The sequence below is a fragment of the Collinsella aerofaciens genome (genome assembly GCF_015557435.1).
Taxonomy (GTDB): Bacteria; Actinomycetota; Coriobacteriia; order Coriobacteriales; family Coriobacteriaceae; genus Collinsella; species Collinsella aerofaciens_Z.
Map to the genome: position 1 here is coordinate 1 of NZ_JADNOH010000050.1, position 55,727 is coordinate 55,727.

Annotated in this window: 41 protein-coding genes, 1 tRNA gene and 2 pseudogenes; 14 read left to right on the top strand and 30 right to left on the bottom strand. The window is 60.2% G+C overall.

Translation table 11 applies throughout. The features are described from left to right. Positions 1-240: 240 nt before the first annotated feature. The 10 genes from I2G43_RS04530 to I2G43_RS04575 all read right to left on the bottom strand — a co-directional run bounded on the left by I2G43_RS04530 (position 241) and on the right by I2G43_RS04575 (position 11,943). Complete coding sequence (locus tag I2G43_RS04530; RefSeq protein WP_195535258.1) at positions 241-708, bottom strand: YfcE family phosphodiesterase; 468 nt, start codon at positions 706-708, stop codon at positions 241-243. A gap of 94 nt (positions 709-802) precedes the next feature. After that, on the bottom strand, positions 803-1,519 hold the full coding sequence (locus I2G43_RS04535) for a LytR/AlgR family response regulator transcription factor (protein WP_006235156.1): 717 nt from the start codon (positions 1,517-1,519) through the stop codon (positions 803-805). Between the two features lie 72 nt (positions 1,520-1,591). Next, on the bottom strand, positions 1,592-2,923 hold the full coding sequence (locus tag I2G43_RS04540; protein WP_195535259.1) for a histidine kinase: 1,332 nt from the start codon (positions 2,921-2,923) through the stop codon (positions 1,592-1,594). Beyond that, positions 2,920-4,107, bottom strand: a complete 1,188-nt coding sequence (locus I2G43_RS04545; protein ID WP_195535260.1) for a glycosyltransferase — start codon at positions 4,105-4,107, stop codon at positions 2,920-2,922. The genes I2G43_RS04540 and I2G43_RS04545 overlap by 4 nt, the downstream gene beginning before the upstream one ends. Positions 4,108-4,292: 185 nt before the next feature. Further along, entirely contained in the window at positions 4,293-5,540 is a 1,248-nt protein-coding gene (locus I2G43_RS04550; RefSeq protein WP_195535261.1) for an MFS transporter, read from the bottom strand. Positions 5,541-5,770: 230 nt separating this feature from the next. After that, positions 5,771-6,715 carry a zinc dependent phospholipase C family protein gene (locus tag I2G43_RS04555; RefSeq protein ID WP_195535262.1) on the bottom strand — a complete coding sequence of 315 codons (945 nt, stop codon included), beginning with the start codon at positions 6,713-6,715 and terminating at the stop codon, positions 5,771-5,773. Between the two features lie 92 nt (positions 6,716-6,807). Next, the gene (locus I2G43_RS04560; protein WP_195535263.1) at positions 6,808-7,542 is read right to left on the bottom strand and encodes a LytR/AlgR family response regulator transcription factor; all 735 of its coding nucleotides are present in this window, start codon (positions 7,540-7,542) and stop codon (positions 6,808-6,810) included. Between the two features lie 37 nt (positions 7,543-7,579). Further along, positions 7,580-8,965 carry a histidine kinase gene (locus I2G43_RS04565; protein ID WP_324249497.1) on the bottom strand — a complete coding sequence of 462 codons (1,386 nt, stop codon included), beginning with the start codon at positions 8,963-8,965 and terminating at the stop codon, positions 7,580-7,582. 117 nt (positions 8,966-9,082) lie between these two features. Next, on the bottom strand, positions 9,083-10,360 hold the full coding sequence (locus tag I2G43_RS04570) for a metal-dependent hydrolase family protein (RefSeq protein WP_195535265.1): 1,278 nt from the start codon (positions 10,358-10,360) through the stop codon (positions 9,083-9,085). A gap of 131 nt (positions 10,361-10,491) precedes the next feature. Beyond that, on the bottom strand, positions 10,492-11,943 hold the full coding sequence (locus I2G43_RS04575) for an APC family permease (RefSeq protein ID WP_195535266.1): 1,452 nt from the start codon (positions 11,941-11,943) through the stop codon (positions 10,492-10,494). 564 nt (positions 11,944-12,507) lie between these two features. On the opposite strand from I2G43_RS04575, the gene I2G43_RS10505 reads away from it, so the two are divergent. Continuing rightward, entirely contained in the window at positions 12,508-13,338 is an 831-nt protein-coding gene (locus tag I2G43_RS10505) for a C39 family peptidase (protein ID WP_229071572.1), read from the top strand. Positions 13,339-13,786: 448 nt separating this feature from the next. Here the strand turns inward: I2G43_RS10505 and I2G43_RS04585 are convergent. From I2G43_RS04585 to I2G43_RS10705, 6 genes and pseudogenes are all read right to left on the bottom strand, one after another. Then, positions 13,787-15,252 (bottom strand): annotated as a pseudogene (locus I2G43_RS04585) (family 1 glycosylhydrolase). Continuing rightward, positions 15,242-16,591, bottom strand: coding sequence for a PTS sugar transporter subunit IIC (locus I2G43_RS04590; RefSeq protein ID WP_195361524.1), 1,350 nt, complete (start codon positions 16,589-16,591; stop codon positions 15,242-15,244). The pseudogene I2G43_RS04585 and the gene I2G43_RS04590 overlap by 11 nt, the downstream one beginning before the upstream one ends. A 9-nt stretch (positions 16,592-16,600) precedes the next feature. Beyond that, positions 16,601-16,894, bottom strand: a complete 294-nt coding sequence (locus I2G43_RS04595) for a PTS sugar transporter subunit IIB (protein WP_117648560.1) — start codon at positions 16,892-16,894, stop codon at positions 16,601-16,603. Positions 16,895-16,940: 46 nt separating this feature from the next. Then, on the bottom strand, positions 16,941-17,267 hold the full coding sequence (locus tag I2G43_RS04600) for a PTS lactose/cellobiose transporter subunit IIA (protein WP_117757821.1): 327 nt from the start codon (positions 17,265-17,267) through the stop codon (positions 16,941-16,943). A 119-nt stretch (positions 17,268-17,386) separates the two neighbouring features. Beyond that, positions 17,387-19,150 (bottom strand): BglG family transcription antiterminator, encoded by a 1,764-nt coding sequence (locus I2G43_RS04605; protein WP_195535267.1) that lies wholly within the window; start codon positions 19,148-19,150, stop codon positions 17,387-17,389. After that, complete coding sequence (locus I2G43_RS10705; protein ID WP_195535268.1) at positions 19,083-19,283, bottom strand: HTH domain-containing protein; 201 nt, start codon at positions 19,281-19,283, stop codon at positions 19,083-19,085. The genes I2G43_RS04605 and I2G43_RS10705 overlap by 68 nt, the downstream gene beginning before the upstream one ends. 486 nt (positions 19,284-19,769) lie before the next feature. On the opposite strand from I2G43_RS10705, the gene I2G43_RS04615 reads away from it, so the two are divergent. Continuing rightward, entirely contained in the window at positions 19,770-20,927 is a 1,158-nt protein-coding gene (locus I2G43_RS04615) for an IS110 family transposase (protein WP_195535269.1), read from the top strand. 124 nt (positions 20,928-21,051) lie between these two features. Here I2G43_RS04615 and arcC read toward each other — a convergent pair whose 3' ends face one another. Further along, positions 21,052-22,014 (bottom strand): carbamate kinase, encoded by a 963-nt coding sequence (gene arcC, locus I2G43_RS04620; RefSeq protein WP_006235166.1) that lies wholly within the window; start codon positions 22,012-22,014, stop codon positions 21,052-21,054. Positions 22,015-22,706: 692 nt separating this feature from the next. Here arcC and I2G43_RS04625 point away from each other — a divergent pair. Then, positions 22,707-24,068 carry an ATP-binding protein gene (locus I2G43_RS04625; RefSeq protein ID WP_195535270.1) on the top strand — a complete coding sequence of 454 codons (1,362 nt, stop codon included), beginning with the start codon at positions 22,707-22,709 and terminating at the stop codon, positions 24,066-24,068. Between the two features lie 435 nt (positions 24,069-24,503). On the opposite strand, the gene nifJ is transcribed toward I2G43_RS04625, so the two are convergent. Together nifJ and I2G43_RS04635 are read right to left on the bottom strand one after the other, a co-directional pair. Continuing rightward, positions 24,504-28,043 carry a pyruvate:ferredoxin (flavodoxin) oxidoreductase gene (gene nifJ, locus I2G43_RS04630; protein WP_195535271.1) on the bottom strand — a complete coding sequence of 1,180 codons (3,540 nt, stop codon included), beginning with the start codon at positions 28,041-28,043 and terminating at the stop codon, positions 24,504-24,506. Between the two features lie 451 nt (positions 28,044-28,494). Continuing rightward, entirely contained in the window at positions 28,495-28,968 is a 474-nt protein-coding gene (locus I2G43_RS04635) for an FHA domain-containing protein (protein WP_055285289.1), read from the bottom strand. Positions 28,969-29,484: 516 nt separating this feature from the next. On the opposite strand from I2G43_RS04635, the gene I2G43_RS04640 reads away from it, so the two are divergent. The 3 genes from I2G43_RS04640 (at position 29,485) to I2G43_RS04650 (ending at position 31,426) form a co-directional block, all read left to right on the top strand. After that, the gene (locus I2G43_RS04640; RefSeq protein ID WP_195535272.1) at positions 29,485-30,843 is read left to right on the top strand and encodes a radical SAM/SPASM domain-containing protein; all 1,359 of its coding nucleotides are present in this window, start codon (positions 29,485-29,487) and stop codon (positions 30,841-30,843) included. A 169-nt stretch (positions 30,844-31,012) separates the two neighbouring features. Beyond that, on the top strand, positions 31,013-31,216 hold the full coding sequence (locus I2G43_RS04645) for a hypothetical protein (protein ID WP_195535273.1): 204 nt from the start codon (positions 31,013-31,015) through the stop codon (positions 31,214-31,216). A 30-nt stretch (positions 31,217-31,246) separates the two neighbouring features. After that, the gene (locus tag I2G43_RS04650) at positions 31,247-31,426 is read left to right on the top strand and encodes a hypothetical protein (protein ID WP_147324165.1); all 180 of its coding nucleotides are present in this window, start codon (positions 31,247-31,249) and stop codon (positions 31,424-31,426) included. An 886-nt stretch (positions 31,427-32,312) separates the two neighbouring features. Here I2G43_RS04650 and I2G43_RS04655 read toward each other — a convergent pair. From I2G43_RS04655 to I2G43_RS04685, 7 genes and pseudogenes are all read right to left on the bottom strand, one after another. After that, positions 32,313-33,941: an ABC transporter ATP-binding protein gene (locus tag I2G43_RS04655; protein ID WP_117564924.1), complete on the bottom strand. Its 1,629-nt coding sequence runs from the start codon at positions 33,939-33,941 to the stop codon at positions 32,313-32,315. 695 nt (positions 33,942-34,636) lie between these two features. Further along, positions 34,637-34,903 (bottom strand): annotated as a pseudogene (locus I2G43_RS10710) (methyltransferase); the annotation flags it as partial. Positions 34,904-35,230: 327 nt separating this feature from the next. After that, entirely contained in the window at positions 35,231-36,169 is a 939-nt protein-coding gene (locus I2G43_RS04665; protein ID WP_195535274.1) for an FHA domain-containing protein, read from the bottom strand. A gap of 3 nt (positions 36,170-36,172) precedes the next feature. Next, positions 36,173-38,017, bottom strand: a complete 1,845-nt coding sequence (locus tag I2G43_RS04670) for a serine/threonine protein kinase (protein ID WP_195535275.1) — start codon at positions 38,015-38,017, stop codon at positions 36,173-36,175. After that, positions 38,014-38,919 carry a hypothetical protein gene (locus I2G43_RS04675; RefSeq protein ID WP_171025237.1) on the bottom strand — a complete coding sequence of 302 codons (906 nt, stop codon included), beginning with the start codon at positions 38,917-38,919 and terminating at the stop codon, positions 38,014-38,016. The genes I2G43_RS04670 and I2G43_RS04675 overlap by 4 nt, the downstream gene beginning before the upstream one ends. A 245-nt stretch (positions 38,920-39,164) precedes the next feature. Further along, the gene (gene recR, locus I2G43_RS04680) at positions 39,165-39,761 is read right to left on the bottom strand and encodes a recombination mediator RecR (protein ID WP_089573257.1); all 597 of its coding nucleotides are present in this window, start codon (positions 39,759-39,761) and stop codon (positions 39,165-39,167) included. 13 nt (positions 39,762-39,774) lie between these two features. Continuing rightward, the gene (locus I2G43_RS04685; protein ID WP_006235174.1) at positions 39,775-40,095 is read right to left on the bottom strand and encodes a YbaB/EbfC family nucleoid-associated protein; all 321 of its coding nucleotides are present in this window, start codon (positions 40,093-40,095) and stop codon (positions 39,775-39,777) included. Between the two features lie 341 nt (positions 40,096-40,436). Here I2G43_RS04685 and I2G43_RS04690 point away from each other — a divergent pair, with 341 nt between their 5' ends. Next, positions 40,437-40,913 (top strand): hypothetical protein, encoded by a 477-nt coding sequence (locus I2G43_RS04690; protein WP_195535276.1) that lies wholly within the window; start codon positions 40,437-40,439, stop codon positions 40,911-40,913. A gap of 25 nt (positions 40,914-40,938) precedes the next feature. Here I2G43_RS04690 and I2G43_RS04695 read toward each other — a convergent pair whose 3' ends face one another. From I2G43_RS04695 to dnaX, 3 genes are read right to left on the bottom strand one after another with little or no spacing between them, the layout of a single operon-like run. Further along, on the bottom strand, positions 40,939-41,211 hold the full coding sequence (locus tag I2G43_RS04695) for a DUF4160 domain-containing protein (RefSeq protein WP_118258667.1): 273 nt from the start codon (positions 41,209-41,211) through the stop codon (positions 40,939-40,941). Next, positions 41,204-41,464 carry a hypothetical protein gene (locus I2G43_RS04700; RefSeq protein ID WP_117638144.1) on the bottom strand — a complete coding sequence of 87 codons (261 nt, stop codon included), beginning with the start codon at positions 41,462-41,464 and terminating at the stop codon, positions 41,204-41,206. The genes I2G43_RS04695 and I2G43_RS04700 overlap by 8 nt, the downstream gene beginning before the upstream one ends. Positions 41,465-41,518: 54 nt before the next feature. After that, positions 41,519-44,002, bottom strand: a complete 2,484-nt coding sequence (gene dnaX / locus I2G43_RS04705) for a DNA polymerase III subunit gamma/tau (protein WP_195535277.1) — start codon at positions 44,000-44,002, stop codon at positions 41,519-41,521. A gap of 116 nt (positions 44,003-44,118) precedes the next feature. Between dnaX and I2G43_RS04710 the strand changes: the two genes are divergently transcribed. The 7 genes from I2G43_RS04710 to pknB all read left to right on the top strand — a co-directional run bounded on the left by I2G43_RS04710 (position 44,119) and on the right by pknB (position 55,178). Further along, positions 44,119-44,835, top strand: coding sequence for a hypothetical protein (locus I2G43_RS04710; protein ID WP_195535278.1), 717 nt, complete (start codon positions 44,119-44,121; stop codon positions 44,833-44,835). Positions 44,836-44,979: 144 nt separating this feature from the next. Further along, positions 44,980-46,833: a serine/threonine-protein kinase gene (locus I2G43_RS04715; protein WP_195535279.1), complete on the top strand. Its 1,854-nt coding sequence runs from the start codon at positions 44,980-44,982 to the stop codon at positions 46,831-46,833. After that, positions 46,830-47,843: an FhaA domain-containing protein gene (locus tag I2G43_RS04720; protein WP_035136732.1), complete on the top strand. Its 1,014-nt coding sequence runs from the start codon at positions 46,830-46,832 to the stop codon at positions 47,841-47,843. Before I2G43_RS04715 ends, I2G43_RS04720 begins: the two co-directional genes overlap by 4 nt. A gap of 6 nt (positions 47,844-47,849) precedes the next feature. Further along, positions 47,850-48,266, top strand: a complete 417-nt coding sequence (locus I2G43_RS04725; protein WP_006235180.1) for an FHA domain-containing protein — start codon at positions 47,850-47,852, stop codon at positions 48,264-48,266. Further along, positions 48,263-50,197, top strand: a complete 1,935-nt coding sequence (locus I2G43_RS04730) for a Stp1/IreP family PP2C-type Ser/Thr phosphatase (RefSeq protein WP_195535280.1) — start codon at positions 48,263-48,265, stop codon at positions 50,195-50,197. Before I2G43_RS04725 ends, I2G43_RS04730 begins: the two co-directional genes overlap by 4 nt. A gap of 16 nt (positions 50,198-50,213) precedes the next feature. Next, positions 50,214-53,084, top strand: coding sequence for an FtsW/RodA/SpoVE family cell cycle protein (locus tag I2G43_RS04735; protein WP_195535281.1), 2,871 nt, complete (start codon positions 50,214-50,216; stop codon positions 53,082-53,084). 132 nt (positions 53,085-53,216) lie between these two features. Beyond that, on the top strand, positions 53,217-55,178 hold the full coding sequence (gene pknB / locus I2G43_RS04740; protein WP_195535282.1) for a Stk1 family PASTA domain-containing Ser/Thr kinase: 1,962 nt from the start codon (positions 53,217-53,219) through the stop codon (positions 55,176-55,178). 278 nt (positions 55,179-55,456) lie between these two features. Here pknB and I2G43_RS04745 read toward each other — a convergent pair. After that, positions 55,457-55,532, bottom strand: a tRNA-Arg gene (locus I2G43_RS04745). Between the last annotated feature and the right edge of the window lie 195 nt (positions 55,533-55,727).

Below are 55,727 nucleotides of genomic sequence, written 5' to 3' on the forward strand. Positions count from 1 at the left end.
CGGAAAGCACATTAAGTGCTTTCCTTTGCGTGCGGAACTCGCGACAAACTTAACCCGCGCCAGCCGGCCCCGGAGACCCTCCCTGCCGTCACTTTGTTCGAGCTGTTGTTGTTGCTCGCCGCTTCGCGGCTCGGGGTCCCCGTTCTCCGCGGCGGGGTTGTCTAAGGTTCTTGTTGGACTTCGGCCTTTGGCTGAAAAAGAAACGGGGGACGCGCTGTGCATCCCCCGTTTTTGTTGCGGTTACTCCAAGTCAATAAATTTGGTGCTCAGAATCTTGCCGTCTTTTACGAGCATTCTGGCCATGGTGGGTCCTCGGCTGCCTCTGGGGTAGCTGGCGCTGCCCGGGTTGAGGACTAAGCAATGGCCCACTTGGGCTTCTTTGGTTACGTGGGTGTGGCCGTTGATGGCTACGTCTACGGATCCCACCGGAAGGTCTTCGCGGTAGTGGGCTACGGCGAATTTGAGGCCTTCGTAGGTAAAGAGCGCAAGACGGTCTACGTCGGGGCCGTAGTCGCGGTAGTAATCGTTGTTGCCCAATACGGCCCGCACGGGGGCGATGGTGCACAGGTGCTCGTAGTCCATCTCTGACGTGAGGTCGCCGGCGTGGATGATCAGGTCTGCGCCCTTAAGCTCGTCCAGGAGCGCAGGCGATAGATAGCCGTGGGTGTCCGAGATGATGTCGATGCGTTTGGCGCTTGCGCTGTTCATGGGATCCCTTCCGCAAAAACGATTCGGCAGGTGCATACAAAAAGCCCCACGGCTCCGCAGACGATAGGTCTACAGGGCTGCGGGGCCAATGTGCTTAGAGGCTCAAGGCCTTCTTGAGCGGGACGACGCGGCGGCGCGAGACCGGCACGCGTTCGTCAACGCCCGTGATGCCCAGCTGGATGGCGCCCGAAGGCACCGTCTCGACGTCCGTGACGCACGCTAGGTTAACGATATAGCGGCGATGCACGCGGAAGAAGCCAAAGTCGCAGAGCTTGGCCTCAAACTGTGCAAGCGAGGTCGTCGACAGAAAACGATCATCGACGGTATAGATGCAGGAATAGTCGTCCTTGGCCATGATAAAGCGAATGTCGTCCACGGGAATGAGCACCTTGCGGCCGCCCTTTTCCACCGGGATGCGCTCGATGGTCACCTTGCTGTCCGTGACGGGCTTGGCACGCTGCATGACCTTCTCGATGGCGCGGTCCAAGCGAGCTTCCTCGACAGGCTTCATCAGATAGTCGACGGCATCCACATCGAACGCCTCGACCGCATGGTCGCTATAAGCGGTCACGAAAACGATCGCCGGCGGGTTCTTGAGTTTATGCAGTGCCTCGGCAAGCTGCAAGCCCGAAGCACCGGGCATCGAGATGTCGAGAAAGACGACATCGACGCGACTTTCCATAAGCATCTCGATAGCGGAGCGAACGCTCGACGCCTCCGTGATCGTGCCGATCTTGCCCGTCTGCTCGAGCAAGAAGCGAAGCTCCGAACGAGCCGGCGCCTCATCATCCACAATCATTGCACGCAGCATAGGGATAAAACCTTTCGTCAACATACTTCGCTGGGCATCCGCCAACCGACGTTAAACCCGTAACCAATTATTTTACTCTTGAATGTCAAAGATACTCTCTGACAAATCAAGATGCAGGAGCACTTTGGTGCCCTTGCCCGGCGCCGATTCAACGCGCGTATAGGAGTGCGGACCATAGAAGCGATGGATGCGCTCCGAAATATTGTGCATGGCCACGCCGGCGCCGCCGCCCTGGGGAGAGCTGGCATCGGGACGGGCAGAGCGCTCGTCAAACAGCCTGGCAGCGGTACCCTGGTCCATGCCCACGCCGTTATCGGCCACCGAAATCAGAATCGCATCCTCGCCGTCCTGGTGCACCGACACATCGATCACCAGCGCATCGGCGTCTCCCATACCGTGGCGCACGGCGTTCTCGACAATCGGCTGAATCACAAATGCCGGCACCAGCGTGTCCTCGACGTCCTCGGAGACATCGAAGGTCGCCAGCACGCGGTCCTCGCCAAAGCGCGCCTTCTCAAAGGTAAGGTAGCGCTTGGTCTGTGCAACCTCGCGCGAAACCGGAATGAGCGATCCCGAGTTGTCGAGCGTGGCGCGGTAAAACGACGAGAACTCGCGCAGCAGCTCGCGGGCGCGCAGCGGATCGGTGCGCGTAAACGATGCGATGGTGTTGAGCGTGTTGAACAGGAAGTGCGGATTGATCTGCGCCTGCAGCGCACGCACCTCGGCGCGGGCTGTAAGCTCCTTTTGCACCTCGAGCTCGTGGATGGCGAGCTGCGTGGACAGGATCTCGGCAAAGCCCGAGGCAAGCGCGTACTGGGTACGGTCGACGGCGCGCGGGGTCTTGTAGTAGAACTTGAGCGTACCGACGGTACGGTCGCCCACCTTGATGGGCGCGATGATACCCGCCGGGACTTGGTTGTGTGAACCGTCCGAGCCCACGACGTCCACGACGCGATTGAACGACTGCACGATACCGTGCTCGATGACGTAGCGCGTGGCAAGCGTATGGATGGGTGAATCGGGCAGCAGCTTTTCCTCAAACTCGCCCGCGCATGCCAGCACGTTGTCCTCGTCGGTAATGGCGACGGTCATGGCGCGCGTCTCGGGCAAGATGCGCTGGCACACCAAACGCGCCGACTCCTGCGTCAGGCCGCCCTTAATGTCCTCGAGCATAGCAGAGGCCACCGAGAGCGTCTCCTCGGTATATTGCGAGCGCACCGAATCGGGGTTGAGTGTCAAAAAGATAAAGATGCACAGCAGCGCGCAGGCGACAACCGTCGCAATGGGCTCGATACCGGTCGCCAGGGCAAAGACAAAGTACACCAGCACGCAGATGGCGCAGGCGACGGCGATGATACGAAAGATTGATATTGAACTATCGCGCTGGGCGCGGCGGTCGATCATTCGGCCCCCTCCAGGATACTGATCAGTTGTGCGTCTCGCCAAAGCCCGTCCATGATCTTGGGCCAAAAGCTCTGGAAACGCAGGTAGCTTGCGGCGTTTTGTCGCGCATACGCCTTGGCCTCGTCGATACCGTGGCGCCAGATGCGCAGGTAGCCCTCGTGCTCGCGGGTAAACACGCTGCGGACCATGGCGGTCTTGCGCACACGGTCGTCGAGCTCGCGCGAGATCCACGGGCCTGGGTAGGGCATGAGCGATGCCGCCGTAACGGGAATGAGCTCCTTCTGGTGCGCGGCGAACGTCAGCTTGGCCCGCTCGTAGTACCAACGGTACACGTCCTGCATAAAGCGCGGCGAGCGCTTTTCGGACTCCGGGGGCAGGTGACGCACGGTCCACTCGTTATCGAACCACACATCGTAGCCAAACATGCGCATGTTAAACAGGTAGTCGAGGTCCTCGCCACGGGTGATAAACGGGTCGAAGGCCACGCGGGTAAAGGCGCGGGCATGCAGGGCCATCAGGCCGCCGCACACGTAGTTGGAACGCGAGATGCGGGTACCCGAAAGCGCCTTTTTCATCCAGCGATTGAACTCGATACGCTTGGTCCACCAGCGATGACAGATACCCGCCTTGTCCATAGGGGCCAGCGGCGATCCATCGCGATCGTAGAAGTAGCCGCTTTTGACCAAGATCGGCAAGCCCTGGCGCGTCTGCTGCCCCAGTGCATACGTCGCACGCTTCATAAAGTCGGCGTCGATGACGGTCTCGTCGTCATCCAAAAAGACAACCGCATCGTGCCCCAGCACCGCCGCGCAGGCAAGGCCCATGTTACGGATGGCACCGTAGCCTCGCAGGCTCACGCACTCGCCCGAACCCTTGGGTGCAATCTGCGCCACACGATCGGCAATACGCGATGCCTGAGTATTAGTGACAACGGTGACCTTGAGCGTAGGATGTGCGTTGACGATGTCGTGCACGCGCAACGACACGTCGGCTGTGGCAGAAACCGGGCAAACCACCAGCAAGATAATACGTGGAATGTCGCGCACCTGCTCGAGCGAGGTCAGGCAACGGTCGAGTTCGGGATTGGCGGCGTTGAGTCGCGTCGAATGATCGTAGGTGCCAGGGGCGTTTGCGCGAGCGTCATCGCCCGCCCAATACGTTGGAATCACGACCGTGGCGTTCATGCCTTACCCTCCCTGCAACACAAAAACGGGGCGCCGCCAAACACAGGCGACGCCCCGCGACCTAGCTGACTCCATCATACCCACTTGGGCTAATCATTGTTCGGAAGTCAGAATGTTTATTGCGGATACTTCCAAAAGAGTACCGCGGATAGGCACAATAGCCGCCCGGCACTCGTTTTTCCTCGCTATGCCGGCTGGGCCATGCGAGACAGGCGAACCAGCAGGATAAAGCCCACCACCAGCAGCACGCCGATGGACAGGACGCCCAGCGAGGGGTTGCCGGTCAGCGAGGTGACAACCGACACCAGGAAGGTGCCCATAACGCTTGCATAGCGGCCAAAGATATCAAAGAAGCCGTAGTACTCGTTGGACTTTTCCTTGGGGATGATACGGCCAAAGTAGCTGCGGCTGAGCGCCTGCACACCGCCCTGGAACAGGCCGACGAGGATGGCAAGCACCCAGAACTCGAAGGCGGTCTTAAGGAAGAACGCAGCGAAGAGCACGATACCCATATAGGCGGCGACGGCCACCATGATCATGTTAAGCGTGCCCACGCGGCCGGCGAGCTTGCCGTAGATAATGGCGGACGGGAAAGCCACGAACTGCGTGACGAGCAGCGCCAGCACCAGCTGGGTCGAATCGATGCCCAAGGCCGAACCGTAGCTGGTGGCCATGGAGATGACCGTGTGGACACCGTCGATATAGAAGAAGAAGGCGATCATGTAGACCAGCACGGTCTTGTTGTGGGCAATCTCACGCATGGTGTGTCCCACCTCGGAAAACACGCCGCCCACGATGTGACCGATAGTGTCCTCGGGACCGCGCTCGCGACCGTACTTTTGCTTATAGGTGCGAATGAGCGGCAGGGTAAAGATGAGCCACCAGGCACCGGTGATGATAAAGGACAGGCGCGTGGCGAGCATGGTGGGAATGCCCAAGGCCGGACCGCCCATGATGAGTGCCAGGCAAATGATGAACGGCACGGTGGAGCCGATATAGCCCCAGGCATAGCCCGAGCTGGACACGGCATCCATGCGCTCGTCGGTGGTGATATCGGGCAGCATGGCGTCGTAGAACGTCATGGACGAGTTAAGACCGATAGTGCACAGCACATAGACGGTCAAAAAAGCCATGGCCGACATGGGGATGGCCTGCGCCAGGCAAAGCACCAGGCCGGTCAGGAAAAAGCCCATGAAGAACTTAATCTTATTGCCCGCGTAGTCGGCAAGTGCACCCAGAATGGGCATGAGCATGGCAATGACCAGCGAGGCAATCGTCTGCGCGTTGCCCCAGGCGACCACCAGGTCGGCCGAAGAAGCGCCGGTGTTGATGGCGTTAAAGTAGATGGGCACCACCGAGGTGTTGAGCAGCACGAGGGCCGAGTTGCCCACATCGTACATAACCCAGTTACGCTCGAGCTTGGTGTATTTCATGGACAGGGCCCCTTCGTATTCGCCCGATATGCAGTTAGTTCATCGTACCCCAATTGTCCAGAAACGCCGGTAAGGATTCGGCAAAGGGGCACGCACGGACATGCAAGCCGGAGGAACAAACCCGCATCCCAACGCAGTCGCGGTGAAATGGTTCCCGTTTGGAAGCCTCGGAGGCCAAAACAGGAACTATTCCACCGCAACTTATTGGAAAGCGTGGATGAGGCAGCTTGTTATTCCTCGCGGTCGAACTCCTCGTCGGCACCGAGCACGCGACCGCTGTAGTTGATATGGCCGGTCACGGCCTCCATGTCACCGGTCTCGATAAAGCGTGCAACCGTGCACTCGTAATCGACCAGCGCGCGATCGAAGACCTCGGGGAAGCTCTCGTTCGAAACCTCGTCGGTAAAGGGATTCTTCCAGGTCAGATGGCCCAAGTTGCCGGTGCGCTCGGGCAGCTCGGTCGTCACGCGATGGGCAAGGCCATCGAGCAGCGAGTAGTCGTGCACCATGCCTTCGACCAGGGCAATCGCACGCGTCTTGGCCGAGCCCGCCGGCTCAATCGTGCGGTAGAGCAGCTGCATGTCCGAAACGGCGGCGCCGTACTCCCCCGCCGGGATATCGATGCCGTACACGCGTCCGGCGACATAGCTCATCAGTACGCCGGCAACGCGATTGATGCGGTCGGTGGTGACGATCTCGCCCGCCGGCGGATAATCATCGACCGTTGCGCCATCGCGCTTGAGCTGCAGCATCAGCACATCCAGGTCGCTTTCGAGTACGGCATGGACCTGGCTGCCCGAATCCTCCAGATCGAGATCGGATTCCACGATGCCAAACTGCTGCTCGTACACAAAGGGATGCGCATTGCGGTCGAGCACGTAGTGCGACAGCAGGCCCAGCGCAAAGGCGCGACCCAGGTTGGCATCGCGCGGAAGCAGATGAGACACGCCGTCGCGCAGGCACGAGAACTGGCGCGACATACGCGAGTGGTGCATAACCTGCGCCAGCAGCGTGCAGTCGGAAACGCGGGGCGTCAGGATGTGGAAGAAAAACGGGTCGGGACCCTGGTTGCCCAGAATAAAGGCGATACGCTCCTCGTCGGACGTGATGACGCCCTGCGGAAGACGGTCGATGCTTTCCTCGCCAAACAAATGATGGGTGATAAGCGCAGGCATGATAATCCTTTCGATTTCATTCGATGCCACCCATTATGCCCACCGCGCGGTCATGCCAAACCTGCGGCGGTAAACGATGGTGTGCAGGTCGCTTACGCAAGCCCCAGATGAGCCTTGACCTCGGCGGCGCGGCGACGGGACACGGGCACCGTCGAGCTCACGCGATCGAGTCGAAGCTCCATGAGGCCCGTGGAGCCGACCTCGACATTGTGCACGTCTTCCAAATTGACCAGATAGCTGCGATGGACGCGGATAAAGCCCTCGGAGCCCAAGCGGCGCTCGAGCGAGGAGATCGACTCATTGATCAGGTACGTTCCCTCGGCGCAGACGGCGTTGCAAAAATCGGCGCGCGCCTCAAAGTAGCAGACGTCCGCGACGGGAATGAACACCTTTTTGCCCCCGCGGTCCACCGTCAGGCGCAAAGGCTGACGCGGAGCATGGACAACACGCCGGGCGCCCAAAGCAGTCTCGATCTTGTCGAGCGCCTTTGACAGGCGCGCGTCCTCGACCGGCTTGACGACGTAGTCGACGGCATCGAGGTTATAGGCATCGGCCGCATACTCGGCAAATGCCGTCACAAACACCACGACCGGCGGCGTCTTTAGGTTCTGCAGCGTCTCGGCAAGCTCAATTCCCGAGCGACCGGGCATGGTAATGTCTAAAAACAGCACGTCGGGCTTGTTCGACAGAATCGACTCCACGGCTTCGGTGACATTGCCCGCCTCGGCAATGGTTCCCACACGCGTATCCTTTTCCAACAGATAGCGTAATTCAGCCCTAATGGGAGGCTCGTCATCAACCACCAGGATGTTCCAGCCTTCGGACATATGCGCTTCCCCTCTTTTTTCTCAATCCAACCGCGTGCTACACCGTCAACGGCGCCGGTTCATGCGGCTCGCCGTTCAGCTCAACGATGACCTGCGTTCCCACACCCTCCTGGGACTTCACGCGCATGCCAGAATCTTCTCCGTAAAAGAAATGGATGCGCTGAAGCACGTTGAAGAGCGCCAGGCCGCAACCTCGCTTGATGGAGCCGTCGGCGGTAATGCTCTCGGGCTCCTCTCGGCGATGCTGCTCAAACAGATGCGCGCAGACTTCTTCGCTCATCCCGATGCCGTCATCTTCGACGATGATCTCCAAGCCGTCATCGGTCTCAAAAGCCCTAACACGAATAGAAAGCGGCTCGATCTCGCGCTGCGCATGCTTGATGCAGTTTTCGAGCAGCGGCTGCAAGATAAACGGCGGTACCAGACTGTCGCGCACCTCAAAGTCGATATCGACCGAGACGCGCAGACGGCCGTCGCCGTACCGGGCCTGCATAAGATTGATATAACGAGTACCCTGTTCCACCTCGTGTTCGAGCGTGGTGAGCGTATCGGAGTCAGAAAGCGTCTGACGGTAATAATTGGAAAAGTCGATGAGCAGCGACCTGGCCTTGTCGGGCTCGGTTCGCACAAGCGACACGATGGTGCTGATGGTGTTGAACAGAAAATGCGGATCGACCTGCGACTGCAGGGCGCGCAGCTCCACGCGGGCCGTGAGCTCGTCCTGGCGCTCGAGCTCAAAGCTCGCGAGCTGCGTGGAGATAAGGTCGGCAAAGCCCGAGGCAAGGGCCGTCTGGCGCATATCGATGCTGCTCAGGCGGGGATAGTACAGCTCGAGCGTGCCCACGCAATGCCCGCGCACGGTAAGCGGCGCGACGATGCCAGCACGCAGGCGGGGAAAGTAGCCGCCCGTCTCATTGGAGGTGTCACGCGAAAACACGCTCTGCGCGCCCGTTTCAATCACACTGAGCGTGGTCTTGAGCACTACCGGGGTTCCGGCAGGGCACTTTGCCGAATCCTCGCCCCAGCTTGCCAACACCTGCTTGCCGTCGGTAAAGCAGATGGCAGAGGCGATGGTCTCGGACAGGATAATTTTAGAGGCGCCCAGGGCCGCTTCGGGCGTAAGGCCGCGCGACGTGTAGGCGAATATTTTTGATGCAATGGCGAGCGTACGGTCGGTTGCGCTCGATGTGAGGTCGTCGGGGACCACAAAAACATACGAGAAAAAGAAGCACAGCATGACCAGGCCGGCAATAACGACAACGCCCGGAACGGGATTGGGATTATCGGTTAAATCCCAGATAAGCAGCAGGATAAGCGCCGGAACGACAACGCCGAGCAGGATGGCCTGGACCACATGCTGGGCCGTACGAAAGACCTTGGTAGAGTTGTAGCTCTTACCCAGAATCAGCCTATTGAGATCCACCGTCATCTCCTTTTATCCATCGCACCCATAGCAATAAAGAGGGCCGCAAGCGACCCTCTCCATTGCATTATGCAATCAAATACTGTGTTTTACATCCAGCCATCGATGAACGGTAGCTTAGGCGCTGTACTTGTTTGCCTCGCCGAAGGTGCCAGCCTCGACAATCCAGCCGTCCTTCATGATGACGTCCATGTTGTCGGTATTGAGCACGTGGATGTCGGCGGCGACGTCACCGTTGACGACCAGCAGGTCGGCGCACTTGCCGGCCTCGATGGAACCGGTCTCGTCCTCGATGTGGCACATCTTGGCACCGTTGAGGGTGGCGCAGGTGATGGTCTCGACCGGGGTGAAGCCGATCTTGTCGACGAACTCGTACATCTCCTCGATGGAGCAGTTGCCGTACGGGGTGACGAAGGAGAAGGAGTCGGAGCCGATCGTCATGACGACGCCGCGTTTCTTGGCCTCGCGCAGGCAGTCGTAGTTGCGCTGCAGCTCCTTCTCGACCAGGGTGCCCTCGTACTTGTCGTGCAGCTCGGGGACGTAGACGGGCGGATAGGTGGAGTACCAGGTGGGCAGGAATGCGATCGTCGGGGTGAAGAAGGTGCCCTGCTCGGCCATGAGGTCCATGGTGCGCTCATCGATATCGAAGCCGTGGATCAGCTGCTCGCAACCAAAGCGGACGGAATCGTAGGCAGCGGCGTGGTTGTTGTAGCAGTGGCTCCACACCGGGATGCCGACCATCTTGGCCTCTTCGACCACGGCCCGGATCTCCTCGGAGCAGTAGTGCTGGTCGCGACCGGAGTCCCAGCGCCAGATACCGCCACCGGTAGCCCAGATCTTGATGGCATCGGGGTTCTCGCGCAGGCGACGACGGACGGCCTTACGCAGATCCCAAGGTCCGTCGACCTGGTCGCCCCAAGGGTGGGATTCCTTGTTGAGCTCCTGGGTGCAGTGGTGGGAGTCGCCGTGGCCGGCAACGCGGCAGAAGCCAAGGCCGGTGGCCAGAACGCGCGGGCCCTTGAAGACGCCCTTGTCGATGCAGTCGCGAATCTGGATGCCAAAGCGGCCGATCTCGCAGACGGTGGTGAGGCCGTGGGTGAGGCAGTCATAGGCCTGCTTGACGGCGACGGCCTGCTTCTCGAGGAGCGGCTGCATGACCCAGTCGGTGTCATCGTCGGTCAGGTTGCCCGAGAAGTGCAGGTGGGTGTCGATCAGGCCGGGAAGGACGGTCTTGCCGGCAGCGTCGATGACCTCAACGCCCTCGGGAAGGTCCTGCATGACGCCGGCATACTCGATCTTGCCGTTGTCGTCGACGAGAACGAGGGAGTTCTCGACTGGCTCGGCACCGGTACCGTCGATGAGCTTACCGCCAACGATTGCATACTTAGTGGACATGGTTCCTCCTTATGGATCCATATAGTGGGCGAGGCCGTGTTGGGTTAAGGCCTCACAAAGCTACCCAAGTGGTGCCGGGTTCGGTGCGCGGAAGAGAGGGCCCCGCGCACCTGATCCGCCCCGGCTAGGCGTTACTTTTTGCGGGAATTGGTGAAGGCCATGAGAGCCAGACCGATGACCAGCCAGCCGATCACGATGCTCCACTCCACCATGTTGAGGGAGGCGGGAGAGAACGGGATCACGAGCAGGCCGATGATGATGGCGCAGGCAGCGATAGCGAGACAGATGCCAAACTTGCCGCCGGGCACCTCGTAGGGACGAGGCAGGTCGGGCTCGGTGAAGCGCATGCGCAGGCAAGCGAGGGCGACCATACCGCAGGAGAAGATGAAGGCGAGAGCCGACACGTTGGTCAGAGGGATGAGCATGTTCTTGCCCAGGAACGGACCGACGACGGTGATGACGCCCAGGACGACGCAGGCGAGCTTGGGAGCGCCGGAGTTGGGATCGACCTCGGCGAACTTCTCGGGCAGCTGACCCTTGCGGCCCATGGCGAGCATGATGCGGCTCGTGGCGCCGTAGAAGGAGTTCATGGGGCCCATGGGTCCAAGCGTGGCGATGACGAGCATGGCCAGGTACAGGAGCATGTTGATGCCCTTGAGGCAGGCGAGCGCGGGAACCGGGCTCTTAACGAACTCATGCCAGTCGAGGATGGTGCCGAACGAGTAGATACAGACCATGTAGAAGCCGCCGGCGGCCAGCAGGGCCAGGGAGATGATCTTGCCGAACTTGTTCCAGTTGAGGCCCTCGGCCGCTTCCTCAGCCTGCTGAGGAATGGTGTCGAAGCCGGCGTAGAAGAACGGGGTCAGAACCAGGACCGACACGATGCCGGCGAACAGGCTGGCGCCCTCGGTAGCGGCCTTGCCGCCGCCAGCACCAGTGACCTGAGAGAACACGGGCATGGCGTTGTCCGGCGAACCAGTGAACAGCGAGACGCCCATGGCGAGCAGCATGCCGCAGAGCAGGGCCTTGGTCAGGAAGGCCTGGAGCTTGGCGGCCGAGCTGGCACCGCGGAAGTTGAGGAAGATGACGTAGACTGCAAAGCCGAGCGCGATCAGCGTCGGGAACAGGTAGACGTCGGCGCCCAGGATGGTGTAGAGCTTGACGGCGCGCAGCCACTCAAGACCGGGCAGGCTGCCGAACATCTCGGACACGAGCGTCGAGATGGCGATGGCCTCCCACGGGCACAGGATGCCGTTGCCCAGGGCAAGGAGCCAACCGGTGATGTAGCTCAGCGTACGGCCAAAGCTACGGTCCACGTACTCGACGATGCCACCCGAGATGGGGATAGCAGCCGTGAGCTCACCGAAAACGGCTCCGACGGGCACGAGGAAGATTGCACCCAAGAGGAATGCGATCATAGCGGGAACGGGACCGCCGCCCACGACCATCCAGTCGCCGACCTGCAGAACCCAGCCAGTTCCGATGATGGCACCGAAACCGATGGTAAAGAAGTTCCAGAGCGAGAGCGTTTTCTTCATACCACCGTTATCCTCGACTGCAACTTCTGCGTTCTTGTCCGCCATTGTTCCCCTCCTTTCCTTTTTGACGCCCCTTGGCGTCACCCCTTGCGCAGCCTGTCTAGCAGCGCGCTTTTATTTCGTGGCTTTACAATACGGCCTTGGCACCGCGCTGCCGCTCATGGCTCGACCGAAGGCAAAACCGAAAAACGAGCGGCGCCGTTTTTGGGACGAACGGCACGGTTTGCCGCTCATTGTTGTCGCCCGTCCGACGGGCGTACGCTCATCGGACGCATATAAAGATGTTTTTGAGGCCGTGTGTTTTGCGCCTTTCGTACCGTTTACCGAGCTTTTGACGCGCAGACCCATTTGTTGCACATCTTTTTTGTAGGATGGACAGGTTATACATGAGACAAGGCGGTACGAATGGCATACGGATACAACGACGGTGATCAACGGCGACAAAGCGTTCGCCTTGCTGGCCGTACCACGCCGACGCCCAGAAGTGCCACGAGCAGCAATCCGCAACGTCCTCAAGAGCAACCCAGGCCTTCGTCTCGGCAGCAGTCAAACAGAACGCGGCAGAGTGGCCGTCTGAGCACGGGCACAAGCGCGCAGCAAGATAGCCGCTTGGGCGCGCGCACTCGACAGCGTCAGGCCGAGGTTCCGCAACTGCGCCGCAACGGCGCACGTCAGCCCGGCATCCATATCAACCGCTTCTTTTCGCATCCCCAAGACGGACGCGACGGCAAGCCCTACCGCTCGACATCGCACGCGAATGCCACCGCCCTGCCGGCTCGTCGACTTCGCCTCGCACTGTGCTCTATCCTTACCTGTCTGGTCTTTGTGCTTATGAGCTCCTGTATGTCCCACGGGTCGGCCGGTCTCGAGCCCACCGCCGAGGACAAGCTGCTCAAGGCCCCCGTCGCACCCGGTTATTCTTTCGCCTTTTCGACCCCACGCTCGCAATGGCAAGCCGGCACGATGCCCCATATCTATCAGATCGACCCTGCGTGGTCGGAGCTGCCTTACGCCGGCGGCACCATCCGCCAAAATGCCTGCGGGCCTACGTGCCTCACCATGGTCTACATCTTTAAGACGGGACGCACCAATATGACCCCCGTCGATATGTGCGCGCTTTCCGAGGCGGGCAATTACGCCCCCACCGGCGCAACCGAATGGTCGTTTATGACGAGCGGCGCGTGGCAGTTGGGACTTAACGGAACGGAACTCCATAACGATCGCGACTCGATGACTCAGGCGCTGCGTTCGGGAGCGCCCGTCATCGCCGCCGTCCGGCCGGGCACCTTTACCAACGTGGGCCACTACATAGTGCTTTACGGTATTGACGACGCCGACCAGATTGAAGTCTTCGATCCCAACTCGGCCAGCCGCAGCGCCCGCCGCTGGGGCGTCGTAGAGGTCCTCAATGAAGCCGAAGCCATGTGGGCCTACTACTAGTCGTTGGGGACAGACTTAAATGAGTGGTCTCTGGCTGCCCGGAACTGCTGGCACGGAAAATGCATCCCGCTTTGAAGTTCGATAGCGGGATGCACTTTCCGCGCACGGCCTGTTTGGGAAACTACGTTCCACTTTCCGGCAACATTCCGGGATGCATTTTCCGGTTGAGGCCCTCAAGGGAAACCATGTCCCATGTTGGACGCTCATTCTGGGATGCGCTTTCCGCAGTTGATTGATGCGGGCTTTAAGGACTGTTCCAAGCTGCCGGCAGAAAAGGAACGTCCCCAAGTGCCGGGTTTCCGCAGTCATTGGGGACAGACTTAAATGACTAGTCGTTTAAGAACGTCCCCAATGACTACCCACAGAATGAGGGTCTCATCGGGGACTAGGTAAATAGCAAAAGCCCCCGCGGCCGAAACGGGCCGCGGGGGCAGCAGGCTTGCAAGGGTTAACTCAAGTCCTCGCCATTTGATGCAATGACCTTTTGATACCAGCAGAAGCTGTCCTTTCGGTAGCGATCGAACGTGCCTTTGCCCGTATCATCGGCATCGACATAAACAAAGCCATAGCGCTTCTTCATCTGCCCCGTCGAGGCCGATACCAGATCGATACAGCCCCACGGCGTGTATCCCATCAGGTCAACACCGTCCTCGACAATTGCATCGCGTAGCGCAAGAATATGCCTGCGCAGGTAATCAATATGATACGCATCGTGGACTTTGCCGTCTTCCAGCGCATCGAGTCCGCCCACACCGTTCTCAGCGATAAAGAGCGGAAGATGGTAACGATCGTGGTAGCCGGCAAGCGTCACGCGCAAACCCAGCGCATCGATCTGCCACTTCCAGGCAGTCTCTTTATCCTTGAGGTACGGATTGCGCAACGTCGGGAACACGTTGCCCTCCGCCTTCTCGGCGATCACCTGATCATCGGCGCACACCAAGCGCGAGCAATAGTACGAGAACGAGATGAAGTCGACCGTATGCTCTGCCAGATACTCCGTATCGCCCGGCTCAAAGGGCACGTGAACACCCTCTTTCTCGAGTGCACGCAGCTTCCAAGCAGGATAGGCGCCCGCAGCCATCACGTCTGTGTAGAAGTAGCGGCCGCGGTCCTCCTCATACGCAAGCCATACGTCCTCGGGCGCACAACGGTACGGATAGGTCGCACCGGCAGCGACCATGCAACCCACCTTGTTTGCGGGATCGATCTTGTGCAGAATCTCGACAGCGCGAGCGCTCGCCATAAACATATGGTGCGAGAACGCCGCGGTCACGGCTGCACGGTCACGCTCATCCTCGAGCGTGACACCCGCGTTGAGATAGGACAGCGCCACGCTGTTGATCTCGTTGAACGTAAGCCAATAACGCACGAGGCCCTGGTACGCGCGTCCGACGGTCTCGACGTAGTGCGCATACCGCTCGATCATCTCTCGGCTTTGCCAGCCACCATAGCGCTCGACCAGAGCCAACGGATAGTCGTAGTGCGACAGCGTCACAAGCGGCTCGATTCCATGCTCGCGCAGCGCCTCGAATACCTGACGGTAAAACTCCAAGCCTCGCCGTTGGGCTCGGTCTCCATCCCTGTGGGAAAAATACGGCTCCAGCAAATTGAAAGACGCAGGCACTTAAAGCCCATCTCGGCAAAGAGCTCGACATCCTCGTGCCAATGATGGAAGAAGTCGTTGCCCCAGCGGCATGGATACAGCCTGTCCGGATCGTCCACGGGCTTTTGCCTGCCAAACATTACATCCCAGCGGTCGGAACCCTGTGGGATCAGGTCGGAGTGCGACATGCCGCGGCCGCCCTCGTTCCAGCCCCCTTCGGCCTGGTTGGCGGCGAGGGCACCACCCCACAAAAAGCCCTCGGGCATACCGGCGGCAGACGTTCTGTCAAAGTAACTCATGCTACTCAGCATCCTCGGCAGAAGCTGCCGCGGCGTTCTCCTGCTCCTGAGCCAGGAGCTGGTTATCGTACACCTTAAAGAACGGGTACCAGACCACAGCCATGACCACGATCAAAACGATCGTAAACACCCAGATGCGCGGGTCGAGGCACTGGACAAAGCCCTGAACGAAGATGGGGAACGTGCCGCTCACCAAGATGTAGAAGTTAGAGACAAGACCCAGTGAGACCGCACCCCAATACAGCAGGGCCGAGATCATGCCGCCTAGCACAAACGGAATCATGAGGATCGGGTTGAAGATGATGGGCGCGCCGAAGATCGCGGGCTCGGAGATACGGAAGAAGCTCGGCACGATCGATGCCCTGCCAAATGCCTTGAGCTGCTGCGACTTTGCCCTAAACGCGCAGAGCGCCACAAAAGAGAACGTATTACCCGTGCCGCCGATGAGGTTGATGGCCAACGACATGAGCGCCGGGTGGAACTCAAGCGGCTGCCCGGCAGCATAGAGCGAGGCGTTGGCGGCAAAGGCGGCAAGCGTGACCGGGGCGGTGATGGGCATTACGATCATGTTGCCGTGGACGCCAAAGCACCAAAACAGCAGCGTCATGAAGCAGATAAGCAGTGCGCCGGGCACAGAGTCAACTGCGACGGAAAGCGGGGCAGCGAGCAGCTTCTCGATAACCGAGGGGATTGACAGCGCGGGATCGATCATCTGGATCAGCAGGTTGCCGCCAAAGAAGATGAGGATGTTGGCGAGCATAGGTACGATGGCGCCAAAGGTTTCGGACAAAAACGGCGGCACGCCATCGGGCATCTTGATGGTGATGCCCTTGGTCTGGCAGAAGCGCGTGACCTCGACGGAGACCAAGGCAACGATGATGGCGGTAAACAGGCCCTGCGCACCCAGATAAGTGCAGGGGACCGCCTGGAGCACGGACTCGTCAGCAAGCTGGTAGTAGGACGACGGCGCCGCGGCGATCAGGAACATCACCAGCGAGGTCATGCCGGCGTTAAGCTTGGGCATCTTGTAGGTGCCCGCCAGGTTATAGGCGATTGCGAACGTCACGATCACCGACAGTATGCCCATCGTCATGTTGAAGGGAATGAGCAGCGTGAGCTTATTGGCCGTGGCAAAATCGAGCCAAGGGCCAAAGACGGACCAGAACCCGCCCTGCGCCACCAGGTCGGCCGTGACCGGCGGGTTGGCGAGGATCATAAAGACGGCAGATACCAAGATGAAGCTGATCGCGCTCATAAAGCCCTTTTGCATGGAGGCAAAGTGGCGCTCGGTGCCGCAGAAATTGGCGATAGGGGTCAGTTTTTCCTGAAGCAGGGTCATGAACTTCTCCATGGTTGCCTCCTAACCCAACAGCGACTGGGCGAGTGCCAGCACGTTGGCGGCGTTGCCCATGCCGTAGTCCTGTGCGGGGATGACCGCGGTCGGCTTACCGCTCCCCTGCTTGACGGTGTTGAGCTGGTAGGACACCTGCGGCCCCAAGAGCAGCACGTCATAATTGGCGCACGTCTCCTGATACTCGCCGATACCCACCGCATCGATATCGAGCTCGATGCCGTTTTGCTCCGCATATTTCTCGAGTTTCTTCATCAGAATGCTTGTAGACAGACCAGCTGCGCAAACAAGAAGGATCTTCATAAGGGATTCCCTTCGCATTGATTGGTTGGATAGTCACCGCACGCCGCTAGGCGTTCTTGGTTGCAGTGCGCTCATACAGGCAGATCAGCTCCTGCACGAGCTCCTGAGCAAGCATGGAGCACATGAGGTGGTCCTGAGCATGGACCAGCAACACATCCACCGACAGATGCTCGCCCGCTGCCTCAGTCGAAAGCAGCTGCGTTTGGATGTGGTGAGCCTTGATTCCCGCATCCTTTGACTGCTTCATGAGTTTGGCGGCGGCGTCAAAATCCCCCGCCTTTGCCTTTTCAAGGGCTTCGAAGGCAAGGCTGCGTGCCTCTCCCGCTGCAGCGACCAGCTGAAACGAAACCATCTCGGTTCCCTGATCGTCCATAACGGTCTCCTCTCCCGTGATGTTTGGTTTGTACTTGAATATTCGAAACGCCTATCTCCCGCCCGCAATCCTCGAGGTTTATTGCAGGTAGACTGACAGGGTCATCGACAAAAGAAGTCTTAAGCCGTATGCGCTTGCACAAGCGCCATCAGCTCATGCCAGGACCGGCGCTCGCGTAGGCGCTCGACCCCCTGGCGGTCCATAAAGATCTCGGCGAGCAGTGAGCTCAAGATCCGCGCCTCATCGCCGCCCGACCGGGCAAACGACACCATAAAGACGATATCGACCTCATGGCCGTATTCGTCCCAAAGAATGGGATGTTCGAGCAGGCCCACGGTAACAAAGGCCTCGGCGCTCAAGGGATGCATCCCATGGGGCATGGCTACCCCATTGCCAAACGAGGTGGCGCTCGCGCTCTCGCGCTCGGCGACCTCTTGGGCAAACTGGGCATCGACACGGCCGCTCTCGACGGCGCGCTCGGAGAGATATCGGAGAACGGCCTGCTTCGACGACGCCTCAACGCGGTTGAAGAACAGGGCACGGCTAAAGAAAGAGCTCACGGAGTCCGATTGCGCAGTGTCGTCGCTCAGCACCTTGCGGATAGCGTTGACATCGCTCGTCTCCAAGAAGAAATCGGCCTCGCGGACGGGCACGGGCAACTTGACGTTGAGCGGCACCGTTGTGAACACGTAGTCGATATGCGAAAAATCGAACGTTCCCACGCGGGCGACATCGCATGTCTCAATCGAATCGATATACATGCCAAACTGCTTGCGGTACTGGTGCTCGAGCATACGGGCGCTTCCCGCTCCCGAGGCGCACACGATCAGGATGCGTTTGCGACGCGGCTGGTCGGCTTGCTGCTCGAGGGCCAGGGCAAATGCCATGGCGATGTAGCCGAGCTCTTCATCAGAGGGCTGGCTGCCAAAATGACGCTCGAGTACCTGCGAGGTGCCAGCTGCCATCGAATAGGCCAACGGAAACCTCGTCTTGATATCGGGCAGCATGGGGTTATCCATATGCATGTGATATTCAAGGCGATAGCCCAGAGGGCCGATATGCCGAGCAAGGTTCATGCGAAGTTCAAGATCGCCGCTAAAGTCAAACCTAAACTCATCGTTGACCGCACGTACCATCTCGGAAGCAATCTCCCACATCTCGTCCGAGATAACGGCAGAGCCCTTCTCGGGCACGCCCGTGCCCCTGCCGAGCAAATGGATTGCGATAAAGGCAACCTCTTCTCGGGGCATGCTCACGCCCAGGGCATCCTTGATGTTTGCGGCAATCTGGAAAGCCGCGGCGTATTCGCGCGTTCCCTCCAGTTTTTGAACGTCCGATTCTGCAGCTGGGACATAGCAGCCCTGCTCGATGCGGCCAAGAGCAATGTAAAGATGCATGATGAGATTGCGGGATGCCAGCGAGCTCACCGTGACGGGCGAGGCCGTCAGGGCATCGTCCACACATGCGGCGATGGCCCGCAGGCGCTCGGCGAGCTTTGCATCGTCGGTGTCGGGCAACACGGGCCTCACCAGCGAGGCCAGGCACAGGCGCCGTTGCGACTCCCCGCCCGCAACGCGGATTCCGTAGCGTGGGCGCTTTTCGAGCGTTAAGTCAAATTGGGCGAGTTTCTGCTCTACCAGACGCATGTCATTGGACAGAGTTCGCGCCGAAACGTAGAGTAAATCCGCATACTCCTCAATCGTCACCCACTGGGACCGCATGAGGAGGTCGTTAAGAAGGAAGGACACACGGCCGTCGCGCGTATCAGGAATGCCCGGATGGGCCTGAGCCGCACCGTCTAGCAAGCGAGCAAGCTCATCTGCACGTGCAACATCGATACGATACTGCCCCTTGCTGCCAACGATGCGTGCAACCCCCTGCAAGGTTGTCGTTTGCGCGATGGATATAGTTTCTCACGGCGCGCTCGCTTACCTCGAGACGCTTGGCAAGTACCGCGACAGCGACAGGCTGAGCGTCCTCGATCATATTTACAAGCTGCTTGACGCGAGCATCCATGTCCTCCTCCTTTCCCTGCGTCTAGTCTAACGCGGTAAAGAATGACACTCCACGTCGCGCTCGTTCCGCCAACTCGGAACAGGTTGCGGGGAGTCCAGCCGAACTTATAGGGAGCACGGAGAAAGGACCCGAAAGCCATGTGCCGGTGTGAGATGCGCTTTCCGCAGTCATTGGGGACAGACTTAAATGAGTAGTCGTTGTGGACGTTCTTGTTTGACTAGTCGTTTAAGAACGTCCATTACAGTCGAAATTGTCAGCCCGGGCCCGTCTCGGGCTACGATTGAGGCGCGCCCAGAACGGGCCGCCGACCGGGCGCCCGCGCACGGCCGAACGTCCCTGCCCCCGAGAGGGCCTGTTGGGTGCTGCCGGCGCGGGACGCGCCGCCCCCGACGGCTGATAGGAAAGTGCCGGGCAGGCGCCGCGGCTGGTAATGTGAGTGCCGAGGGGGAGGCCATCCGGTCGAACGACTACCGGAAGGATGCCACCGTGAAAGCGCCATCGACCAGGCCCGCGGCCGTGCTCGGCCTAGACGTCGGCAAGTCCTCCCACTGGGCCTGCCTGATCGACCGCGACGGGGAGGTGCTGTCCAGCGCCCCCGTCCGCAACAGGGAGGCCGAGCTCGACGCGCTGTTCGCCTCCGTGCCCGCCGGCACGCTCGTCGTGGTCGACCAGTTCCGCAACATAGGGTCCCTCGCCGTGAGGCGCGCCCGCGCCGCGGGGCTCGGGGTCGCCCACCTGCCCGGCCTCGCCGCCAGCCGCGCCGCAGGGCTGTTCGCCGGCGAGGCCAAGACCGACGAGCGCGACGCCGCGGTGATCGCGCGGACCGCCCTGGGCGTGCCGGACTCCCTGTCGGGGGTCCCGGGCCGCGGCGAGGCCCTCGAGGCCGCGCGCGCCCTCTCGTCGCAGCGCGACCACGTCGTCGCCTGCGCGACCAGGGACAAGAACCGCCTGCGCGCCGTGCTGCTCGAGTCCTGCCCGGCCCTCGAGGCCGCCGTCGACCTGTCGGACCGCCGGTGGCTGGAGCTGCTAGCCGGGTTCGGCGGGGCGTGGGGGATCGCCCGCTCGGGGGCCGAGGGGCCGCAGGCCGAGGCCGCCGGGGAGGCCGCAGCCGCCTCGACTGCGCCCCCGCCGGCGCTCATCGAGGCCGAGAACAGGCAGGTCAGGTTCCTGGCCGCCCGGATATCGGAGGCCCTCGACGAGGCCGGGGCCCTCGAGGCCGAGACGGCGGCGCTGCTCGAGGGCGACGAGACCTACGCGTGCCTGCTCACCGTGCCCGGCATCGGGCCGAGGACGGCGGCGCAGCTCGCGGTGTCGGTCGACATCGGGAGGTTCCCAGACCACGACCACCTGGCCTCGTACTGCGGCATCGCACCGAGGGTGAGAAGCTCCGGCACGTCGGTGAGGTCGGTCAGGGCGTCCAGGCGCGGCGACGCGAGGCTCAAGTCCCTGCTGATCTTCTCGTGCAACAGCCTGGTCAGGTCGTCGGGGCGCTACGGCGAGTACTACCGGGCCTGCAGGGCGCGGGGCATGGGCCACGGGCGGGCGCTCAAGGCCGTCGCGAGAAAGCGGCTCAGGGCGATATACGCCGTGATGCGCGACCGGGTGCCCTACCGGGAGCAGCCCCGACGGTTGACAAAACTATAGGAACACCCAATGACTAGGTGAATAGCAAAAGCCCCGCAGTCGGAGCGGACCGCGGGGCTCATGAAGAGAGGCTAGTTTGTGGGCGCTTTGCCTGGCGCCCACGGGAGAGGCAACGGAGTAGGGGCTACTCGTGGATGCGGGTACCGGAGAGGCCGGCCATGGTCTCGGCGGCCTTGTCCAGGGCGCCGATGATGCAGGTGCGGCCCTTGCGGGAGCGGGCGAACTTGATGGCGGCGCGGACCTTGGGCTCCATGGAACCCTTGCCGAACTGACCCTCGTCGGCCAGGCGCTCGGCCTCGTCGGCGGTGAGGTCCTCGAGCTCCTCCTGGTTGGGCTTGCCAAAGTTGATGGCGACGTGCTCGACGGCGGTCAGCAGGAACAGGACGTCGGCGTCGCAGTCCTCGGCCAGCAGCTCGCCGCCCAGGTCCTTGTCGATGACGGCGGGAACGCCCTTGTAGCAGCCCTTGTTCTCGTAGTCGCGGACGACGGGGATGCCGCCGCCACCGCAGGCGATGACGATGAACTCGTTGTCGAGCAGGTTGAGGATGGAGTCGGCCTCGACGATCTTCTTGGGATCGGGGGAGGCGACGACGCGACGCCAGCCGCGGCCGGAATCCTCGACGAAGACCTTGGAGGGATCCTCGGCCATGAACTCCTTGGCCTGCTCCTCGGTGTAGAAGGGGCCGATCGGCTTGGTCGGGTTCTTGAACGCGGGATCGTCGGGATCGCACTCGATCTGGGTGACGACGGTGGCGGCGTGCCAACGCTTGTAGCGCTTGTGCATCTCGCGGCCGATGCCCTGCTGCAGGTGATAGCCAATGTAGCCCTGGGACATGGCGCCGCACTCGGGCAGCGGCATCTCGGGGGTGCCGATGGCGTCGTGGGCGGCGGCGAAGGCGTTCTGGATCATGCCGACCTGCGGGCCGTTGCCGTGGGTGATGATGATCTCGTTGCCCTGCTCGATGAGGCCGAGGAGAGCGTGGGCGGTGTTGCTCACGGCCTCGATCTGCTCGACGGGGTTGTTGCCGAGGGCGTTGCCGCCGAGGGCGACGACAATACGATCGGGCTTGCCAAGAGGCTTAGACATTGCTGGAATCCTTTCTGTAAAAGGCCTACAACCCATTAATAACCCGCGTCCGTGCGATACGCGAGTTTATTAGGGTTTATATTCTCTTTATCGCTCATTTTATTCATTTTGGAAATACCTAAGCGGCGAACGGTCGATTTTACCCGCTCAGCGTAAAGAAGCCCAGTTCAGGTATATCTACGCCATTTACGTGCAACTTTATTTAAATAGAGCAGGGATTAGACCAGATTATGCAAACTATATCTTTGCTAAACACAAAACGGACAGCGCAATATCTTACTCGCACTATACGCGATTCTATACATTAATTTGACGAGTATGCATCCCTGCAAAAACATGGGGCTTTTCATCCAACATAAGGGATAGCCGATCGCGCTTCACCCCGCGGCAAGCGACTGCGAGTTCGCAGTATGGAACTTTACCGTCGGCTTCTGCATGAACGCTGCCGACGCCCTTTCGCTCCTGCGCGCCCAAGCAGCCGAGAACGCTAACGGCGCCACTGCCAACCTGGCCACCCTCAACAACGGCGCCGCCAGCCTTTTCGCAAAGTACCGTGCTGGCTCGCTGGCTTTGAGGCCTAAGCGAGCTTTGCTATTTGCCAATTTTTGTATGATTTGGGTCAAATCTATCTGCCGATTTTTGTATGATTAGGGTCAAATCTATTTGCCAATTTTTGTCATTGAGGGGTTTTAATGCTACGCCGTAAGGTCACTGACAGGCTTTTGAGCTGGAAGAACAAATCCAATAAAGCGTTGCTTGTTACTGGCGCGCGTCAGATTGGCAAGAGCTATGCAATTCGCGCGTTTGGAAAGAGCAACTACGCTTCGTATTATGAGGTCAATCTGCTACTCGATGCCGAGGCAAGAGACGTACTTGTTGGCGCTAAGAACTCCATTGACTTCATCAACCGTGTGGCCCTTCTTGCGGATGCACCGCTTGTTGAAGGAGACACGCTTATCTTCGTCGATGAGATTCAGGAGTATCCGCAGATCGTTACACTTATGAAGGCGCTGGTCGAGGACGGACGCTTTAGCTATGTCTTCTCGGGGTCTATGCTTGGGACTGAGTTTAAGGGGATCTCTTCTTTTCCGGTGGGGTATGTCGAGCACATTGTTATGCGACCGATGGATTTTGAAGAGTTCTGTTGGGCAAACAGCATCAGCGAGAATGTGCTTGCAGACATTCGCAGCTGCCTTGTCGAGAGACGTCCCGTCGAAAACTATATTCATGAGGCGATGCTCAAAAACTTTAGAGCCTATATCGTTTGCGGCGGCATGCCAGAGGTCGTTCAGAACTATATCGATTCGGGCTATTCGCTCGTGAGAACGCGTGAGCTTCAAATTCAGCTAGTCGATCAGTACAAAAGCGATATCTCTAAATATGCATCGACTCGAGCGTTTAACGTTCGCTCCATTTTCGAGCAAATTCCCGTTCAGCTTGAGGCGGAGTCCCATCGCTTTATCGTCTCGTCTCTAGGCGAGGGAGCTCGTCTTCAAAAATACGAGCAGGATTTCCTATGGCTGGTGAACGCAGGCGTTGGATTGATGGTCCCCCAGGTGACGGAGGCACGAAGTCCTCTCAAGAGGACGGAGAAAACGACAGCCTTTAAACTATACGAGTCCGATACAGGTATGCTCGCATCGCGGTATCCCGGCAGCACGGCACGCGCCGTCTACCTTGACATGAAAACCCCCAACCTCGGCGGCCTCTATGAGAACGTGGTCGCACAGGAACTCGTTGCCCTCGGAGCAGATACGTGGTACTACCAAACGCGTGAGGTCGGTGAAGTCGACTTTGTAATCGAAGGTGCCCTCGGGCATGTTGTCCCAATCGAAGTCAAATCGGGCAAGAAAGTTCGAGCACATGCAGCCCTCGACCGTTTGATGAGTGTGGGCGAGTACAAAATTCCCGAGGCCGTTGTGCTGAGCCACGAAAACCTTTGCAAAGAGGGCAAGATCCTTTACGTTCCAATCTATATGACATTCTGTCTCGATGAGTTTATGGAAAAGGACGACCCCAACAACGATTTCTCGTTTGCACCCATATCTCTCTAGGTCATCTGAGTCCGCAAGCCAGCCCCCACGCCCAAAGTACTGCGCCTTTCGCGCCAAAGGCGCGAAACAGCAAGGGGATAGAAGGCAGCGACAACCAACTCCCCCACTATGCCCAAAGTGCTGCGATGTTTCGCGCAAAGCGCGAAACAGCACTGGGGCAGCAGAAGGCCACAATCAGCTAGCCCTCCATGCCCAAAGTGGCGCGTGGTTTCGCGGCCACGCCGCGAAACAGCGACCGGGACAAGGCACCCCCACAGCCACGTCCTTCATTCAGCCCCACAATCCGAGGACGTAGTCGTAGCAGGATCTGAGGGCTAACCTTCGCGGACACTCCGCAGGACGAAAGAACCCCCGCCGCACGTAGTGCGCAGCGGGGGTTCTTTCATGTCCGAGGACGTCCGCGAAGGTCAGCCCTCAGATCCTGCGGTGGGAGACCTAGGCCTCGTTGTACACCGTCTTGAGCTTCAGCAGGTGAGCGTAGCGGTCCATGGCGGCCTGCTCGTTCTCCTTGAAGAGCTCCTCGGCACGCTCGGGGAAGGAACGCGTCAGCGAAGCGTAACGGGCCTCGTTCATCAGGAACTCCTGATAACCGCCCGCGGGCTCCTTGGAATCGAGCGAGAACTTCTTGCCGGCAGCAGCCTCGGGGTTGAAGCGGAAGAGGTTCCAGTAACCGCACTCGACAGCCTTCTTCATCTCGGCCTGGCAGTTCTGCATGCCGCCCTTCTTGATGGAGTGCATCTCGCAGGGGCTGTAGCCGATGATGAGGGACGGGCCGTCGTAGGCCTCGGCCTCGTGGATAGCCTTGAGGGTCTGAGCCGGGTTGGCGCCCATGGCGACCTGCGCCACGTAGACGTAGCCGTAGCTCATGGCAATCTCGGCCAGAGACTTCTTCTTGGTCACCTTACCGGCAGCGGCGAACTGAGCGACCTGGCCCAGGTTCGAGGCCTTGGAGGCCTGACCGCCGGTGTTGGAGTAAACCTCGGTGTCGAAGACGAAGACGTTGACATTGTGGCCGGAAGCCAGGACGTGGTCCAGGCCACCGAAGCCGATGTCGTAGGCCCAACCGTCGCCACCGAAGATCCAGAAGGACTTCTTGGTGAGGTAAGCCTTGTCGGCGAGGATCGCCTTGGAAGCGTCGCAGCCGCACTTCTCGAGCTCGGCAACGTAGGCAGCGGCAGCGGTCTTGGAAGCCTCGACATCGTTGACGGAGTCGATCCAAGCCTGGCCAGCGGCCTTGAGCTCGTCGGACGGACCGTCAGCGGCGATAATCTCCTGGGTGGCGGCGATCAGCTTGCGCTGAACGGCCTCGTAGCCAACGGCCATGCCCAGACCGTGCTCGGCATTGTCCTCGAACAGGGAGTTGTTCCACGCCGGGCCGTGACCGTCCTTGTCCTTGCAGTAAGGAGCGGTGGCAGCGGGGTTGCCCCAAATGGAGGAGCAGCCGGTGGCGTTGGAGATGAACATGCGGTCGCCGGCGACCTGGGTCACCAGACGTGCATAGGCGGTCTCGGCACAGCCGGCGCAGGAGCCCGAGAACTCCAGGTAGGGCTGCTTAAACTGGCTGCCCTTGACGTTGGCCGCGATGAGCTCCTTCTTCTCGGAGACGTTCTCGACCATGTAGTCCCAAACGGGCTGCTGGTCCATCTCCTGCTCGGTGGGAACCATCTCGAGGGCGCCCTTGGGGCAAACCTTGACGCAGTTGGTGCAGCCCATGCAGTCGAGCGGGGACACGGCCATGGTGAACTTCATGCCCTTGGCCTTGGGGCCCATGGCGTCAAGCGTGCGGGTAGCCTCGGGCGCGGCGGCAGCCTCGTCCTCGGTCATCGCGAACGGACGGATGGTGGCATGCGGACACACATAGGCGCACTGGTTGCACTGGATGCACTTGGTCTCGTCCCAGTGGGGAACGACCACGGCGACGCCGCGCTTCTCGTATGCGGAGGCGCCCAGCTCAAACTGGCCGTCGGCGCAATCGACGAAGGCGGAAACAGGCAGGCTGTCGCCGTCCATGCGATCGATGGGCTCGAGCAGGTTCTTGACCTGCTGGGCGATAGCGGACTTGGTCTCCTCGGAGAGCTCGACGGGAGCGGCATCCTCGGCGGTAGCCCAGTCGGCCGGAACCTCAAACTTACGGAAGGCGGTAGCGCCGGCATCGATGGCCTTGTGGTTGGCGTCGACGATAGCCTGGCCCTTCTTCATGTAGGACTTGGTAGCCGCGTCCTTCATGTACTGCAGGGCGTCCTCGGCGGGCAGGACCTTGGCCAGCGCGAAGAAGGCGGACTGGAGCACCGTGTTGGTGCGCTTGCCCATGCCGACCTTAGCGGCCAGGTCGATAGCGTCGATCAGGTAGACGTTGACATTGTTGTTCGCGATGTAGCGCTTGGCCACGGCGGGCATGTGCTCGGCGAACTCCTCGTCGCTCCACTGGCAGTTGACCAGGAAGGTGCCGCCCGGCTTGACGTCGCGGACCATCTTGAAGCCCTTAACGATGTAGCTGGGGTTGTGGCAAGCGACAAAGTCGGCCTTGGTCACGTAGTACGGCGAACGGATCGGAGAATCGCCAAAGCGCAGGTGCGAGACGGTGACGCCGCCGGTCTTCTTGGAGTCGTACTGGAAGTAGGCCTGGACGTACTTGTCGGTGTGGTCGCCGATGATCTTGATCGAGTTCTTGTTGGCGCCGACGGTACCGTCGCCACCCAGACCCCAGAACTTGCACTCGATGGTGCCGGGGGCTGCGGTGTTGGGCGTATCCTCGGCCTCGGGCAGGCTCAGGTTGGTCACGTCATCGACAATGCCGATGGTGAACTCGCGCTTGGGCTCGTCCTTCTTGAGCTCCTCGAAGACAGCGAACGCGGACGCGGGAGGCGTGTCCTTGCTGCCCAGGCCATAGCGGCCGCCGACGACCTTGATGCCCGTCTTGCCGGCCTCGTAGAGAGCGGAGACGACGTCCTGGTAGAGCGGCTCGCCGATGGAACCCGGCTCCTTGGTACGGTCCATGACGGCGATCTTCTGGACGGTCTCGGGGAGAACGTCGACAAAGTGCTTGATGGAGAACGGACGGAACAGGCGAACCTTGACCAGGCCGACCTTCTCGCCGTGAGCGTTGAGGTAGTCGATGACTTCCTCGAGCACGTCGCAGAAGGAGCCCATGCACACGACGACGCGGTCGGCATCGGGAGCGCCGTAGTAGTTGAACAGGCCGTAATCGGTGCCGAGCTTCTCGTTGATCTTCTTCATGTAGCCCTCGACGACGGCGGGAAGCTCGTCGTAGACCTTGTTGCAGGCCTCGCGGTTCTGGAAGAAGATGTCGCCGTTCTCGTGGCTACCGCGGGTATGCGGGTGCTCAGGGTTGAGCGCGTGATCGCGGAAAGCCTGGACGGCGTCCATGTCGCACATCTCGGCCAGATCCTTGTAGTCCCACATGGCGACCTTCTGGATCTCGTGGCTGGTGCGGAAGCCGTCGAAGAAGTTAAGGAACGGGGTCTTGCCCTCGATGGCGGCAAGGTGAGCCACCGGCGAGAGGTCCATGACCTCCTGGACGTTGCCCTCGGCGAGCATGGCGAAGCCGGTCTGACGACAAGCCATGACGTCGGAGTGATCGCCAAAAATGTTCAGGGCGTGGGAAGCGACGCAACGCGCGGAGACGTGGAAGACGCCCGGGAGCTGCTCGCCCGCGATCTTGTACATGTTCGGGATCATCAGGAGCAAACCCTGAGAAGCCGTGTAAGTGGTGGTCAGAGCACCGGCGCCCAGCGAACCGTGAACGGTACCGGCTGCACCTGCCTCGGACTCCATCTCGACGACCTTGACCGGGGTGCCAAAGATGTTCTTGCGACCCTGGGCCGCCCACTGGTCGACATGGTCGGCCATCGGGCTGGACGGCGTAATGGGATAGATTCCCGCTACCTCGGTGTACGCATACGAAACATATGCGGCCGCCTCGTTGCCGTCCATAGACTTAAACTTACGCGCCATATACCCCTCTCCTCTCATATAGGTATACAGGCCCCGGCGATCGCCGGGATGTTGGCGTGATGGGATTTACGCTGTTGCTTCCAATCATCTGGCAGGCAGGCTCAGCAGCAGGTACGTGGCGTGGAGAGAAGACATGCCGAGGCGAGGGGCAGCTGATGCGCCCCACAGACCCGACCGCCCGTCTTGCACATGACCGAGCGCCGCAAAGGCCGCATGCCGGATGCTCCCGGGCACGCCCCGGCGATGGGAAGCGCCCGCAACGGAAATCCGCATGCGGGTTTATTGTACCCCGCCGTTAAGTGTAATTTCGACAAATATAGGCGGGCGGTAAAGGTTTACCTCGGGTGACCGCCAAAGGCCAGAATGGTCCCTCCATCCCCGGACGACTGGCTCTGACGCGCCAAGGAGTGTCCCCAAGTACCGGCAGGAAAGGAACGTCCCTAACTGCCGGCTAGAGGGCGCCGAGCAGGATGGCGTAGGTGGTGGATTCGCCGAGTTTGAGCTCGTCGCCGGGGTTGAGCTGGGCGGAGCGGCCGGGCTCTACTTGAATACACACACTCGTGGCCCCGTTTACCACCACGGTGCCGTTAGTGGACGACAGGTCCTCGACAAACCATGCGCCAGACTCGTCGCACCAGATATGGGCATGGCGGGCCGAGACGTCGTCGGTGATGCCGCCCTCCCCCGTTGCCAGCGCGCCGATCTCAACGCCTTCCTCACTCGGCTGAATCCAGCGCGGGACGCTCACCACGTAGCCGTTTTGCACGCACAGCAGTCCCAGCGGATGCGCCGGCGCGACCTCGTGCTCGCCCGCGACCGAAGATGTGCTCAGCGAGCGCGGCGTCGACGTGTCGCCGCCACGGGTCGCATGAGCGCGGCGGCTCGCCCGACTTGGAACTAAGGCGGGCGTGAGAGCAAACGGCATAGGGAACGAATCTTGCGGATGTACTCCTCGACGTCAGGCAGGTAAGCCCCACGAAGTCACCGGGGAGGCCCAAGCGGCCCGGCACCACTTCCAGATTCTGACCAGGGCGAGTCGTTCGCCGGTGGCTGAAGGCTCGCTCCCACCCAAAAGGGGAGATTCGCGTTGTTCCCCAATCGCTCTCGCATCTTTCATTTTGCTCGAGGTGGGCTATAAAAACTTTCCTGGTGAAAGGCGGCGATTGGTTTCCTTTCTTTCTAGAGGAGCGCGCCTGTAATCTGTTTTCATCCTAAATCAAGTTAAGATCGGACCTTCCAGAGGCAAGTCGACTCAAACTGCGAGGCTCCATGTTGGAATAAAGAGCGCTGTCGAAGTGCCAACAACACAAAGCTTGCCAGTCTCAAATAGAACCTTTTGGGAGTCCGATTGGGCCGCACACCGAATCCCCGCTGGTGGTTTTTTATAGCTGCGCAACAATAAACAAGGTTAGTGCCAGTCCAGCATGAAATTGAGGAACGTATGCATTTTTTCTCAGTAAGTGATCGTCGTTACTGCTTCGATGAGGTCACTCGCAATTGCTTTCAGGTTGACCAAGCATCAGAAGATGCGCTTCGCATATTTGAAGCATCGGGAAGAACGGTCAACTCGAAGTTGCTAACAAAGTCACTTGCTGCGAAAGGCTACGACCAAACGACCATAGCAGAACTTGAAGACGACATTGATGAGTATCAACGATTGTCTGAGCGGACTTTCTTAACAAAAGACACGCCTCGAAAACTTAGATCCATCGAACTCCACGTTTCACATGCATGCAACCTTGGTTGTAGTTACTGTTTTGCCGGTAAAGGAGATTATGGAACGTCTCCTCTGCTGATGACAGACGAGATAGCCTTCAAGGCGGTCGACTACCTCGTCGCAAGTTCATCGGAAAACGAAACGCTTGCGATCGTCTTTTTTGGTGGGGAACCCATGATTAACGAGCCGCTGATATGGAAAACGGTCGACTATTCAAAAAGAATATACCCCAATAGAAACTTTACCTATTCTATTACGACCAACGGAACGCTTTTGAATGACACTGCTGTGAATTCTTTCAAGGAGCACGGGTTTTCTGTTCTGATTAGTCTCGATGGTACAGGATGCAAGCACGATGCATCGCGCCCGTATAAGACGGGAGGCGGCTCTTTCTCCGATATCGACAAAAACGTTCGTCGTTTTTCCGAGTCGTTCCCCTTCGGCGCAAGAGCGACCTTAACAAATAATAACTGTAACCTTGTTGAAGACTATCTTCAGTTTAAAGAGATGGGCTTCAGAAGGATTTACTTCTCGCCCGTGAGCTCATTCGATGAGAATATCAAACTCGACGAACACTCATTACACAAAATCAGGGCGGGCCTAATAGATTTGGCGGATCAATATCTCAAACAGATTGATCAAGGGGAAAAGCCCTTGTTTAGAACATTGAAAACTGCAGTTGATTTGATTATGAGCAACAGGATCGCCTTTGTCGGATGCGGGGCTGGCAGGCGTTTTATTTCCGTGACTCCCGAAGGGGACGTATACCCCTGTCACAGGTTTGTCGGGATGATGCGATTCAAAATGGGCAACATCGTCACCGGAATTGACGAAACTAGGTATATTGAAAACTGGAGTCAGGGTGTCGAAAAAAGAATTGACTGTACGGACTGTTGGGCTCGGTCTTTCTGTGGTGGGGGCTGTAGCTGGGAGGCTGCAGACGAGCACGGCTACTTGCCCAAGAGTCTACACCCTGCATCATGTGAATATAGAAAAATGTGCTACGAGATGGCTTTTGACCTTATTTCCCGCCACTCATCTTCGCAGGAGAAAAATCAACGAGAAGCTACTGTATCGGAATAAGCGGTTCAGCGCATTGCTGTCACCATTGTGGAGGTGTTCGTTCTTCTGATTACCGTCTGCGAAGCTTATTGCTACATTCGCCGAAACCATTCTAGAAATATGGTGAACTAGACATCTTGGTTTGTTATACACAATATTGAGGTTTTTCTGCACTCAAAGGGAGGTAGTCGTGAAGCATATTCATCCGATTAATCCAGGAAGTGGCGGCGAGGCAGGCGTGAAGCCGATGTCTTTTGACTGCCTCTTGGGCATTACTGACATCTGTACTGTTTATGATAAAGCAGATGGCTGTGGTGCATACGATTACTGCGACTATGACATGGATGGCGGCAGCATCTGCGTTGTAGATCACTGTGGCATTGATCAAACGTAGTCTCTAATTGGATTAAGGTGAGGAGCTGTTATGAAGCATATCCATCCTGTTGGTTCAAATGAACATCCTCCCGTTGAGCCTTGTTGTCTTGGAGTTGATATATGCAATTTTTACGACATCGCCGAGTGCCCTGTTGCGGATTGGTGCTATGTCGATAAAGAATCAAGCTGTGTTTTGCCAGCAGATTGGTGCGATCCAGTTGACGAGTAGTTTTGTGGCTAGGAACTATTTGGTCCAATTCAGAATAAGATGGGAACAAATACCAAAATCTCGTGTCTGGGAGGAGTTATGCCATTATTGCAAGGTCTCGTTGGATTAGCCTTTATACTTGCGTTATATCTGGCACCTTTTTTAATTCTATTCTTCATTATCCGACTCTTTCTTCGGAGAAAATAGGAGTGTCACGCAAACATTAGCGTAGCTTTCTTCCAATATGAGCCGAGCATTGGCAAGTGGAATAAGAAGCCCGACCGTTCGCCACATGAAAGTGATCGGACGGGCTTCTCTATTTAACCCGGGCCGCCACCCATAGCGGCTTTCCAAGCGTATTCTCAGTGCAAAGCAATCGTCAGTTTAATCCTATGCGCTGATACCGCATTTCATTTGTTCGGCTCGAATTCTACGGCCTGGCAACCCTCGCACTCTCCGGCAAATGGATTGAACGCGAAGGCAGAGATGATGTGTGCGTGGACATCGAGGCTGCTGTAGGCAACATACTGGGACATGGACCCCCGCTGCGCGTGGTATGCGGCCCGGCATATTCATTGCCGTCCAACCCCGTGTAGTTGCAGCAAAGGGTGGAACCTCAATGCTCAGCCCATGTTGTCCGTGGGACACGAGAATCGTAAGTACACTTTGGTGCGATTCTCACGCTGATACTGAGCCACCTGGAATAAGATACGTCGCGACAACACTTCGCTTCACCTCTGTCTCGACAAGATGACGTAGACTAAAGTCTCCTTTAGTAAGAGAACGAGAACCATATCTGAAAGCGTTGCGATGGCGTGAAGGCACCGAGTCCGAACCGCCTGAATGCTACGTGCATCTGCATCGCCTTTTTGTTATCTCTGCCAGTTGGGTAGCACTACACTTGTCATCATTTACCCTGGTACATGCTGCCTAAATCCACTACCCCTTCTACCGCGCCGACCATCTCGTCATCGTGAGAGACAACGATGATCAGCTGGCTTTGCTTGTTGCGCTTAACATAGGCCGCAAGCTCGGCGCGGCTTACAGCGTCTAACCCAGTCGTGGGCTCGTCGAGTACCAAAACTGACGACTTGCGTGAAATCGCCGACCATAAGTACACTCGGCGCAGCTCACCGCCCGAAAGCGCGGAGCAACGTTTCCCGAGCAACTCCTTCACGCTGTTTTCCAGCGAAAGTAGGCCATCTACACCCCGGTGATAGGAAGAAAAGGGCGTGTCGAAATACTCTAACAGCTCTTTCACCGTTTCGTCCGGCGCGAAGCACGACTGTGGGCAGCACGATATCTCTCTCGCACGTATGTAATCCAAGTCGCATTCTTCGATTGGCACGCCGTTGTATTTTACTTTGCCTTTCGATGAGTATAGCCCGAGCATCAAGTAAAGAAGTGACGTCTTGCCTCTTCCGTTTTCCCCAACTATGCAATATGTACCAGGACCGGAAAACTTGAAAGAAAACCCGCCGAGGACCTCTCGGACAGATCCGTCTGGAAGGGCAACCGAGAATTCCAAATCAGATACCGAAATGTCATTTATTTCATCGAGTTTAGCTAAATCGGTCCGATTCCACCCCGATCTCTCCTTTTCTCTCGTCGCGATAGCCGTCCTATCCCATGATGCTTTGGCATCTTGATAGGATTTGAACAATGACATCATACTTTTCAAAGTCTTAAAGAGAACCGCGAAGTATGTACCGATGATAGTGTACTCGCCTATTGACATAGTTCCGTTAATGATTCGTACTCCGGAAACAACAAGTATCACCGCTTGAAACAACGCTGCGAAAAGACCATCGAGCGATGTCAGAGAATATGATAGCTTTCCGGAGCGCAAAACTTTGGGAAAATAGCTCTTAAACCCAGCGTCGAGCGCTTGTTCGCTCTTGCCGTACGAAGATGTCAGTTGAATGTTGAGAATCTGATTAAGCTGCGATGCAATTGCGGCGTAAAAGGCGCTGTCCGCCTCTTTCTTCTCATACGTGACCCTATACAAAAGTTTCCTCAACCCAGTAATTACACAGAAATACACGATGAGGAGAATGATGGAAAACACCGCGAGAGTTGAATCAATTGACCATATGATAAGCAATACGATGGGAATGGCTACAATGGACAGCGGCGCACTGATAAAATTCGCCAAAACGAAGGATGAGACCACGCTGGAGTCGGAAATAATCCGTTGCGTTGTATAGGCTGGATCGATGGTCCGACTCACCAAGTAATCGTCTCTTTCAAAACGCAAGACGGCCTCCCTGAGAAGATCAAAGGAAAGTCTCGTGGTTATGCGAATGGAAAGTGTTCCTGCAAAATAAGTAAAGAGGGTGGAGAAAACTCCTATTGACGCAACCAGGAGCGCGAAGAGTACGGCGTCTCTTTCGCTGCGGTTACCGAGAAGAAAATCTAAGAATTTCCCGTTCACGTATGGCATGGCATAGGAGAGAGCGGTTCCAATCACCGTGATAGCAATGAAGACGAAAGCCCCTTTTGCTCTGATGAACCTCGAGAGAACGCATCGAATCAAGGAAGGCCCCAATCTACCCGCCACAAAACATCAATCACTGATACCTTACACCTCAACACAACAGGAGCGAAGATTTGCCAATGAGACTGCTTTAAGATTGCCTTGGGCCAATACGATCTCAAGCTCTTCCTACAAGAGAGTCGGAATCGGACATCTCCTCCGACGAACCTGGCAATCGGGCGGTTGAAATATCTTTTTCAACCGCCCGATTGCCACAATAGATTTGAGCATCCGCCCACAAACGTCCGCGTTTTATACCCATCAAATCCTTTGCCTTTTGTCGTCTAGACTAGAAAAATCGCTCGAAATAACGCAACCGGCCTGCTCGCTTGAAGAAACCTAAGCCCGTAACGTAGATGTGCAAACTTCCGAAACGCCTTGCGCGGCATAGTGCGTATAAACTTCGTCAACCGCCTCAGAAATATCTGAGTATCGCGCCGGGTCAAAAGCATACGATGTCGCAGCTATACCCTGCACCCATTCGGAACGCGGATTAATTGAATAGCCACATAGCATCATCATACATGCATCTAGACCTGATTTCCCAAGTATCCGACGTATTGATGAGAGCATCGCGGGTCGCCCCTGCACCATCGTCGTCACCCCTATTAGCAGTATTTACCGTTTTTCTCTAAATGCGTATCGCCACCCTTAAGAATACGAAGTGTTTTATCCAGACCCGATTGTCCTCCATCTCAAACGAAGGGATAAGGAATCTCATCCGGAATCGGCAGTAACGGAGGATTCACAACGACAAGCGAAAAACATGAGTCATCTCTCAGAGGGGAGTAAAGGCTCCCCTCAAGCACCCTAGTTTCGTCATCCAAAGAGTTGATGGCAGTGTTTTTCTTACAAAGGTCGACAACAAAAGGGTTGATTTCTACAGATGTTACATCCATGCCACAGTTGGTAAGTATCAGGCCCTGTATTCTGGGGCCAGAACACAAATCGAGAGCCTTCCGTGCGCTCTGCGGTGTAAGGCGCCAATCTCAGCAAATCTGTCCCACAATACTGCGCTGAAGAACAAGACGGAACCCCTGAGCCAAACTCCCCTATACCTTATTAAGGCTAAGACAGGCAAGTTCACGCACCCGGCATATTCCAGAATAACATCCTATTGTTTTAGATGCTCTACAAGCATGAACAGCCGCGAATCGGAAAGATCTTCTAGTTTCGCCCCGACTGACCGCCAAGGGCCAAAATGGCCCCTCCATCCCCGGGCGACTGGCTCTGGCGCGCCGAGGAGTGTCCCCAAGTGCCGGCAGAAAAGAAACGTCCCTATCTGCCGGCTAGAGGGCACCGAAGAGAATGGCGTAGGTAGTGGATTCGCCGAGCTTGAGCTCGTCGCCGGGATTGAGTTGGGCGGAACGGCCGGGCTCGACCTGAATGCAGACGCGCGTGGCCCCGTTTACCACCACGGTTCCGTTGGTGGACGACAAGTCCTCGACGTGCCAGATATTTTGAGCATCGCACCAGATATGGGCATGGCGGGCCGAGACATCGTCGCCGACGTCGGTAATATCGCCCTCACCAGTGGCCAGTGCGCCAATCTCAACACCCTGCTCACTCGGCTGAATCCAGCGCGGGGCGCTCACGACAAAACTGTTTTGCACGCGCAGCAAGCCCAAGGGGTGCGCCGGGGCGGGTTCGCGTTCGCCCGCGGTCATCGACATGCCAAGCGAACGCGGCGTGGATGTTCCTCCGTCACAGGTCGCGTGCGCGTAGTCGATGGCATAGTTCACCGAGGACCGCACATCCGCCGAACAGCCGACAGCGACAAACAGCACCAGCACGGCCTCGGCGCGCTCGGCGGGCATGAGTTCCGCCGCCTGGGACAGGCGATCGAGCGCGTTGCGATAGAGATTCGTGTCCTGGTGGCACTCTTCGAGCGCGCGTACCATCGGTTCACCTGCAGGACCGCACACCATATTGATCACAGCCGTGGAGTCCATGGGATTGCGCTGGCGCAGGGCCAGTTGCGACATAATACGCGCAGCCGAGGTACCGTATTCGGCAAAGTAGCGCTGCTGAAGCGTGCCGACCGGCGCGCGAACGATAAAGCGGGAAACCCAAGAGCGATCGGCGGCTCGGCTCTGCGGGCTGCGGCCGTCGGCGAGCGGACGGGACGAAAGCACCAAGCCGCACAGCTCGATATGGCTCAGATGCGCTGCGCGCTTAAAGATGTCAAACATGGCCCCGCATGGGGCGAGCTCAACTTGAGATGCCATGACCTAGGCCTCCTTGGTCGTAGAAATAGAATCGGACGATACTTCGACAGGTCCGCCAAAAGTACGGACAGCTGCGGCTCCACCGGCAAGCGGAGTCGCCATCTGGGCTTTTGTGCGTCGCGGTGCCGAAACGGGAAGTTCAAAGGCAAAGCCCATCGCAAGCAAAAACCACGTAAGCGTATAGGTTGCAACCAGAGCGGCAACAAGGCCGCCCATCACGGCGCGTTGGGAAAATACGCTACATGCAGCCACAACCAGCACCGGAACCTCGCAGGCAGAAAGCGCAAGCACACCCTGCAGGAAGCCCGAGCGCCGATCGCGCGCAAGTGCCCCCGCGGCAACGCCGGCTATGCCTGGCAGCGCCAACGCCAGTGCGGCAATAATACCCGGTAGCGACCCAGACCACACGAGCGATCCCAAAGTCGCCGTCACGCGAGCGCCCGACGCCAGCAGCGCGGCCGAAACCACGACCACAGCCCAAACCACGCCACAGACGACCGTCGCGCCGACCATCAGCGCGCGACGAACCGCGCGGCCAGACGCATCCATGGGGCACGGCGTGAGCGGCTCGCCGCGAAGCGAACGACCGACATTTTGCGCATAGTGGTCACAAAACGCCGAGAGCGCCGCCTCGACCGCCGCCGGCTCGGGACGATCTTTTTGATGGCTGGACAGACAGGCCATCACCACGTCGAACAGCTGGGCATCGACAAACGCCAGCGCATCGCGTAGCTCTTCGGAATCCGGCTCAAGCCCTAGCTGCTGGGCCTGCTCGGCCGCGGCGAGCGCCACATCGGGCTCACGACGAAGCAGCTGAGTCAAATCACAACCGGGCGCATGGGCACCAATGGGATAGTCGGGCCGCGTGTCCATCTTGAGACGGTAGGGGCTCGCGATGTCGCGCGTCTTTTTGCGCGAACCCGAGGTGCCCGAAGTGCTCGGCGCGGCTTCGTATGGCGCGACGCCGGCAATGAGCTCGTAAACCGTGCTTGCCGCGGCATAGACGCCAATCGCCGGCGACATACGCAAAGCGCGCAGATCGGGAATATCGTCGGTGAGCATCTCGGGTGGGGCATAGGCAACCGTCGCGCGACGCAGCGTGGCATAGCGCTCCGTAAACGACGCCTTGCCGCCGGTACCGGCCACGGCCGACGCAGGATCGAGCGCCAGCGACGAGCCAAAGTCGATCAGGCACAGGTCAAAGGTGCCCTCGGCAAGCTGCCGGTCAAGCGGTAAACGCGCCGTACGCACCATAATATTAGCGGGCGAGATATCGCGATGGACAAAGCCCTCCCCCACCAGGCTCATGCGGCAGAGCAAGTCGAACAGGTCGCGCCCCAAGCGCGCCGCCACAAGCGGCGATAGGCGGCCGGCATCGTCCACGGCAAAGCGCGAGCGCAAGCGGGCGAGCGTCTCGCCCTCGACCCATTCCATGACAATTGCAGGCACACCGTCAACCTCGCCCCAGCCATAGAGGCGGGGAAAGCCCTTAAGGCCCGAAAGGGCGCGATGGCATTCATATTCCTCGCGAAATGCCGCTTTGAACTTGGCGACCAGCGCCTCATGGGCGGCATCGTCGTCAAACTCATCGCGCGTCGGCAAGATGAGCTGTTTGAGTGCTACGGCCTCGCCTTGGGCGTTGACGGCACGCGTCACGCGGCCGATACCGCCACGGCGCATGGTGGCATCGTCGGCAAACAGTATCGTAAAACGACGCAGATAGGCAGGCAGTTCGTCCTGACCGAGCGCAATGGCCGGCTCAAACCCGTCGACACGCGCCAGGCGCAGGCCGACCATGGGATCGCGACCGAGCGATTGTGGTGTGGTGGATGCAAGATCGGTCATCATAGGGCAAGCGCCGCCACGTTATTGTTGAAGTTACCGAGCGCGACGTCATCATCGCCGTAATGGCCGACCCATTGACATAGGTTGGTGTAACAGCCCCACAGATTGGCATACTGCTGATACCACTTTGACCGGGGCGAGAATGTCTGACGACCGAACTCGGCTCGAATGACAAACATCTCCCCGACCAAGCTGTCGCACGGCCTGGGATCTCCCGTAGAGTTATAGGTCGAGACCACGTCATTGGCACGAGAAACATAGCCGTCGAGCATGTTGTACTTGGTCACAAGCCAACTGTGAATGCTCTCTTCCTCAGCAGCGGAAAGGCCACCGGAGTTTGCATCGTTGTCAGCGTTGCCGCCCGTCGAGCCGCCGTTTCCAGACCCTCCGGCAGAGGAACCCGACCCAGAGCCGCCGCCCGAACTCGACGAATCCGAGCCGGAGCCAGAAGTATCCGAGCTACCGGGCTTTCCGGACTGCTGGGCGTCCTGCTCCTTCTGCCGCTCGACCTTATTCACCGTTGCCGCCACGCTATTGTTGGACAACCGATCGATGATCTTGGTGTTGGTGAGCACGATGGTTTTGCCATTGGCAAGCGTGACTTCGTTGTCCGGGGCCTCGGCGCCGTCCGCGTCGTCGGCGCCAAACACAATATGCGCGACCACACTTGCCCAAGCATATCCAGTCGTGGTGCCCAGATCACTTTTGACCTCATGCCCTACGCGCGGTTCGCATGCGGCATGTGCCTGTATCATGGACGGCACGGTCATGCCATAGGCAGAAACGCCAGCTATGACCAGCACCAGCGAGCACGACAGCAGCGCGTACGCCCGAGGCGCCAAGCCCAGTCGGCGTCGCATGCGCACCGCGGCGCCGCGCTTTGTCTGAGTGCCACCGGGCCGCATGCGTTCTCCTCCAACAAAAACACGCCGCTCGGGAGCGGCGCATTCATTCGAATCCATATTTGAGTGTATCAGCGAACCCAAAAGGTTGCGCAACGAATGGGCAAATTAAGGATGCGAGTGGAAGCATCCATGCGATAAGCGGATACAAAGCATCTTTGTTGCACAACAAACTTACAGTCGCACGGGGAAATTATGACTACCCCGTGCGTCGCGAGGAAAACATACGGCAGGAGCAGGCTCGCCACCTAAATCGTGCGACGGGCCTCGATGGCGCGCCCAAGCGTAAGCTCGTCGGCATACTCCAGGTCGCCGCCCACGGGCAGGCCGCTCGCCAGACGCGACACCTCAACGCCCAGCGGCTTGATAGTGCGAGCCAGGTAGCTCGCCGTGGTCTCGCCCTCAATATTGGGGTTGGTGGCGATGATGACCTCGTGGATGTCCTCGTGGCCCAAGCGTGCCAGCAGCTCGCGAATGTGCAGCTGCTCGGGGCCAATCTTGTCCATGGGACTGATCACGCCGCCCAGCACATGGTACAGGCCATGGTAGCTGCCCGTGCGCTCGATTGCCTGGACGTCGCGCGGCTCGCCCACCACGCAAATGCGAGTGGTGTCGCGCATCGAATCCTGGCAGATGGAGCACTCGTCGGCCGTGGCGTAGTTAAAGCAGCGGCTGCAAAAGTGAACCTCCTGCTTAACCTCCAGGATGGCCTCGGCCAGGCGGCGCGCCTCCTCGGCGTCAGCCTCCAACAGGTAATAGGCGATGCGCTGAGCCGACTTAGGGCCAATGCCCGGCAGGCGACCCAGCTCATCGAGCAATTTTTGCAGGCTATGGTTGGCACTCATATATATGCGCGTCTTAGAACGGCATGCCCGGGATGTTGAGGCCGCCGGTGATGGCGCCCATCTGCTTGTTGGCGAGCTCGTTGACGCCGCGAACGGCCTCGTTGACGGCAGCCATAATCATGTCCTGCAGCATATCGACGTCCTCGGGATCGAGGGCATCGGGATCGATGGTGAGGTTGACGAGTTCCATCTCGCCGTTAACGGTCACCTTGACCATACCGCCGCCGGCAGAGGCATCGACGGTCTGGGACTTGAGGTTCTCCTGCGCGGCGGCAAGCTGCTCCTGCATCTTGCGGGCCTGCTTCATCATCTGCTGCATGTTCATACCGGCCATGACGGCTCCTTTACGTGCGGCCGCACGCCGAGCTGCAAGGGCAGCCGGAGCACGGCGGGACTTTCAAACTCAAAAATCGTACCACGGCGCGGGGCAAGCAAGCGGGGCGGACACGCTACCTCAGTCGATATACATGTCCTGGAGTGCAAACCGCACCCAAAGATTATGCGAAGTTGAATAATTCGCATCTGCATAATATTGAAAGCTAAATCTTGTAGAGCCGGAATCCGACATTTTCTGCATCCAGCTAGATAACAAAATGCCGAACCGCTGCTCGAGGCGGCGCTCATGATGGCAGGGTATAATTTGATTGTCACAGACAGCAATTTGGAGGTGCCCCCATGAATGCCCCCGACGCGCTCCAAAACATCCGCTCAAAACACCCCGTTGCATATGTGGTTCTCTATCTCTTTGTCGGCTGGGCATTACTGGTTGTCATCACCCATGCTATAGCCTTTGGAGCAGAACTGCTGATAACCAGCTCGGACCAGCCCACCGTCAAATGGGAAGCGACCGATGAGTGCACCGACGGAACCCGAACCATTTACTACAACAGCCCGTCCCTCTACCAGGAGTTCAAGGTCAAGATAGAGGACGCCAAGATTGTCGATGCCGAGCCAGGCGCTTATTTGGCAATCGGAGCAACCGTCAACGCCGAACAAGTCGAGTACACGGACAGCCATGCGACGTATCGCATCGACCTCAGCATCCTAGGCCGACCGTCACGTACCTGTCTGCTCGAATGCGAAATACGCGGCACCACACTACACATGTCCGAAATACAAATGCGCCCGGATAAAAAGCCCCTAAAGAGCTAGGGGTCCTAAGCCCAGCAAGCGATTCTCAACAGTAAAACGACAGCCCACCGGTTGTTTCTTTCCAGCGTTTGCAAATCAGCGCATGGTTAGATGAAACAAACTGCATGATATCGCGTAAATCCCGAGCAGGAATATCGCCCTTGTTATGGGCCAGCTTGCATCCGCCGGAGCGGGTAAGCCATATCCTGGTTGCCTCGGCAGTGGGGTGCTTGACCGCAACGTAAACATGGACAGGTTCGCCGTTCTCCCCCGTCCAGAAGAAGATGATGTACGGCCCGAGTCGAAACAGACTAGGCATAGACTCGTCCGCCTTCGTAGGCAAAACGCAGGATGAGCGGGGCATTGTTGCGCACGAAATCATCGAGTTCTTTGAGGTTCGCTTCGCTAAAGCCCTCGTGTGACACCCAATTGAATGCCGGCAAGATACACTCCGCCGTGTCAAAACCCCAATCGCGCGGGCGCTCCACAACGACCTTCACCGTGTTGTCCTCACGGACTTCGGAATACGAAACTTGCGTATCGTCCTCAAGGCGGACATATTCCCACATCATAAGCTCGCTCCGTTCAAAGACGTCTCTTCTTGAGCAGTATACCCGCCTGTACAGCTACTCCACCGGTTTGAAGATGGTGGACTGACCGAAGACGCTGCGGATGAGGGCTTTGGCCTCGTCCTCGGTCTGCGGGATGCTTGGGGCTGCGCCCTGATGGCCGAAGGGACTGCCCGCGCCGGGGTTGGACTCCCAGGGAGCTGCAGGAGCGTCCTCCTCTTTGGGGGCAGTTGCGGCGGGCTTGGGCGCGGACGCCGTGGCCGGCGCGTCGAACGGAGGCAGATCGTCCCCGCCCGCATCGGCGGCAAAACCGGCGACCATGGCATCGTCGTAGGGCACCTGCTCGGATTCCCACGGCGCAGACTGCGCGGACGGCTGAGCCTTGGGACCGGACGCGCGCTCGGGCGCGCGGGGCGCAGGCTCAGTCGGGAGCTTGCCCGTGGCGGGAGCGCCGGCAGGGTTGTCCGAGCGCAGCCAGGGGGCCTTGCCCAGGTCGGATGACTTGGGCGCAGGCGCAGCGGCAGGCTTGGGCGCGGGGACCGAAGCAGCCGATTTGGCCGCGGCTGGCTTAGGCGCCGACGGGGTCGATGCCGCTACCGGTGCCGCTTGCTGCTGCGGCGCGCTGGCGCTCGAGGATACAGGGGCCGCCGAGGACACGGGCTGCGGGTCCGCAGATGCCGCAGCCCGTGCAGATGGAGAATGCTCCTCATGTTGAGGAGCCGGCGTGCCACCTCCATCCAGGACGTAGTCGACGGTGCGACGACCGAAGACCGCGCAGACCGTCGGCAGGACCACCGATTGCGTGTCAGCGCGGCCGAGCATCTTGATGGCAAAGGTCGAGCCCGCGGGGAACGAGACCGTGAGCTTGGAGCCGTCGTCGGCCGTGGCGCGGGCGTTGAGCAAAAGCCCTGCGTAGGAAGCCTGACGCGCCTTAACACGCTCGACAACCTCGGCCCATTTGCGCTGCAGCTCTCCGGCATCCTCGACCGCGGGCGTCTCGGCAGCACCGGCGGCAGCAACCTGGGCGGCGGTGTTGGGCTGGGGCTTAGGTGCCGGAGCGGTGGCAGGCGCGGGGGCCGCAACGGGCTGAGGCGTCGGAGCCGGCGCAGACTGAGGTGCAGACGCTGCAGGCTTGGAAGCCGACACGGACGCAGAACGGGGCGCAGGCTGAGCCGCCGGAGCGGCAGCACCACGGTCCCAAGGCATACCGCCCTGGCGCGCGGACGTATCAGCGGGGGTAGCAGATGCCGCCGGAGCGGCAGCTCGGGCACCCGAGATAAGCGTCGGCTGCTGGGCGGCAGCGGGTACGGATGCTGCAGGCGCGGCGGCCTGAGCAGCAGCCACGCTCGCCGGCACCGCGGCATTGGCAACCATGGCCTCCAGGCGTGCCACGCGCTCGGCCAATGCCTCAATCGTTATATCAGCCTCGGGACGTGCCAGGCGCGTGCAGGCGATCTCGAGCACCAGGCGCACATCGCTCGCGCCCCTCATCTCCAGTGCGGCATCGTCGAGCACTGTCAGCACACGGGCCAGGCGGTCGGCAGGATGCTCGCCAAAGGCAGCGGCCTCGGCAGCAAGCGCCTCGGCCTGCTCGGAGCCGCCCTCAAACAGCTCGGCGCGGGCACCGGCAACGCAGGCAACGTACACGTCACGCACATGCGCCACCAGGTCGCGCGTCAGCTCCAGCAGGTCGTTTCCTTCCTCGACCTGCACGCGAATCAGTCCATAGAGCTCGGCAACATCGCGATCGGCAATGGCGCGGGAAAACTCGCCCAGAATCTGGTCCGAAACCTCGCCTAAAAGCGAGCGGGCGTCGTCCGCATGCACAGAACCGTTGCCAAAGACGCTCAGCTGCTCCAGCGTGGACAACGCGTCGCGCATGCCGCCCTTTGCATGGCGCGCCACGATAGCCAGCGCCTCGTCGTCGTAATCGAAGCCCTCCTGCTCGCACACGTATGCCAGGCGATGCTCAATATCCTCGTTGCCGATGCGATGGAAATCGAAACGCTGGCAGCGCGAGAGGATGGTCTCCAGAATCTTTTGCGGGTCGGTGGTGCACAGCACAAAGATCACGTGTGCCGGCGGCTCCTCGAGCGTCTTGAGCAGCGCGTTGAACGCCGCCGTCGTGAGCATGTGGACCTCGTCGATGATATAGATCTTGTACTTGCCGCGCACCGGGGCAAAGTTGACGGAGTTGATGATCTCCTCGCGCACGTTGTCCACGCCGGTACGGCTTGCGGCATCGAGCTCGTAGACATCCGGGTGGTTGCCCTCGGCAATGAGCTCGCACTCCTCACAGGTACCGTCGGGCATGCAGCCGCTTGCACCCTCGGCGCGCGCCACCTCGGCATTGCGGCACAGCAGCGCCTTGGCCAGAATGCGCGCCATGGTGGTCTTGCCCGTGCCGCGCGGTCCGCAGAACAGGTAGGCGTGGGACAGGCGCCCCTCGGTGATGGCGTGCTCGAGCGTCGAGACGATATGCTGCTGGCCCACCACGGAGTCGAAGGTGAGCGGGCGATACTTTCGGTACAACGATTCCATGGGTGCTCCCCCGGGTATACTGAGTCTTGTTGCCGCGACGGCCATGCGGTCGCACGGCATACTGCATTCCATAATAACCCGTACGGCGAGCCCGCCGCGATAGGAGTCCAAAGAGCATGGCAGACGCAGAGAGCAACCTCGTTCCCTCCGAAGCAGCCGACCAGGTCGAGGTCGCGCTCGAGGCGCAGGCAGCAGCCGACGACGGCATCCTGTACCTCAACGAGTACCAGTACGAAAACGACCTCGTCACCGACTTCGCCCGCCTGGTTGCCTCGCCCAGGCGTCGCGGCTCGCTGTATGTCGCCGCGGCAATTGCCGCGCTCATCGGCATCGGCATGCTGGTGGCCGGCGGCAACTGGATCAAGTTCGGCGTCGTGCTGATCGTGTTCGGCGCCTTTTTGGCCTGGTGGAGCAAGAACCTCCACCACACGCTTGCCCGCGACTTTATCGATGCCGTCGAGGCCGACAAGTCCATGGGCGGCCGCTACCGCCGCGTCGCCGCCAACGAGAACGGTCTGATGGTCTGGGGCAAGAGCGGCAAGTCGCAGTTCTTCCCGTTTGAGAAGCTCGACCACGTACTCGACGGCGAGCGCATCTTTGTGGCCATGTTCGCCGACCAGGGCGTGACGATCCCCAAGGACACCTTTGTTCGCGGCGATGCCGAGCAGTTTGGCACCTTCCTCAAGGCGCGCATCAACAAAAAACTCCGCATTGAGACCAAACGCAAGAAGATGAAAGCCGAGAAGGCCACCGCCGAGGCCAAGCAGGGCGACAAGCCCCAGGAGACCAAAGGCAAGCAGCGCAAGCAGAAGAAGAACAAGAAGAAGCGCTAAGGCCAAACCAGACAGGCAGCCTCGCATCCCGCTATCCTCCCCATGCACCCGAGCGTGCTACACTAGCAGCATCTATGCCACCGCGAACGGCTCGGCTCCGCGCCCGCCACTCGCAAACGAACTTTAAACGCACGAGGGTTGGCCATGCCGCTTTTCTCGCAACATACCGCCCGGTTCTCGCCGGACGTTCCTTTGGAGGGCACCAGCTCTCGCGAGCTGCTCAAGCGGTACCAGCCGCTCGAGACACTTGCGACCGGCGGTTTTGGCTCCATCGAGATCTGCCGCGACACGCACCTGCGCCGCCGCGTCGCCATTAAGCGCATCCCCCTTATCAACGGCGCCGGCATGCCCGCCAGCGACATCATGGATGTCCTGCGCGAGGCGCACACTGCCGCCATGCTTCAACATCCTAATATCGTGCAGGTCATCGACTTTACGCACGACACCGCCTATGCCTACTTGGTCATGGAGTATGTCGACGGTATGTCGCTGGCCGAGTTTTTGCATCGCGTGGACGGCCACTCGCTCACCTTTGACGAGGCCGCGGCCATTACCGATGCCCTGGGTCAGGCGCTCACCTTCGCCCATAGCAATGGCGTACTCCACCTGGACATTAAGCCCGCCAACGTGCTCATCGACCACTCGGGCAATGTAAAGCTCACCGACTTTGGCATGGCGCGACTGTCGTCCGCCGGTGGCTTTGGCGGCTCGCGCGGCGGCACCATCGGCTACATGCCGCCCGAGCAGCTCGATATCGAGACCGGCACGGTCGACGAACGCGCCGATGTCTTTGCCCTTGCCTGCGTTATCTATGAGGGCTTGTGCGGCAGCGCCCCCCTTATAGCGGCCACGCCCGCCGACTCGCTCGACCGCATCATCGGCGGCGCCACCTATCCCAGCGAGCTGATACCACACTTTCCCCCGGGAGCCGAGGCCGCGCTCATGAGCGCGCTCTCCCCCATGCCGCAGGACCGCCCCAACAGCATCGAGGCATTTTGCGACCAACTCCTTGCCGGTCTGGGCAGCGTGCGCGAGGGCCGTCGCAGTCTGGAGCAAATGGTTGGCGAGCTTTCGGATGACGAGCAGGAGCTCGACGATATCGAGCCGTCGTACTACGAGGACGACGCCATCGAGGTCGACCCCGCGCTCGGCTGGGCGGGCACGCGCTGGAGCCATGCGCGCGACTACACCATGCACGCTATCTCGGCGCTAACGTGCGGCACCTTTAGCTTTTTGCTGATGCAAACGGCCGGGGTCGCGGCGCTTCCCGGCCTGGTCATTGCGGCTATCGCGATCGGAGCGGCGGCTGGCCTGGCCCCCCAGATCGGCTCGGCCATCTCGGCTGTGGGCTTTTTGGTGCTCATGGCCAACGCCACCATGCAGGCGCAGGGCATCCTGTCGATGTTGCCCGTCGCGGTGATCTTTGCCGCTGCCATGTCCGGTTGGTGGATCGCCTGGGGTCGCACCGAGGCTGCCGCGAGCGCCGCGCTCACCTGTGCACTCGCGCTTGGCTGTCTGACTGGCAATACCTTCCTGGCAGCTGGGGTCGCCGCCGGCGTCGCGTCATTTTGGCTCGGCCCGGCAAGCGCCGCCGCGGCAACGGGCATGGGCGCGCTTTTTGCCCGTCTGGCCACGGTCGCGCTTTCAGCCGGAGGCGTGCTGGGGCTCGGTAACGTTGCCGCAGCGCTGGGAGACCCGCTCCTTTGGGCTGCCTTTGTGCTGGTCGCGGCAACTGCCGCAGCGTCATCCGCGCTGCTCAATGCCCATGCCAAGCGTGCCGATCAGGGCTCAAACCTTGCCGCAATCGCCGCCATCGCCGTCACCGGCATCGGCTGCGCAGCGTCGTCCTGTCTTGCACACCATATGGAAATTGCCAGCCTTGCAGCCGCGGTCGCCGCCAAGGCGGCGGTTGCGGGAATCCTATCCTCTATAATCGTTGGGATATGCCTATATTTGCTCGGATACCAAAGAACCTATACGGAGAGTGATCTTTCGTGAACTTCCTGAACATCTTCGAGGACCACGTGGCCGGCATCTTCGGTGCCACCCGTGCCCCGTTCTCCTTTAAGAAGCTTGCCAAGCAGGCCGCTCGCGACATGGAGGATCAGACTCTGGTGATTAACGGCGTCAACACGGCGCCGGCACTCTATACCATCCTGATCGCCGCCGACGACGATCCCATGCTCGCCCCGTTCTACCCCGAGCTTTCGCGCGAGGTCCGCGAGTTTGTGAAGGCGCAGGCCGAAAAGCGCCGCTATGTCTTTGTCGGCGAGCCCCTCGTGCGCTTTATGATCGATCCGCAGCTGCGCGCCGGCAAGTTCTCGGTCTTTGCCGAGAACGTCGATGCCCCCACGCTCGGCCGCCTGTACGAAGAAGAGCGCGCCTATCAAAACGGCCTGGGCCAGAACAACTCCGCGGCAAGCCGTGCCGCCAGCGCCCCGCGCGCCGGCCAGCAGCAGTTTGCTGCCCCGCAGCAGCAGCGCCCCGCCGCCATGCCCCAGCAGCAGCCGACGCCTCGCGCCGCCGCTCCCGACCCGCTTGCCGTGGCAGACCCCTTCGCGCCTAGCGTCCCCGACCCCGCCGCCGCACCCATCCCGGTGCCGCAGACCGTCTCGCGCGACGCGCTTGCCGGCATGGGCGGAGCCGCCGCGACCGGTGCCGCCGTGGGCCTAGGCGCCGCAGCCGGCATCGCCTCCAACATGGCGAGCACTCGCGCCCCGCAGCGCCCGCTCGCCCAGCTCGTCGACGTCGTGAGCGGCGAGAGCCATAGCATCACCTCCGCACAGGTGACCATCGGTCGCGAGCGCTCAGTTTCCGACATTGCCCTGCGCGACCCCAACGTGTCGCGCCGCCACGCCCAGCTCACCTTTACGGGCTCGGATTGGTCGATCGAGGACCTCAATTCCACCAACGGCACACTCGTCAACAACCGCCGCATTACGCGCTGCCCGCTGCGCAACGGCGATCTGCTGACGTTTGGCCTGAGCACCTTTGAATTTAGGGGATAGTCGCTTATGAACATCGATATCGTCCTTTTTGCAGGCCGCATCGTCCTGGTCGCCCTGCTCTATATCTTCCTGTTCGCCGTCATGAAGACCGGCGTGGGACTTGTGCGCGGACAGCGCCGCGACTCGGCTATCTGGACGATCGATGTGGACAAGGGTCCGCGCGGCATCCGCGGCATCCACGTAGATATGCTCGGCCCCGTCATCGTCGGTCGCTCGCCATCTTCGGACATCTGCATCAACGAACCATTCGTCTCGGCCTCACATGCGCGTTTTTCGCTGCAGGGCCCGGCGCTCATCATCGAGGACCTCAACTCGCTTAACGGCACGCTCGTCAACGGCCGCCAGCTTGTGGAGCCCGCAACACTGCGCGAGGGCGACGAAGTCCAGATTGGCGATGTGGTCATGAAGGTGAACCGTCGATGATCGACGAGGAGAACAAGTCCGCGACTATGACCGAGGCACCGGCCGCCGCCACAGCTGCGCCGGCCCACGCCGCTCCGGCGGACTCCACACCCGTGGAGCCCGAGGACACCGTGTTCTCCCTGCCTCTTTCGCATGTAACGCATGATATTTCGGATCTCGCCGATAACGAGGACGAAGAGGATGCCGTAGCGGCGCCCATCGGCGCACATGCTGCGGAACAGCCCACAGCGCCCGAAGCAACCCCGGCGCCGGCTCACTTTGCAGAGCCCGTCGCCGCGGCAATCAACGAGAGCGCTGCGGTGTTTGCGGCACCCGAGCCCGCCGCGCCGGCGTTTCCCATAGCCCCGGCATCCGAGGTTGCGCCCGCGTCTGCGCCGGCGCCCGAGGCAGGGCCATCCCCCGAGGACGGCCCTGCACCCAAGATCCCGCAGCCTGCGCCCGCAAGCGAGTCCGATACCGTGGCCGAGCCCGCCGCCCAGTCGCAAAGCACGCCCGCGCCGTCGCACTTTGCGACGCCCGAGCCTATAGACGTCAGCCCGCAAGACGACGAGTCGACCGCCCGCGCGTCCGAGGAGCCCGGCTCCCCGGACACCGGCGATTCCGAATCAAGCGCCGAGACCGACACCGTCTCTCCCGGTGACACAGCCGAGATCGACGTTGCCGCCGTTGAGGCCAAGCTCAAAGACCCCGGCTCGACCATGAGCTTTGAGCCCCTGACCGAGGAGCGCATCGAGACCGACTCGACCTATGATGCCGGCACCACCACGCAACTCATGTGGGGCGCCCGCTCCGACGTTGGCTGTGTGCGCCCGCACAATGAGGATTCCTACCTGGTGCAGTCGCCGCTCTTTTGCGTATGCGACGGCATGGGCGGTCACGCCGCCGGCGAGGTAGCCTCTTCCATCGCCGTCGAGACTATTGCCAAGACGGCCCCGCAGTCCGCCGACGCAGCACGCCTGGCCGCAGCCGTCGAGGCAGCCAACGCCGCCGTAATCGAGGCGGCCCTGAACGGCCTGGGCAAGCCCGGCATGGGTTGCACGGCCACCTGCGCCTATATCGAAAACGACACGCTCGCCATCGCCCACGTGGGCGACTCGCGCGCCTACCTGCTCCACGAGGGCACGCTGATTCGTGTGACCCGCGACCACTCCTATGTGGAAGAGCTCGTGGATGCCGGCGAAATTACGGCCGACGAGGCCCGCGTCCACCCCAACCGCTCGGTCATCACCCGCGCGCTCGGTTCGGACCCCGCCATGTACGCCGACCACTTTACTCTGCATATCGAGGAAGGCGACCGCCTGATCCTGTGCTCGGACGGCCTTTCGAGCATGATTCCCGATAGCGATATCGAGAACATTGCCACACAGTCCTCGACCGCGCAGATCTGCGTCGACAACCTGGTGGATGCTGCGCTTGCCGCCGGCGGTCACGACAACGTGACCGTAGTGGTCGTCGACCTGGTCGACGACGGCGTTATGCGCGAGGCGCAACGCGTGCGTCGCCGCAATGTCATCATCGCTGCCGTCCTGGCCCTTGTCTTTGTGCTGGCAGCCGGCATCTGGGCCTACACGGGCATCACCGGCTCGTACTACCTGGGGACCTACCAGGGCAATGTCGCAGTTTGGCGCGGCGTGCCCGGCAAGCCGCTCGGCCTTAAGCTCCACTGGCTCGAGAGCGAAACGAGCATCAAGCTGTCCGACCTGCCCGAAGACACGCAGAACCGCCTTAAGGCGGGCATTCCGCAAACGAGTGTCGACGATGCGCAGGACACCATTTCCAAATACCGTCATCAGATTGACGAGGAGCAGACCCGCCAGGTGATTGACGCGCAAACGATTCGCGACAACACCGACCAGGGATCGACCTCCGAGTCAGATTCCGAGAAAACCGCCGAACAGTCCGCCGAGGCCGAAGCCTCCGACAAGAACTAGAAAGGGAGTGCCGCTTATGAGTCGCCGCAACACCGAAATGCTCTTACTCATCGCCTCGGCGTTCCCCGTCATCCTGCTGTATGCGATGTACGTGCTCACCGCGGGCGCCGCTATCTCATTTGAGACGCTCGCCGTGCCGATCGGACTCTTTGCCGCCTTCGCTGCGGCGCACATCGCCGTGCGCATCTTGGCGCCCGGTGCCGACCCGGCAATTCTGCCCATCGTCTTTGTTCTGTCGGGCATCGGCATCACGTTTGTGACGCGCCTGGCGCCCGACCTCGCCATCTCACAGCTCGTCATCCTGTTTATCTCGGTGGCGTTGATGGTGGGAACGCTCGCGTTGGTCAAAAACCTCGACGTGGTCATGCGCTACAAATACACCTTTGGCATCATCGGCATCATCTTGCTGATGCTGCCGATCTTTATCGGCACCACGATCTCGGGCTCCAAGCTGTGGATTCGCATCGCCGGCTTTACCATCCAGCCCGGCGAGTTCGCCAAGGTCTTTATCGTGCTGTTCCTGGCCGGCTACCTGGCCGAGAACCGCGAGCTGCTCTCTATTTCCAACCGAAAGATCCTGGGCTTTAAAGTTCCGCGCCTGCGCCTGCTGCTTCCGCTCTTTGCGGTGTGGGGCGTATGCCTGCTCGTCGTCGTCTTCGAGCGCGATTTGGGCTCGGCCGTGCTGTTCTATACCATCTTCTTGCTGATGCTCTACGTTGCCACGGGACGCTTCTCGTACGTCATCATCGGCCTCGCGCTTTTGGCCGTGGGAGCCGTGGGCGCCTACAAGTTCCTGTCGCACGTTCAGGTGCGTTTCCAGGTTTGGGTCGATCCGTTCAAGGACGCCCAGGGACAGGGATACCAGATCGTCCAGTCGCTCTTCTCGCTCGCCGATGGCGGTCTGGTCGGCGTTGGTATCGGCAACGGCATGGCCAACAACATCCCCGTCGTCGAGTCCGACTTTATCTTCTCGGCCATCGGCGAGGAAATGGGCCTTTTGGGCGGCGGTGCCGTACTCATCCTGTTTATGCTCTTTGCCGTTCGCGGCCTGACCACGGCCGCCCGCGCCAAGTCCGACCTTGCCGCCTTTAGCGCGACCGGCCTTACGGCCGCCATCAGCTTCCAGGCTTTCTTGATCGTTGGCGGCGTTACCCGCCTGATCCCGCTGACCGGCGTTACCCTGCCCTTTATGAGCCAGGGCGGCTCCTCGCTGCTGGCGAGCTTTATCATCGTTGCGCTGCTGCTGCGCGCCGGTGACGAGGCAACCGGACGCGAGGCCGAACTCACCGGCACCGGCACCATGGCAGCCATCACCGACGACCAGGTCGCATCCGCCGCGGCCCCGACCGGCACGCGTTTTGCCGCCTCGTCCTCGTATGGTCGCGGCAACCACTCCGCCGGCTCGCGCATGCGCCGTCGCCTGCTCGACACGCCCGAATCCGGCGTGCTCGGCCGCGTGGCACTCGCCAACCGCCTGACCCGCGCGGTACTCGCCTTTACGGCGCTGTTCGCCATTCTTATCGGCAACCTCACCTATGTCCAGGTCATCAAGGCCAAGGACTACCAGGACATGCCGACCAACAACCACACCATCGCCCGCTCCAAGTACATCCAGCGCGGCTCCATCATCACATCTGATGGCGTGACGCTTGCCGAGTCGCTGCAGCAGGAGGACGGTACCTACGCCCGCTCCTACCCCAACGGCAACATGGCCGCGCACGTGGTGGGCTACGTAAGCCAGCAGTACGGCACCGCCGGCATCGAGGCCGTCATGAACGACACGCTCACCGGCTCCAAGGATTACTCCAGCTGGAACAACGCCATCGCGTCGCTCGCAGGCCAGACCCAGCCGGGCAACACCGCCAAGCTCACCATCGACTCGCGCATCCAGACGGCTGCCGAGCAGGCGCTCAAGGGCTTTAAGGGTGCCGTGGTGGTCTTGGATCCGCGCACCGGCGCGGTCCTCGCATGCGCCAGCTCGCCCACCTACGACAACACCAACATCGACGCGCTGCTGCAGACGGGCGGCGGCGAGGACGGCTCCATGTACGACCGCGCCATGGACGCGCTGTACACCCCGGGTTCCACCTTTAAGGTCGTCACGCTTTCCGCCGCGCTCGAGACCGGCACCGCCAGCCTTACGAGCACCTACCAGGCGCCCGGCTCCATGGACATCGGCAACGCGCCGGTCACCAACTACGCCAACGAGAGCTATGGCACCATCAGCCTCCAGCAGGCGTTTGCCGTTTCCTCCAACGTCGTCTTTGGCCAGGTGGCCAACGAAGTGGGCGCAAACACGCTCGTGCAGTTTGCCAACGCCTTTGGCTACGGCCAGAAGCTCGGCCAGGACCTGACCTCCGCGGCCTCCATCATGGCCGACCCGTCGCTCATGACCGAGTGGGAGACCGCCTGGGCCGGCGCCGGCCAGCCTGTCGGCATGGACCACACGCCCGGCCCGCAGACCACCGTCATGCAAAACGCCGTGATTGCCGCCGCCATCGCTAACAGCGGCGTGGTCATGGACCCGTACTTTGTAGCCCAGGTACTCGCCCCGGACGGAACCGTGGTCAAGACCACGCAGTCCCGCTCGCTGGGTCAGGCCGTCAGCTCCGCCACGGCCGACCAGGTCAAGCAGGCCATGCTTGCCGTCGTCCAGTCCGGCACCGGCACCGATGCCCAAATCCCCGGCGTCAAGGTCGCCGGCAAGACCGGCTCGGCCGAGACCGGCGGCACCAACGTCAACTCGATGTTCGTTGGCTTTGCACCTTACGATTCACCCACGGTCGCCATCTCGGTGGCCTTGGAGGATTACGACAAGCATGACGTCGAGGCCGCCAAGATCGCCGGCATCGTCCTGACCGCGGCGCTTGCCGCACAGGGAGCGTGATGCCCATGACCGAATCGGACACCCGAGGCACGCCGCGGCCGAAGAGTTAGCGGCAACGCGCCACACGGCCCCAGCGGCCACATCGAAGGTACTACACACATCGTTGAGCGAATAGTTATGTTAGGAGCAGGAATGGAACAGAGGGTCCTCGGGGGAAGATACCTCCTCAAGGATAAGGTGGGAACAGGCGGCATGGCGACCGTCTACCGTGCGCAGGACCAGGTCCTCGACCGCACGGTAGCCGTCAAGATCATGCTGCCACAGTATGCCGGCGACGCAACCTTCGCCGCACGCTTTAAGCAGGAGGCCCAGGCAGCAGCCGGTCTCTCCTCCCCCTATATCGTGGGCGTCTACGATTGGGGCAAGGACGGCGACACCTATTACATCGTCATGGAGTACCTGCGCGGCACCGACCTCAAGAGCGGCATCAAGAGCCATGGAGCCCTCGACCCCAAAAAGGTCGCGCAGATCGGCTCGCAGATCAGCTCTGCGCTTTCGGTCGCACACAAGCACGAGATCATCCACCGCGACATCAAGCCGCAAAACATCATGGTGCTGCCCGACGGCAATATCAAGGTCATGGACTTTGGCATCGCACGCGCCAAGAACAGCCACCTCACGCAGGACAACAACGTGCTGGGCACCGCTCACTACGTAAGCCCCGAGCAGACACGCGGTCAGGACCTGGGCCCCACCTCGGATATCTACTCGCTGGGCGTCGTTATGTACGAGTGCGCCACCGGCCGCGTGCCCTTTGACGGCGATGATGCGATCTCGGTCGCGCTCAAGCAGGTCAACGAGCTGCCCATCCCGCCGAGCCAGATCAACTCCGGCGTCGACGCCGATCTTGAGCGCATCATCCTCAAGTGCATGGAAAAGGACCCGGCGAATCGCTTCCAGACGGCCGACGAGCTGCGTCAGGTGCTCAACAGCTACCTGTCCGGGCGCGCCGTCAACATTTCCGAGCCCACGCGCATCATCGGTGCCCCCGGCGAGCTCGGCGCCACCAAGACCCGCGAGCTTTCCGACCAGACGCGCGCCATGGTTCGTCCCGTCTCGGGCGTGAGCGGCCAGAACACCACCCGTAGCGCTGTTTCGGGCTCCACGGGTTCCTACGAGGTCGAGAAGCCCAAGTCCAAACAGAACAAGATCATCGCCGCCGTGGTCGCTGCTGTTGCCGTCATCGGCATTGTGGTGGCCTTTGCCACGGGGCTCTTTGGAGGCGAGCAGGTCACGGTGCCCGACGTACTGGGCAAGGACCAGCAGACTGCCGTGGAGCTGATCAAGGAGGCCGGCCTCGAGGTTGGCACCGTCGATCAGAGCTACAACGACGACGTCGACGAGGGCAAGGTCGCCGAGCAGACGCCCAACGGTAACACCAAGAAGGCCAAGGGCACAAAGGTGAGCTTGGTGATCTCCAAGGGCCCCAAGCCTTCCGAGAAGGTTGAGGTTCCGCGGCTCGTCGGTCTGACCAAGGACCAGGCAGAGGCGGCGCTGGCGAGCGTTGGCCTGAAGGGCAACGCTTCCGAGGAGGCCAACGAGGCCGATGAGGGCCAGGTCTTTGAGCAGGGCACCGAAGCCGGCAAGGAAGTCGAGAAGGGCACGACCATCTCGTACAAGGTCTCGAGCGGCCCGGACACCACGTCCGTCCCCGACCTGACCGATATGACCGAGTCCCAGGCGCGCAACGCCCTCGATATGGCGGGCTTTGGCGTCGATGTGAGTTATCAGGAGAACGACTCGGTTACCGAGGGTACCGTGATCAGCTGGAACCCCAGCGGCAAGCAAAAGCCCGGCGCCACGATCACCGTCGTCATTGCCAAGAAGTCCGGCAAGGCCACCGTCCCGAGCAACCTGTACGGCAAGAGCATCTCCGCCGCCGTCACCGCGCTCAACAACGCCGGCTTCTACAACATTGGCTTCTGCGACCAGAACGGCAACCCCGTGAGCGGCAACGAGAGCGCTACCGTAACGGGTGTCTCCCCCACCGGCAAGCAGTCTACCGACAGCACGATCACGTTGACGGTCGCACTTTCTGGCTCGGGTTCGGGCTCTGGCTCGGGCACGGGTGACGATTCCGGTACGACCAACTAGTCGCCACCCCACCGCTCATCACGGCTCTCGCCGCAAACATATTCGCTCACAGGCGCCCGCTTGCTCCCCCAGCAAGCGGGCGCTTCGTTTTTGACATGGCATGAACCAGAAGAGCCCGGCACCGTGGTGGTACCGGGCTCGACAAATCTCAGGTGCCCCCGGGCGGATTCGAAAACTCCCCCCGCGGGGAAATGAGTGACGCGGGTGTCGACGGTCCGAATCCGGTCCTTAGACCAGAAGAGCCCGGCACCATTGCGGTACCGGGCTCGATAAATCTCTGGTGCCCCCGGGCGGATTCGAACCGTCGACACCCGCTTTAGGAGAGCGGTGCTCTATCCCCTGAGCTACGGAGGCATGTTGTACTAGTGTAGCAGATTTGCGCCGCTGCCATGCAGCGCATAGCCACTCTTCGAAGTTGCGGTGGAATAGCCTTCGGGAAAGCGCGTCCCACTATCCAGGCGAATTCTGGGACCGACTTTCCCAATGGAGTCTCTCAGGGGTAGCGCGCAGAGATGTGGTGTAAGAGGCGGGGCATGCCCCGCCTCTTCT

What these genes read in the sequence shown, in the direction of transcription:
- I2G43_RS04575 (WP_195535266.1), bottom strand. Translation starts at nt 11,943, where the DNA reads ATGGCGGACAAGAACGCAGAAGTTGCAGTCGAGGATAACGGTGGTATG.
- I2G43_RS04545 (WP_195535260.1), bottom strand. Translation starts at nt 4,107, where the DNA reads ATGAACGCCACGGTCGTGATTCCAACGTATTGGGCGGGCGATGACGCT.
- I2G43_RS04560 (WP_195535263.1), bottom strand. Translation starts at nt 7,542, where the DNA reads ATGTCCGAAGGCTGGAACATCCTGGTGGTTGATGACGAGCCTCCCATT.
- I2G43_RS04570 (WP_195535265.1), bottom strand. Translation starts at nt 10,360, where the DNA reads ATGTCCACTAAGTATGCAATCGTTGGCGGTAAGCTCATCGACGGTACC.
- I2G43_RS04685 (WP_006235174.1), bottom strand. Translation starts at nt 40,095, where the DNA reads ATGGCCGGTATGAACATGCAGCAGATGATGAAGCAGGCCCGCAAGATG.
- I2G43_RS04625 (WP_195535270.1), top strand. Translation starts at nt 22,707, where the DNA reads ATGCTACGCCGTAAGGTCACTGACAGGCTTTTGAGCTGGAAGAACAAA.
- I2G43_RS04640 (WP_195535272.1), top strand. Translation starts at nt 29,485, where the DNA reads ATGCATTTTTTCTCAGTAAGTGATCGTCGTTACTGCTTCGATGAGGTC.
- I2G43_RS04650 (WP_147324165.1), top strand. Translation starts at nt 31,247, where the DNA reads ATGAAGCATATCCATCCTGTTGGTTCAAATGAACATCCTCCCGTTGAG.
- I2G43_RS04550 (WP_195535261.1), bottom strand. Translation starts at nt 5,540, where the DNA reads ATGAAATACACCAAGCTCGAGCGTAACTGGGTTATGTACGATGTGGGC.
- I2G43_RS04700 (WP_117638144.1), bottom strand. Translation starts at nt 41,464, where the DNA reads ATGATGTGGGAATATGTCCGCCTTGAGGACGATACGCAAGTTTCGTAT.
- I2G43_RS04725 (WP_006235180.1), top strand. Translation starts at nt 47,850, where the DNA reads ATGAACATCGATATCGTCCTTTTTGCAGGCCGCATCGTCCTGGTCGCC.
- I2G43_RS04695 (WP_118258667.1), bottom strand. Translation starts at nt 41,211, where the DNA reads ATGCCTAGTCTGTTTCGACTCGGGCCGTACATCATCTTCTTCTGGACG.
- I2G43_RS04665 (WP_195535274.1), bottom strand. Translation starts at nt 36,169, where the DNA reads ATGGCATCTCAAGTTGAGCTCGCCCCATGCGGGGCCATGTTTGACATC.
- nifJ (WP_195535271.1), bottom strand. Translation starts at nt 28,043, where the DNA reads ATGGCGCGTAAGTTTAAGTCTATGGACGGCAACGAGGCGGCCGCATAT.
- I2G43_RS04635 (WP_055285289.1), bottom strand. Translation starts at nt 28,968, where the DNA reads ATGCCGTTTGCTCTCACGCCCGCCTTAGTTCCAAGTCGGGCGAGCCGC.
- dnaX (WP_195535277.1), bottom strand. Translation starts at nt 44,002, where the DNA reads ATGGAATCGTTGTACCGAAAGTATCGCCCGCTCACCTTCGACTCCGTG.
- pknB (WP_195535282.1), top strand. Translation starts at nt 53,217, where the DNA reads ATGGAACAGAGGGTCCTCGGGGGAAGATACCTCCTCAAGGATAAGGTG.
- recR (WP_089573257.1), bottom strand. Translation starts at nt 39,761, where the DNA reads ATGAGTGCCAACCATAGCCTGCAAAAATTGCTCGATGAGCTGGGTCGC.
- I2G43_RS04670 (WP_195535275.1), bottom strand. Translation starts at nt 38,017, where the DNA reads ATGATGACCGATCTTGCATCCACCACACCACAATCGCTCGGTCGCGAT.
- I2G43_RS10705 (WP_195535268.1), bottom strand. Translation starts at nt 19,283, where the DNA reads ATGGATGCTCGCGTCAAGCAGCTTGTAAATATGATCGAGGACGCTCAG.
- I2G43_RS04555 (WP_195535262.1), bottom strand. Translation starts at nt 6,715, where the DNA reads ATGCCTGCGCTTATCACCCATCATTTGTTTGGCGAGGAAAGCATCGAC.
- I2G43_RS04530 (WP_195535258.1), bottom strand. Translation starts at nt 708, where the DNA reads ATGAACAGCGCAAGCGCCAAACGCATCGACATCATCTCGGACACCCAC.
- I2G43_RS04730 (WP_195535280.1), top strand. Translation starts at nt 48,263, where the DNA reads ATGATCGACGAGGAGAACAAGTCCGCGACTATGACCGAGGCACCGGCC.
- I2G43_RS04540 (WP_195535259.1), bottom strand. Translation starts at nt 2,923, where the DNA reads ATGATCGACCGCCGCGCCCAGCGCGATAGTTCAATATCAATCTTTCGT.
- I2G43_RS04595 (WP_117648560.1), bottom strand. Translation starts at nt 16,894, where the DNA reads ATGAAGATCCTTCTTGTTTGCGCAGCTGGTCTGTCTACAAGCATTCTG.
- I2G43_RS04715 (WP_195535279.1), top strand. Translation starts at nt 44,980, where the DNA reads ATGCCGCTTTTCTCGCAACATACCGCCCGGTTCTCGCCGGACGTTCCT.
- I2G43_RS04735 (WP_195535281.1), top strand. Translation starts at nt 50,214, where the DNA reads ATGAGTCGCCGCAACACCGAAATGCTCTTACTCATCGCCTCGGCGTTC.
- I2G43_RS04710 (WP_195535278.1), top strand. Translation starts at nt 44,119, where the DNA reads ATGGCAGACGCAGAGAGCAACCTCGTTCCCTCCGAAGCAGCCGACCAG.
- I2G43_RS04690 (WP_195535276.1), top strand. Translation starts at nt 40,437, where the DNA reads ATGAATGCCCCCGACGCGCTCCAAAACATCCGCTCAAAACACCCCGTT.
- I2G43_RS04600 (WP_117757821.1), bottom strand. Translation starts at nt 17,267, where the DNA reads ATGGACGATCAGGGAACCGAGATGGTTTCGTTTCAGCTGGTCGCTGCA.
- I2G43_RS04590 (WP_195361524.1), bottom strand. Translation starts at nt 16,591, where the DNA reads ATGGAGAAGTTCATGACCCTGCTTCAGGAAAAACTGACCCCTATCGCC.
- I2G43_RS04675 (WP_171025237.1), bottom strand. Translation starts at nt 38,919, where the DNA reads ATGCGGCCCGGTGGCACTCAGACAAAGCGCGGCGCCGCGGTGCGCATG.
- I2G43_RS04535 (WP_006235156.1), bottom strand. Translation starts at nt 1,519, where the DNA reads ATGCTGCGTGCAATGATTGTGGATGATGAGGCGCCGGCTCGTTCGGAG.
- arcC (WP_006235166.1), bottom strand. Translation starts at nt 22,014, where the DNA reads ATGTCTAAGCCTCTTGGCAAGCCCGATCGTATTGTCGTCGCCCTCGGC.